Annotated in this window: 48 protein-coding genes and 1 pseudogene; 26 read left to right on the top strand and 23 right to left on the bottom strand. The window is 72.2% G+C overall.

Translation table 11 applies throughout. The features are described from left to right. The 4 genes from ACFYZY_RS22085 to ACFYZY_RS22070 form a co-directional block, all read left to right on the top strand. The coding region (locus tag ACFYZY_RS22085) for a DUF5753 domain-containing protein (RefSeq protein WP_388696739.1) at positions 1–449 on the top strand (449 nt) is incomplete at its 5' end. Beyond that, on the top strand, positions 446–685 hold the full coding sequence (locus ACFYZY_RS22080) for a DUF397 domain-containing protein (protein ID WP_388696738.1): 240 nt from the start codon (positions 446–448) through the stop codon (positions 683–685). The genes ACFYZY_RS22085 and ACFYZY_RS22080, both read left to right, overlap by 4 nt. 29 nt (positions 686–714) lie before the next feature. After that, complete coding sequence (locus tag ACFYZY_RS22075) at positions 715–1,500, top strand: SDR family NAD(P)-dependent oxidoreductase (protein WP_388696735.1); 786 nt, start codon at positions 715–717, stop codon at positions 1,498–1,500. Between the two features lie 120 nt (positions 1,501–1,620). Beyond that, a complete protein-coding gene (locus tag ACFYZY_RS22070; RefSeq protein ID WP_388696732.1) occupies positions 1,621–2,022 on the top strand; it encodes an FKBP-type peptidyl-prolyl cis-trans isomerase in 402 nt (133 codons plus the stop codon). Between the two features lie 9 nt (positions 2,023–2,031). Here ACFYZY_RS22070 and ACFYZY_RS22065 read toward each other — a convergent pair whose 3' ends face one another. The 5 genes from ACFYZY_RS22065 to ACFYZY_RS22045 all read right to left on the bottom strand — a co-directional run bounded on the left by ACFYZY_RS22065 (position 2,032) and on the right by ACFYZY_RS22045 (position 6,292). Next, positions 2,032–2,703 carry a class I SAM-dependent methyltransferase gene (locus ACFYZY_RS22065; protein ID WP_388696730.1) on the bottom strand — a complete coding sequence of 224 codons (672 nt, stop codon included), beginning with the start codon at positions 2,701–2,703 and terminating at the stop codon, positions 2,032–2,034. A gap of 210 nt (positions 2,704–2,913) precedes the next feature. Next, a complete protein-coding gene (msrB, locus tag ACFYZY_RS22060; RefSeq protein WP_388696727.1) occupies positions 2,914–3,321 on the bottom strand; it encodes a peptide-methionine (R)-S-oxide reductase MsrB in 408 nt (135 codons plus the stop codon). 26 nt (positions 3,322–3,347) lie between these two features. After that, complete coding sequence (gene murC / locus ACFYZY_RS22055; protein WP_388696725.1) at positions 3,348–4,739, bottom strand: UDP-N-acetylmuramate--L-alanine ligase; 1,392 nt, start codon at positions 4,737–4,739, stop codon at positions 3,348–3,350. A gap of 122 nt (positions 4,740–4,861) precedes the next feature. Then, on the bottom strand, positions 4,862–5,332 hold the full coding sequence (locus ACFYZY_RS22050; protein ID WP_388696723.1) for an indole-3-glycerol phosphate synthase: 471 nt from the start codon (positions 5,330–5,332) through the stop codon (positions 4,862–4,864). Positions 5,333–5,437: 105 nt separating this feature from the next. Then, the gene (locus ACFYZY_RS22045; protein ID WP_388696721.1) at positions 5,438–6,292 is read right to left on the bottom strand and encodes a pyrimidine reductase family protein; all 855 of its coding nucleotides are present in this window, start codon (positions 6,290–6,292) and stop codon (positions 5,438–5,440) included. Positions 6,293–6,329: 37 nt separating this feature from the next. Between ACFYZY_RS22045 and zapE the strand changes: the two genes are divergently transcribed. The 7 genes from zapE to ACFYZY_RS22010 all read left to right on the top strand — a co-directional run bounded on the left by zapE (position 6,330) and on the right by ACFYZY_RS22010 (position 13,716). Then, positions 6,330–7,415 carry a cell division protein ZapE gene (zapE, locus tag ACFYZY_RS22040; RefSeq protein ID WP_388696719.1) on the top strand — a complete coding sequence of 362 codons (1,086 nt, stop codon included), beginning with the start codon at positions 6,330–6,332 and terminating at the stop codon, positions 7,413–7,415. Between the two features lie 34 nt (positions 7,416–7,449). Then, entirely contained in the window at positions 7,450–7,875 is a 426-nt protein-coding gene (locus tag ACFYZY_RS22035; protein WP_388696716.1) for an OsmC family protein, read from the top strand. Between the two features lie 171 nt (positions 7,876–8,046). Next, positions 8,047–9,447 carry an alkaline phosphatase PhoX gene (locus tag ACFYZY_RS22030; RefSeq protein ID WP_388696714.1) on the top strand — a complete coding sequence of 467 codons (1,401 nt, stop codon included), beginning with the start codon at positions 8,047–8,049 and terminating at the stop codon, positions 9,445–9,447. Between the two features lie 160 nt (positions 9,448–9,607). Then, positions 9,608–10,549: a PPK2 family polyphosphate kinase gene (locus ACFYZY_RS22025; protein ID WP_388696711.1), complete on the top strand. Its 942-nt coding sequence runs from the start codon at positions 9,608–9,610 to the stop codon at positions 10,547–10,549. 103 nt (positions 10,550–10,652) lie between these two features. Beyond that, entirely contained in the window at positions 10,653–11,567 is a 915-nt protein-coding gene (locus ACFYZY_RS22020; protein WP_388696707.1) for a polysaccharide deacetylase family protein, read from the top strand. 102 nt (positions 11,568–11,669) lie between these two features. Beyond that, positions 11,670–12,878 (top strand): serine hydrolase domain-containing protein, encoded by a 1,209-nt coding sequence (locus ACFYZY_RS22015; protein ID WP_388696704.1) that lies wholly within the window; start codon positions 11,670–11,672, stop codon positions 12,876–12,878. A 133-nt stretch (positions 12,879–13,011) separates the two neighbouring features. Continuing rightward, on the top strand, positions 13,012–13,716 hold the full coding sequence (locus ACFYZY_RS22010; RefSeq protein ID WP_388696702.1) for a TetR/AcrR family transcriptional regulator: 705 nt from the start codon (positions 13,012–13,014) through the stop codon (positions 13,714–13,716). A gap of 97 nt (positions 13,717–13,813) precedes the next feature. On the opposite strand, the gene ACFYZY_RS22005 is transcribed toward ACFYZY_RS22010, so the two are convergent. Genes ACFYZY_RS22005 through ACFYZY_RS21995 form a run of 3 tightly spaced genes read right to left on the bottom strand, consistent with a single transcriptional unit; the run spans position 13,814 to position 15,998 of the window. Next, positions 13,814–14,464, bottom strand: a complete 651-nt coding sequence (locus tag ACFYZY_RS22005; RefSeq protein ID WP_388696699.1) for an ABC transporter — start codon at positions 14,462–14,464, stop codon at positions 13,814–13,816. Then, on the bottom strand, positions 14,461–15,324 hold the full coding sequence (locus ACFYZY_RS22000) for an ATP-binding cassette domain-containing protein (protein ID WP_388696696.1): 864 nt from the start codon (positions 15,322–15,324) through the stop codon (positions 14,461–14,463). Before ACFYZY_RS22000 ends, ACFYZY_RS22005 begins: the two co-directional genes overlap by 4 nt. After that, positions 15,321–15,998 carry an AIM24 family protein gene (locus ACFYZY_RS21995; protein WP_388696693.1) on the bottom strand — a complete coding sequence of 226 codons (678 nt, stop codon included), beginning with the start codon at positions 15,996–15,998 and terminating at the stop codon, positions 15,321–15,323. The genes ACFYZY_RS22000 and ACFYZY_RS21995 overlap by 4 nt, the downstream gene beginning before the upstream one ends. A 70-nt stretch (positions 15,999–16,068) precedes the next feature. Between ACFYZY_RS21995 and ACFYZY_RS21990 the strand changes: the two genes are divergently transcribed. The 3 genes from ACFYZY_RS21990 to ACFYZY_RS21980 all read left to right on the top strand — a co-directional run bounded on the left by ACFYZY_RS21990 (position 16,069) and on the right by ACFYZY_RS21980 (position 19,458). Further along, complete coding sequence (locus ACFYZY_RS21990; RefSeq protein ID WP_388696691.1) at positions 16,069–16,848, top strand: peptidyl-tRNA hydrolase; 780 nt, start codon at positions 16,069–16,071, stop codon at positions 16,846–16,848. An 82-nt stretch (positions 16,849–16,930) separates the two neighbouring features. Then, a complete protein-coding gene (locus tag ACFYZY_RS21985; protein ID WP_388696962.1) occupies positions 16,931–18,409 on the top strand; it encodes a DUF692 domain-containing protein in 1,479 nt (492 codons plus the stop codon). 2 nt (positions 18,410–18,411) lie between these two features. After that, positions 18,412–19,458 carry a TIGR04222 domain-containing membrane protein gene (locus ACFYZY_RS21980; RefSeq protein ID WP_388696688.1) on the top strand — a complete coding sequence of 349 codons (1,047 nt, stop codon included), beginning with the start codon at positions 18,412–18,414 and terminating at the stop codon, positions 19,456–19,458. Positions 19,459–19,667: 209 nt separating this feature from the next. Here the strand turns inward: ACFYZY_RS21980 and hemQ are convergent, their stop codons facing one another. Both hemQ and hemG read right to left on the bottom strand, forming a co-directional pair. Beyond that, complete coding sequence (gene hemQ / locus ACFYZY_RS21975) at positions 19,668–20,381, bottom strand: hydrogen peroxide-dependent heme synthase (RefSeq protein ID WP_388696685.1); 714 nt, start codon at positions 20,379–20,381, stop codon at positions 19,668–19,670. A 17-nt stretch (positions 20,382–20,398) separates the two neighbouring features. Beyond that, on the bottom strand, positions 20,399–21,886 hold the full coding sequence (gene hemG / locus ACFYZY_RS21970) for a protoporphyrinogen oxidase (protein ID WP_388696682.1): 1,488 nt from the start codon (positions 21,884–21,886) through the stop codon (positions 20,399–20,401). Between the two features lie 137 nt (positions 21,887–22,023). Here hemG and ACFYZY_RS21965 point away from each other — a divergent pair, with 137 nt between their 5' ends. Continuing rightward, positions 22,024–23,040 carry a DUF4349 domain-containing protein gene (locus ACFYZY_RS21965; protein ID WP_388696680.1) on the top strand — a complete coding sequence of 339 codons (1,017 nt, stop codon included), beginning with the start codon at positions 22,024–22,026 and terminating at the stop codon, positions 23,038–23,040. Between the two features lie 9 nt (positions 23,041–23,049). Further along, on the top strand, positions 23,050–24,423 hold the full coding sequence (locus tag ACFYZY_RS21960) for an FAD-dependent oxidoreductase (protein WP_388696677.1): 1,374 nt from the start codon (positions 23,050–23,052) through the stop codon (positions 24,421–24,423). An 82-nt stretch (positions 24,424–24,505) separates the two neighbouring features. On the opposite strand, the gene hemE is transcribed toward ACFYZY_RS21960, so the two are convergent. Then, entirely contained in the window at positions 24,506–25,582 is a 1,077-nt protein-coding gene (gene hemE, locus ACFYZY_RS21955) for a uroporphyrinogen decarboxylase (RefSeq protein WP_388696675.1), read from the bottom strand. A gap of 91 nt (positions 25,583–25,673) precedes the next feature. Here hemE and ACFYZY_RS21950 point away from each other — a divergent pair, with 91 nt between their 5' ends. From ACFYZY_RS21950 to ACFYZY_RS21930, 5 genes are all read left to right on the top strand, one after another. Continuing rightward, entirely contained in the window at positions 25,674–26,366 is a 693-nt protein-coding gene (locus ACFYZY_RS21950) for a DUF3000 domain-containing protein (protein WP_388696672.1), read from the top strand. A 281-nt stretch (positions 26,367–26,647) separates the two neighbouring features. Then, positions 26,648–27,313: a response regulator transcription factor gene (locus ACFYZY_RS21945; protein WP_015037008.1), complete on the top strand. Its 666-nt coding sequence runs from the start codon at positions 26,648–26,650 to the stop codon at positions 27,311–27,313. 81 nt (positions 27,314–27,394) lie between these two features. Continuing rightward, positions 27,395–28,678, top strand: a complete 1,284-nt coding sequence (locus ACFYZY_RS21940) for an HRDC domain-containing protein (protein WP_388696668.1) — start codon at positions 27,395–27,397, stop codon at positions 28,676–28,678. Positions 28,679–28,904: 226 nt separating this feature from the next. Beyond that, positions 28,905–30,119 carry a thiolase family protein gene (locus ACFYZY_RS21935; protein ID WP_388696665.1) on the top strand — a complete coding sequence of 405 codons (1,215 nt, stop codon included), beginning with the start codon at positions 28,905–28,907 and terminating at the stop codon, positions 30,117–30,119. Further along, entirely contained in the window at positions 30,116–32,254 is a 2,139-nt protein-coding gene (locus ACFYZY_RS21930; RefSeq protein ID WP_388696662.1) for a 3-hydroxyacyl-CoA dehydrogenase NAD-binding domain-containing protein, read from the top strand. Before ACFYZY_RS21935 ends, ACFYZY_RS21930 begins: the two co-directional genes overlap by 4 nt. 73 nt (positions 32,255–32,327) lie before the next feature. On the opposite strand, the gene ACFYZY_RS21925 is transcribed toward ACFYZY_RS21930, so the two are convergent. From ACFYZY_RS21925 to ngcE, 10 genes are all read right to left on the bottom strand, one after another. Further along, positions 32,328–33,422, bottom strand: a complete 1,095-nt coding sequence (locus ACFYZY_RS21925; RefSeq protein WP_388696659.1) for a hypothetical protein — start codon at positions 33,420–33,422, stop codon at positions 32,328–32,330. 98 nt (positions 33,423–33,520) lie between these two features. After that, complete coding sequence (locus ACFYZY_RS21920; protein ID WP_388696657.1) at positions 33,521–34,999, bottom strand: amino acid permease; 1,479 nt, start codon at positions 34,997–34,999, stop codon at positions 33,521–33,523. A gap of 202 nt (positions 35,000–35,201) precedes the next feature. Then, positions 35,202–37,121: a 1-deoxy-D-xylulose-5-phosphate synthase gene (dxs, locus tag ACFYZY_RS21915; protein WP_388696654.1), complete on the bottom strand. Its 1,920-nt coding sequence runs from the start codon at positions 37,119–37,121 to the stop codon at positions 35,202–35,204. 236 nt (positions 37,122–37,357) lie between these two features. Further along, positions 37,358–38,677, bottom strand: coding sequence for a sugar ABC transporter permease (locus ACFYZY_RS21910; protein WP_388696652.1), 1,320 nt, complete (start codon positions 38,675–38,677; stop codon positions 37,358–37,360). Further along, positions 38,674–39,453: an ATP-binding cassette domain-containing protein gene (locus ACFYZY_RS21905; RefSeq protein ID WP_388696649.1), complete on the bottom strand. Its 780-nt coding sequence runs from the start codon at positions 39,451–39,453 to the stop codon at positions 38,674–38,676. The genes ACFYZY_RS21910 and ACFYZY_RS21905 overlap by 4 nt, the downstream gene beginning before the upstream one ends. A 297-nt stretch (positions 39,454–39,750) precedes the next feature. Next, on the bottom strand, positions 39,751–40,815 hold the full coding sequence (locus tag ACFYZY_RS21900) for a sugar ABC transporter substrate-binding protein (protein WP_388696647.1): 1,065 nt from the start codon (positions 40,813–40,815) through the stop codon (positions 39,751–39,753). Between the two features lie 122 nt (positions 40,816–40,937). Continuing rightward, positions 40,938–42,149 carry an ROK family protein gene (locus tag ACFYZY_RS21895; protein WP_388696960.1) on the bottom strand — a complete coding sequence of 404 codons (1,212 nt, stop codon included), beginning with the start codon at positions 42,147–42,149 and terminating at the stop codon, positions 40,938–40,940. 208 nt (positions 42,150–42,357) lie between these two features. Beyond that, positions 42,358–43,299 (bottom strand): carbohydrate ABC transporter permease, encoded by a 942-nt coding sequence (locus tag ACFYZY_RS21890; protein WP_388696645.1) that lies wholly within the window; start codon positions 43,297–43,299, stop codon positions 42,358–42,360. After that, entirely contained in the window at positions 43,299–44,228 is a 930-nt protein-coding gene (locus ACFYZY_RS21885; RefSeq protein WP_388696643.1) for a carbohydrate ABC transporter permease, read from the bottom strand. Before ACFYZY_RS21885 ends, ACFYZY_RS21890 begins: the two co-directional genes overlap by 1 nt. A gap of 101 nt (positions 44,229–44,329) precedes the next feature. Next, the gene (gene ngcE, locus ACFYZY_RS21880) at positions 44,330–45,775 is read right to left on the bottom strand and encodes an N-acetylglucosamine/diacetylchitobiose ABC transporter substrate-binding protein (RefSeq protein WP_388696640.1); all 1,446 of its coding nucleotides are present in this window, start codon (positions 45,773–45,775) and stop codon (positions 44,330–44,332) included. Between the two features lie 558 nt (positions 45,776–46,333). Between ngcE and ACFYZY_RS21875 the strand changes: the two genes are divergently transcribed. Beyond that, a complete protein-coding gene (locus tag ACFYZY_RS21875) occupies positions 46,334–47,272 on the top strand; it encodes an FG-GAP repeat domain-containing protein (protein ID WP_388696639.1) in 939 nt (312 codons plus the stop codon). Between the two features lie 84 nt (positions 47,273–47,356). Here the strand turns inward: ACFYZY_RS21875 and acnA are convergent, their stop codons facing one another. After that, complete coding sequence (gene acnA, locus ACFYZY_RS21870) at positions 47,357–50,071, bottom strand: aconitate hydratase AcnA (RefSeq protein WP_388696637.1); 2,715 nt, start codon at positions 50,069–50,071, stop codon at positions 47,357–47,359. A gap of 592 nt (positions 50,072–50,663) precedes the next feature. Here acnA and ACFYZY_RS21865 point away from each other — a divergent pair. The 4 genes from ACFYZY_RS21865 to ACFYZY_RS21850 all read left to right on the top strand — a co-directional run bounded on the left by ACFYZY_RS21865 (position 50,664) and on the right by ACFYZY_RS21850 (position 55,657). Beyond that, positions 50,664–51,485, top strand: coding sequence for a DUF1963 domain-containing protein (locus ACFYZY_RS21865; protein ID WP_388696635.1), 822 nt, complete (start codon positions 50,664–50,666; stop codon positions 51,483–51,485). 301 nt (positions 51,486–51,786) lie between these two features. Then, the gene (locus tag ACFYZY_RS21860; RefSeq protein WP_388696633.1) at positions 51,787–52,143 is read left to right on the top strand and encodes a VOC family protein; all 357 of its coding nucleotides are present in this window, start codon (positions 51,787–51,789) and stop codon (positions 52,141–52,143) included. Positions 52,144–52,194: 51 nt separating this feature from the next. Next, the gene (locus ACFYZY_RS21855) at positions 52,195–53,724 is read left to right on the top strand and encodes a helix-turn-helix domain-containing protein (RefSeq protein ID WP_388696631.1); all 1,530 of its coding nucleotides are present in this window, start codon (positions 52,195–52,197) and stop codon (positions 53,722–53,724) included. 823 nt (positions 53,725–54,547) lie between these two features. After that, complete coding sequence (locus ACFYZY_RS21850; RefSeq protein ID WP_388696628.1) at positions 54,548–55,657, top strand: hypothetical protein; 1,110 nt, start codon at positions 54,548–54,550, stop codon at positions 55,655–55,657. Positions 55,658–55,869: 212 nt separating this feature from the next. Here ACFYZY_RS21850 and ACFYZY_RS21845 read toward each other — a convergent pair. Next, positions 55,870–55,954 (bottom strand): annotated as a pseudogene (locus ACFYZY_RS21845) (IS5/IS1182 family transposase); the annotation flags it as partial.

Raw genomic sequence — 55,954 nt, 5'->3', positions numbered from 1 at the left:
CCGAGGAACAGATCCCGGCGATGGGTGACGACCAGATCGAGTCCCATCTGACGGCCCGCATGGAGCGGACGAAGATCCTCACGGAGCGTCCTCACACGATCTACAGCTTCATCATCGAGGAGCACGCGCTGCGCCGCCGGGTGTGCGCCCCGGAGGCCATGCGCGAGCAGATCGACCACATCCTCGACCTGTGCGGGCGGCGCAACATCGACATCCAGGTCATGCCGCAGTCACGGGGCTACCACGCAGGTCTCGGCGGCCCCCTGCGCCTCCTGGAAACCCCGGAGAACGCGTGGCACGCCTACTCCGAAGGTCAGGAGACCGGCCACATGATCTCGGACCCCAAAGCGGTCAGCGTCCTCCAGCAGCGGTATGCCAGGATGCGGACACAGGCTCTGTCCTTCGAGGAGTCCGTGAGCCTGCTGCGGGAGATCCGAGGAGCACTATGAGCACCACAGACCTGGCCTGGTTCAAGAGCAGCTACAGCAGCGGCAGCGGCGACGACTGCGTCGAAGTCGCCCTCTCCTGGCACAAGTCCAGCTACAGCAGTGGCAGCGGCGACAACTGCGTAGAGGTCGCCTCCTGCCCCTCCACCGTCCACGTCCGCGACTCCAAGAACGTCACCGGTCCGCAGCTCGCCCTCTCCCCCACCGCCTGGACCGCGTTCCTGACCCGGCTGGCCTGAACACCGTACGACGCGCAAGGAGCACCACCATGGGCACGACCCCGGCCGACTACCTCTCCGGCCTCTTCTCCCTCGACGGGCGCACCGCCCTCGTCACGGGAGGCAGTTCGGGCATCGGCCGGGCCGTCGCCGGGGCCCTGGCGCGGGCCGGGGCGAAGGTGGTGGTGCTCGCGCGCAAGGAGGCCGAACTCGTCGCGACCGTGGACGAGCTGACGGCCGAGGGCTGCCGCGCCGCCTGGGTGAGCGCGGACCTGAGCACCCGGGAGGGCATCAGGGCCGGGGCCGAGGAGGCGGCGGCCGTCTTCGGGGAGCCGGACGTCCTGGTGAACTCGGCGGGGATCAACCTCCGCCCGCCGCTGGGCGAGCTGGGCGAGGAGGTCTGGGACGCGACGATGACCGTGAACCTGGAGGCGCCGTTCCTGCTCGGCCAGCGGTTCGGGCCCGGGATGGCCGAGCGGGGCTTCGGGCGGATCATCCACGTCACCTCCCAGCAGGCGCACCGCGCGTTCGTGCAGAGCGGGGCGTACGGGGTGTCGAAGGGCGCCCTGGAGTCGCTGGCCCGTTCGCAGGCGGAGGCGTGGTCGCCGTACGGGGTCACGGTCAACACCCTGGTCCCGGGGTTCGTGATGACCCCGCTCAACCGGAGCCTCTCCTCCGACCCGGAGAAGGTCGCCGCGCTCGCCGCCCGCACGCTGGCCGGCCGCAACGGACTGCCCGGTGACTTCGCGGGCGCCGCCGTCTTCCTGGCGAGCGCGGCCTCCGCGTACGTCACGGGCCACTCCCTCTTCGTGGACGGCGGTTTCTCCGTCCACTGAGCGGGGCGCTTCCTCGGCCGTCGGCCGCTCTCCCGGCCGGCGCCGGGCGCGTACGTTGCCGGTAGCGTGATCGTCTGCCGTGCGGGAGGTCCGTGCGGCCGTCCGTGCGAGGGGACCGCGATGAGCGAACCGACGAAGCCCGTGGTCGAGGTCCCGGAGGGCGACCCGCCCACCGAGCTGACCGTCCGGGACCTGGTGGTCGGGGACGGGCCCGAGGCGCGGCCGGGCAGGGTCGTCCGGGTCCACTACGTGGGGGTCGCGTTCGCCTCCGGGAGGGAGTTCGACTCCTCCTGGGAGGAGGGCCGGCCGTTCAAGTTCGCCGTGGGCGGCGGCAAGGCCGTCAAGGGCCTGGACCGGGGAGTGAGGGGGATGAGGGTCGGCGGCCGGCGCGAGATCGTCGTTCCCCCGCGCCTCGGTTACGGCAGGCAGTCGCCCTCTCCGCTGATCCCGGCGGGCTCGACGCTGGTCTTCGTCGTGGACCTGCTCACGGTCGTGGGCGGGCCCGCCGGAACGGGGTCCTGAGGGGCGGGTTCAGCGCTCCGTGCGGCGGGCCAGCAGGACCGAGTCCTCGGCCTCGACCGGGCCGTCGTCCCGCTTGAGCGTGCGGACGCGCTGCTCCACGACGACGGGTTCGAAGTCGTCCGGCAGGCCGGGGAGGAGCTCCGCCGCCAGGAACATCGCCTTGCGGTGGCTCTCGGAGAGCCGCGTGAACACGGGGGACGGCGCGTGGCCGACGACCAGGAGCAGCCCGCCCGGGGCGACGGCCGCGGCGAGGCGGCGGGTCACCCCGACCATGCCGCCGTCGGGGGCGTGCAGGTAGTGGCTGGTGACCAGGTCGTACGAGCGGCCGTCGGCGTCGAAGGTCCGGGCGTCGGTCCGCCACCAGTCGACGCGGTCGGCCACACCGGCCCGCTCGACGTGGCGGGCGGCCCGGGCGAGGCCCTCGGCCGAGAAGTCGGCGCCGGTCACGCGCCAGCCCCGTCCGGCCAGCCAGACGACGTCGCCGCCCTCTCCGCACCCGACGTCGAGCGCGGTCCCGGGGGCGAGTTCACCGGCGACGGCGACGAGTTGCGGGTTGGGCTCGCCGCTCCAGAACCTCTCCTGCCCCGCGTACCGCTCGTCCCAGCCCGCCGGCTCGAACATCGCGGCGGCCGCCCGCTCGTCGTGCGTGCCGTTCCGGCCGTGCTCGTGGTGTCCCGCCATCGGACGCCTCCCGTCGCTCGTGGTGCCGTGCCCGCGGTGCCGCACCCCGGGCCGTGCGGCCCGCCCCGGTGCACGGGCCGCTGCGACGATGGTGCCCGGAGCCGTGCCGGAAGGGCACGTGAAGTTGCCGTACCGGCAAACGGCGGAGGGGCGGGGGCGGGGACGGCCGGAACCGTCCCCGCCCCCGCCCCTCCGGGCTCCCGGGCCCTCTCAGCCCTCCGCCGGCTCCAGCCGCAGCGAGATCGAGTTGATGCAGTACCGCTGGTCCGTGGGGGTCGGGTAGCCCTCGCCCTCGAAGACGTGGCCCAGGTGCGAGCCGCAGCGGGCGCAGCGGACCTCGGTGCGGACCATGCCGTGGGAGCGGTCCTCGACCAGTTCGACCGCGTCGGAGTCCTTCGGGTCGTAGAAGGACGGCCACCCGCAGTGCGAGGGGAACTTCTCGTTCGACGTGAACAGCTCCGCGCCGCACGCCCGGCAGGAGTAGACGCCCCTGGTGGTGGTGTCGGTGTACTCACCGCGGAAGGCGGGCTCGGTGCCCGCCCGGCGCAGCACCTGGTACTCCTCCGGGGTCAGCTCCGCGCGCCACTGCTCGTCCGGCTTCTCGACGTCGTACGCCATGAGCTCGCTCCCTCTGCTGCTTCGCGCTACTTCGACAGGTGGTCCAGGATGCGCGGGCCGAGGTCCGTGACGTCGCCCGCGCCCATGGTGAGAACGAGATCGCCGGGGCCCGCCATTCCCCCGACGATCTCCGGCACGGCGTCCTTGTCGTGGACGGGCGTCACGTCGGCGCCGGCCCTCCGGGCCGCCTCGACGATCAGCTCGCTGGTGACGCCCGGGATCGGGTCCTCGCGGGCCGGGTAGACGTCGAGGACGACGGAGGCGTCCGCGAGGGCCAGCGCCTGGCCCATCTCCACGCCCAGCTCCTGGGTGCGGGAGAAGAGGTGCGGCTGGAAGACGACGAGCAGGCGGGAGTCCCCGGCCGCGCCGCGCATGGCCTCCAGGTCGGCGGTCATCTCGGTGGGGTGGTGCGCGTACGAGTCGATGACCTGGACGCCCCGGGCCTCGCCCTTGAGCTGGAGGCGGCGGCCGACGCCGGTGTAGGCGGTGAGGGCCTGCGCGAGCTCGGCCGGGTCGACGCCGGCGCGGGCACCGGCGGCGAGCGCGGCGGCGGCGTTGTGGGCGTAGTGGCGGCCGGGGACGGAGACGGTGAAGGTGTGCTCGGTGCCGTCGAGGGCGACGGTCACCTCGCTCTTCATGCCGTTCGGGGCGATCCTCAGGATGCGGGCGTCGGAGCCCTCGGACTCGCCGACCGTGACGATCTCCAGGCCCTCGCGGTCCGCGACCCGGCGGGCCAGCTCGCGGGCGCCCGCGTGCTCGCCGACGACGAGGGTGCCGCCGGGGCGGATCTTGGCGGCGAACGCCTCGAAGGACTCGTAGATCTCGTCCAGGGAGGCGTAGTTCGCGTGGTGGTCCAGCTCGACGTTGAGGACGATCGCGACCTCGGGGTCGTACTTCTGGAAGCTGCGGTCGCTCTCGTCGGCCTCCGCGACGAAGACCTCGCCGGCGCCGTGCCGGGCGTTGGTCCCGGGGCCCGCCAGGTCGCCGCCGATGGCGTACGAGGGGTCGAGGCCGAGGTGACCGAGGGCGACGGCCAGCATGGACGTGGTGGTGGTCTTGCCGTGCGTGCCGGCGACCGCGACCGCGCGCAGGCCGTCCATGAGGGAGGCGAGCGCGTCGGAGCGGTGGACGACGGGGATGCCCAGCTCGGCGGCGCGGGCCAGCTCGGGGTTGTCGGCGCGGATGGCGCTGGAGACGACCACGGCGGAGGCGTCGTCGGCCAGGTGCTCGGCGGCGTGGCCGATGTGCACGGTGACGCCCAGGGCGCGCAGGGCCTCGGCGGTCGGGGACTCCCTGGAGTCGCTGCCCGCGACCTTGGCGCCGCGCTGGGCGAGGATCTTCGCGATGCCCGACATCCCGGCACCGCCGATGCCGATGAAGTGCGGCCGTTCCATGGCGGCGGGAATGGCGGGTGCCATGCGGATCTCTCCCCGGGTGGGTGGCGTACGTGGAAGCCTTCAGCCTAGTGGTTCGGGGCGGGTCCGCCCGGCGGGGCACGGACCCGCGCCCCGCACGGAGCGCGGGCCCGGCCGCCCGCCGGCTACTCGCTGTGGGCGAAGAGCTTCAGCACCGGGACGCCGACCTTGTGGCGGGCCCGGGAGGCCCAGTCCCGGTGGAAGAACTCCTCCACGTAGTGCGGGGCGGTGAGGACGATCACCTCGTCCGCCGCCGCCTCCTCGACCACCGCCTTCATCTTGTCGAGCGGGTGGGCCTCGACGACCTGGCCGACCGCCTCGCAGCCGGCGTCCCGCAGCGCCCGGAGCGACAGCTCCAGGGCGTGCTCCGCGGGAGGGCGGGCCTCCTCGCCCTCCGGTTCGTCGCCCTCGCGGGTCGCCTCCTTCAGTTCGCCCAGGGCGACGTCGTCGACGGCGCGCAGCAGTACATCGGCCTGGTCACCGCGCGGCTGCATCAGAACGATGAAGGAGACGTCCTCGTCGCCGTGGAGGGTGGTGACGAATTCCACGTCCACGGACGTCAGCGGTTTCTCGATCATCAGAACGCTTGTGAACACCTCGGGAGCCCTTCTGCGGAAACCATCCTTCCCCGTGTTCGCACGGGGTCTGCGACATAAGTGTGCCCAGCGGACGGGAAGCGGAACGGCAAATTCCGCTGATTGTCAGATCCGAAGGTAGCGGGTGAAGAGGAAGCCGTCCCGCTCCAGTACGGAAGCCACCCGGAAGCGTGTCGGGACGGCCACCGAGGGCCCCCCGGCGATCCGTTGGGCGTCGCCCGCCGTCATGGTCGGGGAGATCGTCAGGCACAGCTCGTCCAGGACCCCCGCCGCCACGAACTGGCCGAGCAGCCGGGGCCCGCCCTCGGTGAGCTGGCGCCGGAGCCCGCGCTCCGCGAGCGCGGCGAGCGCGCGGGCCGGCTCCACCCGGGTCCCGTCGCCCGCGAACAGCACCTCCGCCCCCGCCTCCCGGGCCGCCCGCACCCGGTCGGCGGGCGCGCCGGTCCCGGTGAGGACCAGGGTCGGCACCGACGGGGCGGTGAAGAGGGGCAGCGAGAAGTCCAGGTCGAGGGAGGCACTGACCACGGCGATCACCGGGGCCGGGCCCTGACCTGCGGCGGCCCGGCGGTCCGCGAACGCCTCCCGCGCGCGGGCGGGGCGGTACCCCTCCAGGCGTACCGTTTCCGCACCCACCACGATCACGTCGGCGAGCCCGCGCAGGGTGCCGAAGATCCTCATGTCCGTCTCGGAGGAGAGCGGCTGGGAACGCCCCTCGTGCTGGCCGGCGCCGTCGAGCGAGGAGACCATGTTGGCCCGCAGCCAGGGGGCGTCGCCCTCCGGGTAGGCGTAGGCGTCGGCGAGCGCGTCGAGGGACCAGTCGCCGTCCTCCGGGACGGTCGCGCGGGCGGGTGCGGCCGTCCCGTCCGCCGCGGTCCCGCGGACCGGCGCGGCCGCCGGGTCCGTCGCGGCCCCTCGGGCGGGTCCGGCTGTCGTGTCCGTCACAGGAAACAGGCGTCGCATGTCAGGCAGTCTGACACGGCGCTTACAGTGGGGAACTGTGTCGACCCGTGCCCTCACCGAAGCCGTCTCCTCCGCAGCGGCCCCGCTCTCGCTCTGCTCCCGGGAGCCCCGCGTCCCCGCCGAGCGCCTCGTCGCGGAGATGGTGCCGCCGCCGCGCTTCGACTCCGTGCGCTTCGACACGTACGTCCCGGACCCGAACCAGCCCAGTCAGACGCGGGCCGTCGAGGTCCTGAGCGCCTTCGCGGAGGGGCTGGGCGGAGCGCACGCCTCCGGCGCCGGGAAGCGCCGCTGGTTCGCGCGGAAGCCCGCCGCCGCCACCGGGCCGCGCGGGGTCTACCTGGACGGCGGGTACGGCGTCGGCAAGACCCACCTCCTGGCCTCGCTCTGGCACGCGACCCCCGCCGAGCCCGCCCTGAAGGCGTTCGGCACCTTCGTGGAGCTGACCAACCTGGTCGGCGCGCTCGGCTTCCAGCAGACCGTGAAGACCCTGAGCGGGCACCGGCTCCTCTGCATCGACGAGTTCGAGCTGGACGACCCGGGCGACACCGTCCTCGTCTCCAGCCTCCTCGGCAAGCTGGTCGAGGCGGGCGTGGCGCTCGCCGCCACCTCCAACACGCTCCCCGGCAAGCTCGGCGAGGGCCGTTTCGCCGCCGCCGACTTCCTCCGCGAGATCCAGGGGCTCTCCGCCCACTTCCGGCCGCTGCGGATCGACGGCGAGGACTACCGCCACCGGGGCCTGCCCGAGGCCCCGGCGCCGTACTCCGACCAGACCGTCACGGAGACCGCGTACGCCACGCCGGGCGCCTCCCTGGACGACTTCCCGCACCTGCTGGCGCACCTGGCCAGGGTCCACCCGAGCCGGTACGGCGCCCTGACCGACGACCTGACGGCCGTCTGCCTCACCGACGTGCGGCCCGTGCCCGACCAGTCGACCGCGCTGCGGCTCGTCGTCCTGGCCGACCGGCTCTACGACCGCGAGATACCCGTCCTCGCCTCCGGCCTCCCGTTCGACCGGCTGTTCAGCGACGAGATGCTGAACGGCGGGTACCGCAAGAAGTACTTCCGGGCGATCTCGCGGCTCACCGCGCTCGCCCGCGACGCGAAGGGGCTCGTCGCGCAGTAGCTTGGGGGCCGTATCCGATCGAAAGGGATCCACCATGGCCACCGTGCGTCACGCCCACACCGTCTGGCAGGGCGACCTCCTCAAGGGCTCCGGCACCGTCACCCTCGACTCCTCCGGCCTCGGCTCGTACGACGTCTCCTGGCCCGCCCGGTCCGAGGAGCCGAACGGGAAGACCAGCCCCGAGGAGCTGATCGCCGCCGCGCACTCCTCCTGCTTCTCGATGGCCTTCTCGAACGGCCTGGCCAAGGCCGGCAACGCGCCGACCCGCCTGGAGACCAAGGCGGACGTCACCTTCCAGCCGGGCGAGGGCATCACCGGCATCCACCTGACCGTGCGCGGCGAGGTCCCGGGCATGAGCGCGGAGGAGTTCCGGTCCGTCGCGGAGGACGCGAAGAAGAACTGCCCGGTCAGCCAGGCGCTCTCGGGCACCACCATCACGCTCACCGCCGAACTGGCCTGATCCCTCCCCGGCCGGGGGACGGGTTCCGCGCCGCGCGGAGCCGTTGCGGCCCGCATGGTTCACGCGCCACCACAGTGCGTGATACACACATGCGGGTCGCACGTCACACGAGCACCACGAGGCGTGCGCGGAGCGTCACATCCTGTCCGCCAGCAGGGGAGCTGTTGCCACATGTCCGCAACACGACGTCAGATCCTGTCCCGCACCGGCGCGTCCGTCGCCGGGATCGCCTTCACGGGCGCCCTCTCCGAACTCTTCGCCGCAAGCGCCTCGGCCGCGCCCGGGGGCCACGGCGCCCCGGCCGTGCCCGGCGGTCACGTGCCCCGGGGAGGCTACGGCCCCCTCGTCCCCGACCCCGACGGTCTCCTCGACCTGCCGGCCGGCTTCCGCTACAAGGTCCTCTCCCGGCAGGGCGACCCGCTCCGCTCGGGCGAGGGCCCCGTCCCCGGCAACCACGACGGCATGGCCGCCCTCCCCGGGCGCCGGGGCCGGGTGCACCTGGTCCGCAACCACGAGAACAAGACCACCGCGAAGCTCGGCGTCCCGACCGTCCCCGGGCTCACGTACGACCCGGCGGCCAAGGGCGGCTGCACGGCCCTCGAACTCGACGGCCGGAACAACGTCCTCGGCGAACGGGTCGCCATCGCGGGCACGGCCGTCAACTGCGCGGGCGGACCCACGCCCTGGAACACCTGGCTGACCTGCGAGGAGACCGAGGACCGGGCCGGCACGAAGGGCTACACCAAGGACCACGGCTTCGTCTTCGAGGTGGACGGCGCCGACCCGCACCGCACGGGCGCCGTCCCGCTCACCGCCATGGGCCGCTTCCAGCACGAGGCGATCGCCGTCGATCCGCGCAGCGGCATCGTGTACGAGACGGAGGACGCCTTCGACCGCCCCTTCGGGCTCTTCTACCGCTTCCTGCCCCACAAGCCGCTCGGCGGCACGGGCTCGCTGCGCGCGGGCGGCGTCCTGGAGGCGATGCGGGTCCCGGACGTCCCCGACCTCTCCGTGATCCAGGAGACCGGCGCCCGCTTCGAGGGCGTCGAGTGGGTCCCCGTACCGGACCCGCTGGCCTCCGGAACGCCCATCCGGTTCCAGGACTTCGGACCGAAGGGCATCACCCACGCGCAGAAGCTGGAGGGCTGCTACTGGGGCGGCCGGGCCGTCTACTTCGTGTCGTCCTTCGCGCGGGCCAAGGACGGCTCGGCGGCCACGCACTTCGGCCAGGTGTGGAAGTACGAGCCGCACCGGCGGCGGCTGACCCTGGTCGTGGTCTTCGGCCCCGACACCGACGTCCAGCTGCCGGGCGAGTCGCCGGACAACATCTGCCTGGCGCCGTCCGGGGGCCTGATGGTCTGCGAGGACGGCGGGGGCGCGCAGCACGTCTACGGGGTGAGCGAACGGGGCGAGGTCTACCCGGTCGCCCGGGGGAGGCAGAACATCGGCACCGCCGAGGAGCCGGAGTGGGGGGAGTTCGCGGGGGTCACCTTCTCCCCGGACCGGAGCACGATGTACGTCAACTGCTACACGCCGGGAACGACGTTCGCGGTGACGGGCCCCTGGCGCTGAATCGTTTCCGCATCGGGCGGGCGCCCCGCGTGCGCGGGGCGCCCGCCCTTCCCGGAGACGGCCCGGCCTCCCCCGGAGCCCGCCCGGACCCCGCTCGCGGGCGGTCCGGTTGCGGCGCAGGATCGGGGGAAGGCGACCGGCGCCACGGAAGGGGAGCCCGATGACGAAGAAGAACGGCGGGAAGGACACCGGGAAGAAGGAGTCCCGGAAGAAGGAGTCCCGGAAGGGGGCCACCGGGAAGGAGCGCGCGGGCGGGGAGCGGGAGCCGGTCCTGCGCGAGGTCCTGCGCGTCCCCGGGGGCGAGCGGATCGACCTCTCCTCGTACGACCCCCGCGGCATCCCGGCCGGTCCCGCCCGCAAGGCGGACGGCACGGCGGCCACCGCGGACCTCGGCCCGCGCCTGGCCGGCCTCCAGGAGCGCCTGTACGCGTCGAGCACCGCCGGGGACCGGCGCCGCGTGCTCCTGGTCCTGCAGGGCATGGACACCAGCGGCAAGGGCGGCACGGTCAAGCACGTGATCGGCTTCCTCAACCCGTCCGGCTGCCGGGTCCGCGCCTTCAAGGCCCCGACGCCGGAGGAGAGGGCGCATCCCTTCCTCTGGCGGATCGAGAAGGCCCTCCCCGGGCCGGGCGAGATCGGCATCTTCGACCGCTCGCACTACGAGGACGTCCTCGTCCCGCGCGTGCACGGCCTGGCGACCCGCTCCGAGATCAAGCGGCGCTACGGCCGGATCAACCGCTTCGAGAAGTCCCTCGCGGACGACGGGGTCACGGTGGTGAAGGTCTTCCTGCACCTCTCGTACGAGGAGCAGCGCGCCCGTCTCCTCGAACGGCTCGACGACCCCGACAAGCACTGGAAGTTCAGCACGGGCGACATCGAGGAGAGGGCCCTGTGGCCCGCGTACCGCAGGGCCTACGAGCTGGCGCTGGAACGCTGCTCGACGGACACGGCCCCCTGGTACGTCGTCCCGGCGGACCGCAAGTGGTACCGGAACTGGGCCATCAGCAAACTGCTCCTCGAACACCTGGAGGAGCTGGACCCGAAGTATCCGCCGGGGGACTTCGACGTGGAGGAGAGCCGGAGGCGCCTGCTGGCCTCGTGAGCGGCGCCGTCCGGCCGACGCCCCTCTCCGCCTCCCGGTGGACCGGGGCGTTCTCGCTGTCGCGTCGCAGGCGTTTATCACTTTGATCGGATAACTTCCGATCGTGAACATTCCTGTACGAAAAGCGGCGATCCTTGGCCTCCTCGGGGTCGTTCTCGTCGGCTGCGGGGAGGGCGTCTCCCCGAAGGCTCCGACCACCCCGGCGGCGGCCGGGGCCCCTTCCTCCCCCGCGAGCGCCACCGCCGGGCCCAAGCCGGGTCCCGGGGCGGCGACGGGGCCGGGGCCGGAGGCCGCCCACCGCGCGGCCCCGCCCACCATGGCGCCCGGCCCCGGCGGGCGCGCGCCCGTCTACACGCGCCGGGCCGCGCACTCCCCCAGGAGCGCCGAGAAGGTCGTGGCGCTCACCTTCGACGCCGACATGACGGCCGATCAGGGTCCCCGGGCGGCGCGCGGCGAGCGGTTCGACAACCCGGAGCTGATCGCCACCCTGCGCCGCCTGAAGGTGGACGCGACCGTCTTCATGACGGGCCGCTGGGCGGAGGAGTACCCGGACCAGGCCAGGTCGATCGGCGGCGACCCCCGCTTCGAGATCGCCAACCACTCGTACAGCCACCACGCCTTCTCGTCCCCCTGCTACGGCCTGCCCACCGTCCCCGGGCCCGCCATGGCGGCCGACGTGCGGCGCGCGTTCGACGCCTTCCGGAAGGCCGGGGCCGTCCACGTCGTCCCGTACTTCCGCTTCCCCGGCGGCTGCTACGACGACGCGGCCCTGCGCGCCCTGGGGCCCGTCGGGGTCACGGCGGTCCAGTGGGACGTGGTCAGCGGCGACGCCTTCGCCGAGGACGCGGACGCCGTGGCCGCGCAGGTGCTCGACGGGGTGCGGCCCGGTTCGCTCGTGGTCATGCACTGCACGCGCAGCGCCGCCCCCGCCACCGAACGGGCCGTCCGCCGGATCGTCCCGGAGCTGCGCGCCCGCGGCTACCGCTTCGTGAAGGTGTCGGACCTGATGAGGGGCTGATCCGGGCGGACCCGGCAGCGCGTTGCCTTTGTGAACCAGTGGTGACACCATCGCTGTCACCAATGGTTCACAAAAAGGAACCACGAGAGGACGGAGGCGGACATGGCGCTCGGGGCGCGAGGACTCACAGGCGCGGTGGTCGCGGGCGCGGGCCTGGCCGCCGGGGCGGCCTGGCTGTGGCGCAACCAGGGGACCGTGGCGACGAGCCGGCCCGTCAACGAGTGGACGTTCACGCACATGTCGGTGCTGATGCCCGTCGACACCGTGCCGCGCTCCGCCCGCCCCCGGCCCCTCGCCCGGCGGGAAGGGGCCCTGGAGGGGTTCGGCTACGCGTTCGGCGGACGGTGGCGGACCCTGGACGATCTGCACCGCCGCACGCACACGACCGGGTTCGCGGTGGTCCACCGCGGCGCCCTGGTCCACGAGGCGTACCCGGGGGTCTTCGCCTCGCCGGACACCCGGTTCCAGCTGTTCTCCCTGACGAAGTCGGTGACGTCGGTCCTGGTGGGCATCGCGCGGGAGGAGGGCGCGCTCGGCCTGGACGACCAGGTGGTCTCCCACCTCCCCGCGCTGGCCGGTTCCGCCTACGACGGAACGACGGTCGGCCACCTCCTCGACATGTGCAGCGGCGTCGGCGGCGTCGAGGACTACGCGGACCCCGACGCGCCGGTCAACCGCTTCGAACGGGCGGTGACCGGGGGCGGGTCGGTCCTGGACGTCATCCGCTCGCTGCCGCGCGCCGCCGCGCCGGGGACCGCGTTCAACTACTCCACGCTCGACACCCAGGTGCTGGGCCAGGTGCTCGAAGCGGCGACGGGCGAGCCGCTGGCCCGTTGCGCGGCCCGGCGCCTGTGGGACCCGGCCGGGGCGGAGAGCGACGCCTACTACTTCCTGACCCGGGGACGTCCGCGCGTGGCGCTCGGCGGCGGGTCGTTCAACGCGACGGTCCGGGACCTGGCACGGCTCGGACTGCTGCTGGCCCGCGGCGGGGAGCGGGACGGGCGGCAGGTCGTCCCGGCGGCGTGGGTCGAACGCGGCCGGGGAACGGGGCTGCCGCACCTGGAGGTCGGAGCGCTGGGCGACGGCCTCCCCGCCCACTACGGGTACGCGAACCAGTGGTGGACGCTGGGCGGCGAGCACCGCGCCTTCACGGGGCTGGGCATTCACGGGCAGTTCCTCTGGATCGACCCCGTGGCGGACGCGGTGGTGGTGAAGACCAGCGCCTGGCCCACCGCCGACGACCTGGAGCGGGACGCCGAGACCGTGGCCGCCCTCACCGCGCTCGTCTCCTGGCTGGACGCGCGCGGCTGAACGGCCCGGCGCGGAGCCCCGCGGGCGGGCTCGACGTCACGGGCCTCCGCGGGCGAACGGCCCGGCGCGCGGACCCCCTCGCCGCCCCGCGCGCGCCGGGGAAGCCCGGGTGACGGCCGATAGGATGGCGTTCATGACGGAATCCGCAGGTCAGGGCGAGCCCCGGGAGAAAGCCCGCCGTGGCCGCCCGCCGTCCACCACGCTGAACCGGAAGCGCATCCTGGACGGCGCGCTCGCCCTGGTGGAGCGCGAGGGGGCCGACGCCCTGACGCTGCGCCGGCTCGGGAGCGAGCTGGGGGCGAACCACACCTCCGTGCTCCGGCACTTCACCGGCAAGGACGAGATCCTGCTCGGGCTCGCCGAGCGGCTGATCGAGGAGGCCCTGGACGGTTTCGCGCCCGCCGGAGACTGGCGGCGGACGCTGGAGTCGCTGGCGCGGCGCGTGCGCGCGGCCTGCCTCGCCCATCCCCAGGTCGCCCTGTCCGCCGCCACCCGGGTCTCCCGGCGCTCGGCGGAGTTCCGGGGGGCGGACGTGGTCATCGGCGCGCTCCGCGAGGCGGGCTTCGGCGAGCGGGACGCGGCCCGCTACTACCGCTCGCTCGTCGACACGGCCCTGGCGCTCTCCTCCCACGAGGCGGCCGTCGCCGCGCTCGACAGCCGGTCCCGTGAGGGGGACCGCATGGCCTGGCGGCGGGAGTACCTGGCCGTCTCTCCGGCGCTCTACCCCCACCTGGCCGCGGTCGCCCCGTATCTGGCCGAGGCCGACGAGGACGACCGGTTCGAGACGACCCTCGGCCTGATCCTCGACGCGGTCGCCGCCCGCGCGGACACGGCCTGACCCTCGACGCGGTCGCCCCTCGCCCGGACACCGCCCGGTCCTCGGCGCGACCGCCGTCCGCGCGGACACGACGGTCCGTCCCCGTTCCCCGGCGCCCTCACTCCAGGCGCGCCGTGGCCCGGCAGGAGAGGGCCGCCGTCGCCGCCGCCAGGACCAGGGCGCCCGCGCAGGCGAGCCGGGGCGGATCGGCGCTCGCCGTGCGGGCGCCCGTGACCAGGGCCGTCATGGCGTGCTTCGCCGGGGACCCGGTGACCACGAAGGCGAGGAGCGAGCCGAGGAGCAGGGCCGAGAGGGACCGGCCGGCGGCCGGCAGGAAGGGGCGGGAGGCCAGCGTGCCCACGGCGGCGCCCGTGAGGGCGCAGGTCAGCGCCGCGAGGAGCCCGGTGGTGACGACGGCGGGAAGGGCGAGACGACCCCTGTCGCCCGCGCCCGCCACGCCCAGGACGGCGAGCACCCCGTAAAGGACCGGCCAGGCGGTCCCGGTGAGGACCGCCGCCAGGTGCGCGCGGTTCCGGCCGGCGGCCGCCGCGACCACGCTCCGCGCGGCGGGCGGCTCCTGGGTGAGGCAGGTCCGCACCGTCCAGGCGGTCACCGGGAGCAGGGCGGCGGCGGTGAAGCCGAGCGCGTCGAGCACGGGCTCGCCCGCCCGGACACCGGCGCCGACGAAGGCCGCGTACAGGAGGAACGGCCCGAGCCACCGCTGGGAGCGGAACAGCAGACCCGTCTGGTACCGCAGCAGCGCCGTCATGCCCGGACCCCTCCCCCGGACGTCTCCGCGCGCGCCCCGGTGTCCAGCCGGTGGATGTGCCAGGAGGCGGCGAGGAGCGCGCCGAGCAGCGCGTCGGAGTGGGACGCCCCCACGGTGAGGACGGTGGTGCCGTCCGGTCCGGCCGCGACGGCCGGGCCGCCCGGGAGGCCACCGGGAAGCGCCCGCCCGCCGGAGGCGACGACGCGCACGAGGTCACCGGGGTCACCGGGGTCCTCCCCCACGGGCTCCCGGCCCGGCTCCACCCGGCCCGCCGCCACCCCGTACACCACGTCCGCCTCGCCCCGCAGGCGGCGCGGGTCGTGGTCGACGAAGACGACCGTCGCGCCCGCCGCGCGGCGTTCGCGGACGGCGGCGTCGAGCGCGCCGCGGGCCCCGGTGTCCAGCCCGGTCCACGCCTCGTCGAGGACGAGGAGGGCGGGGCCGGCGAGGAACGCCTGGGCGACGGCGACCTTCTGGGCGGTCCCCTTCGACAGCGCCGCGAGTCCGGTACGGGCGTGCTCGCCCGCCCCGAACCGCTCCAGCCACTCCCCCGCCCGGGTCCGCGCCTCCGCCGGGCCGAGGCCCTGGACGCGGCCGAGGCGGACGAGGTAGTCGAGGGCCGTGAACGGCAGCGCGGCCGGGAACCGTTCGGGGACGTACGCGGTACGGGCCGGGCGGCCGGTGACGCGTCCCTCGGTGGGCGCGTCGACGCCGGCGAGCAGGCGCAGGAGCGTGGACTTCCCGGTGCCGTTGGCGCCGGTGACCCGGACGAGGGCGGCGGCGGGCAAGGCGAGATCGACCCCGCGCAGCACCCACGGCCCCCGCGGGCCGTGCCGGCGCCCGGCCCCCTCCAGCCTCAACCGGCCGTGGGCTTCTGCGGGGTGGCCTCGCTGGGCCGGACGACGACGAAGCCCTGGCCCTCCAGCTTGAGCTGCACGGCCTCGCCCGAACCGCCGCGGATCATCGAGCCGATGGACTGCGAACGGTGCAGCGAGGTGTGCAGCTGCTCGCTCCAGCCGACGACGGCGTCCGTGTCCACGTACACCGGGGCCTGCGGCGATACGGGGATGACGATCGGGCTGCCCTCGCAGATCAGGGCGATCTTGCCGTAACCGGAGAAGACCGAGTTGAAGAGGCCGCCGCCGGTCATGCCGGCGCCCTTCACGGTCTTGATCTCGTACTGGAGGGTGGCGTCGAAGCAGAGGACGTTGCGGCCGTTGACCGTGAACGCCTCCCCCTGCTCGATCTCGACGACGAAGCAGTTCTGCGCCTCGTGGGCGAACCACGCCTCGCCCTGGCCGCGCACGGCCATCAGCGGCAGGCCCTCACCGGTGACGGCCCGCTTGAGCAGGCCGCCTATGCCCTGGCCCTTGCGCTCGAACTGGAGGTTGCCCCGGAAGGCGATCATGGAGCCCTGGCGGGCGAGCATCTCGCCGTTCACGGCGTACTTGACCGACTTGGCGTTCTGCAGGGTCATCCCGGGGAAGGTGGCCGCCTCGGCGAGGTGCTCGCCGGAGAAAAGATCGCTCTTCATGAAGGGCATCCTGGCCCCGGAGTGCCGCTCCCCACAAGGAAGGCCGTCACACCGGTGGCAGACTTGCCGGGTGAGCAGCGACGAAACCGATCTCCGCACCGATTCCGGTACCGGTTCCGGTACCGACACCGACGTCCGGACCGATGCCGGTGACGGTGCCGGCCTCCGCGACGAGAAGCCCCAGTTCGTCCTCCCCCTGGTCGTCCGGATCGAGCGCGACGCGCCCCCGGCCCGCACCGACGCCCTGGAGACGGCGGCACGGGCCGTCCTGGAGATCCTGACCGACGACCGCTCCCTCGGCGGGGGCGCGTGGGCGCGGGCCATGACCGACTGGCAGGACGCCCGGATCCGCAAGGTGGTGCGCCGGGCGCGCGGGGCGGAGTGGCGCCGGGCGTGCGCGCTCCCCGGGATCACGGTCACCGGCGCGGAGGCGGAGGTACGGGTCTTCCCGCCGGTCCCGCTCGACGGCTGGCCCAAGGACCTGGCCCGTCTCCAGGTCTCGGGCACCGACCTCGACGACCCGGCCGCCCCCGGCCCCGTGCCGGAGGGGGCGGCGGTGCTGTGGTTCAACCCGGACCTCGGCATGTCGGCCGGCAAGTCGATGGCGCAGGCCGGGCACGGTGCCCAGCTCCTCTGGTGGGCCATGGCGGACGCCGAGCGCGAGGCGTGGCGGAGGGCGGGCTTCCCGCTCGCCGTGCGGACCGCTCCGGCGGAGAAGTGGGCCGCCCTCACGACGAGCGGCCTCCCGGTGGTCCGCGACGCGGGCTTCACGGAGATCGCGCCGGGGTCGGCGACCGTGGTGTCGGCGTTCCCCGGCCCGGGGGTCCGGGAACCTCAAGGGAACCTCTGAACGTGTCCCCCCGGGGGTTCGGACGTTCCCGCGTGGGCCATCACCGGAGAACTGAGGACCGAAGGAAGGGGACATGGGGGCCATGGGGGACATGACGGAACTCGGCATCGGCATCGGCTGGCGTCCCGAGATCGCGGAGACGGTGGAGGGACTGCCCGGTCTCGACTGGGTGGAGGTCGTCGCGGAGAACATCTGCGCCGGCCACCTGCCCGACTCCCTGGTCCGGCTGCGGCGGCGGGGCGTCACGGTCGTGCCGCACGGCGTCTCGCTCGGGCTCGGGGGTGCGGACCGGCCCGACCCGGCACGGCTCGCGGCGCTCGGGGAGAAGGCGCTGGCGCTGGGAGCGCCGCTGGTCACGGAGCACATCGCGTTCGTACGGGCCGGGGGGCCGCTCACCGCGACCCCGGCGCTCGAAGCGGGCCACCTGCTGCCCGTGCCCCGCACGTGGGACGCGCTCGACGTGCTCTGCGAGAACGTGCGCGCCGCGCAGGACGCGCTGCCCGTGCCCCTCGCCCTGGAGAACATCGCCGCCCTCCTGTCCTGGCCCGGGGAGGAGCTGACGGAGGGGCAGTTCCTCGCGGAGCTGGTGGAACGCACGGGGGTACGGCTCCTCGTCGACGTCGCCAACCTGCACACCAACCGCGTCAACCGGGGCGAGGACCCGGCGCGGGCCCTGTCCGGACTGCCCGTCGAGGCCATCGCGTACGTCCACGTGGCGGGCGGCGTCGAACGGGACGGCGTGTGGCACGACACCCACGCCCATCCCGTGCCGCGCCCGGTCCTCGACGTGCTCGCCGACCTCGTGTCCCGGGTCTCGCCGCCGGGAGTGCTCCTGGAGCGGGACGACGACTTCCCGCCGGCCGGGGAACTGGCCGGGGAGCTGGCGGTGGTCCGCCGGACGGTGGCCGAGGCGGCCGCCCGCCGGGAGGCGGGCGCCGGAAGGCCCCCGGCGACCGCGCGGCCCCTGCTCATCGGGGCCGGCGCGCGCGTCTCCGGCGGGCCGATGCCGGGAGCCGCCCCGGCGGCGCCTCCGGTGTCCGTGCCGGCGCCCGCGCCCGTGCCCGTTCTCCCGCCCCGGACCGCGTCCGCCTCCGTACCCGCGTCCGCGTCCGCGCGGGAGGCCGTCCCCGTGCGGGAGGTCGTTCCCGGCGCGAACGTCCGTCAGCGGGTCGGTCTCGCCCAGGCGTCCCTGCTCTCGGCGCTGGTCGCCGGGACGCCCGCGCCCGAGGGGTTCGACAGCCGGCGGCTCGGAGTGCAGAGCCGGGCGCTCGCGGCCAAGCGGGCCGGGGTGGTCGCCAAGGTCGCGCCGGAGCTGCCGGAGATCCTGGGCGACGGGTTCCGGCCCGCGTTCCTCGCGTACGCCAGGTCCCGCCCGATGACCGGGAACTACCGCAGGGACGCGCTCGGCTTCACCGAGCACCTGCTGGCCGCAGGCCGCCCCGAGGACCCCGTGGCGCGGCAGCGGCTCACCGCATGGTGGCAGGACCGTTCCGGCAGCCGCCGGCCCGGCCCCGTCGCACGGCTCGTCCGGACCGTCCGCCACGTCCTCGCGGGGAGATGAGCATGGGCTTCCTGATCGCCCTCCACTACCTCGGGGGCGTCGCCGGCATCGCCCTGGTCGTCACCCGGGTCGTCCGGACCCGCCGGGGCCCCGGCGGTCCCGTCCACGACCGCTACGAGGCCGCGTTCCTCAACGGCGGTCCCGCCAGGGTCGTCGACAGCGCCCTCGCCGCCCTCCGGGCGGACGGCCGGCTCGCGGTCGGCGGGCCCGGCGTCGTGTCCGTCGTCCGTCCCGTCGCGCACGACCCGGTGGAGCGCGCGGTGTTCCAGGAGTACGCCGCCGCTCCGCACGGGGCCCTCCACCACCTGCGGCTCGCCGCGATGCGGCACCCGGCGGTGCAGGAGATCGGCGACGGCCTCGCGGCGCGCGGGCTGCTCGTGGACCCGGGGACGCGGCGCACCACGGGGCGGTGGTGCCTCGCGCTCGGCCTCACGGCCCTCCTGCTCGTCCCGGTCTCGGCGTTCCTCACGGTCGTCGGCCTCGCCGCCGGCCCGGGACCCGCCGTGCCGTTCGTCGTCACGGTGCTGCCGGTGCTGTTCGCCGCCGGGATCGTCGCCCTCGTCTGCGGGGCGGTCTCCGCCGGGCGGGTCACCCCGGCCGGCCGGGAGGCGTCCTCCTCGTACGGGCGCGCGCACGGGCACTCGGCGGACGCCGGTCTCCTCGTGGCCCTGCACGGGCCGCGGGCCCTGCCGGACCCGGTGCTCAGGGAGCGGCTCCTCGCCGCCGCCCGTCTCGGCGGGCCCCGGCGGGGAGGGCGTCCGGGGCCGGGGCACCGGCACCCTGCGTCTTCTGCCTCCTCGGCGTCCTCCGGGCCGGACGCGCTCGCCGTGGCCGCCGTGTGGTGCGCGGGCGCCGACTCCTGCGGAGGGGGCGGGGGTTCGTGCTCCGGGGGCGGTTCCGGCGGCTGCGGAGGGAGTTCCGGCGGCTGCGGCGGCGGTTCCGGCTCGTGTTCGAGCTCCAGCTCGTGTTCGAGCTCCGGATCCAGCTCGTGCTCCAGCTCCAGCTCGTGTTCGAGTTCGAGCTCCAGCTCGTGTTCCAGCTCCGGCTGACCGCCGGTACGCCCCGCGCCGCTCCCGCGGCCGGGGAGAAGCCCCGAAATGACGCCGGTGCGGCGCGCTCGAAGCGCGCCGCACCCGGTGCCGGACCCGGTGTCGCTGGAGCGGCGGGCGGATGGGTTCCGCCGGCCGTCTGATCTTCCGGGTCGAGGGGTGGCGCACCCGGCCGGGAGCCGGGCCGCCACCAGGTTTTCGTACGGCCGTCAGGCCAGGCCCGCCACCAGGTCGGCGACGCTCTTGCGCCGGCCGGTGAAGAACGGGACCTCCTCGCGGACGTGCATCCGCGCCTCGGAGGCGCGCAGGTGGCGCATGAGGTCCACGATGCGGTGCAGCTCGTCGGCCTCGAAGGCGAGGAGCCACTCGTAGTCGCCGAGCGAGAAGGAGGCGACCGTGTTGGCGCGGACGTCGGGGTAGCCGCGGGCCATCCTGCCGTGGTCGGCGAGCATGCGGCGGCGGTCCTCGTCCGGCAGCAGGTACCAGTCGTAGGAGCGCACGAAGGGGTAGACCGAGACGTAGTCGCGCGGGTTCTCGTCGGCCAGGAAGGCCGGGATGTGCGACTTGTTGAACTCGGCGGGGCGGTGCAGCGCCATGTTCGACCAGACCGGCTCCAGGGCGCGGCCCAGGCGGGTGCGGCGGAAGAGGTTGTACGCCTCCTGGAGCTCGTCGCTCGTCTCGGCGTGCCACCAGATCATGACGTCGGCGTCGGCGCGCAGACCCGACAGGTCGTACGTGCCGCGGATCGTGACGTCCTCGGCCGCGAGCCGGTCGAACAGCTCCTGGACCTCGTCGGCGTAGCCGCTCCGGTCCTCGGGCAGGACGTCGCGCAGCTTGAAGACGGACCACAGGGTGTAGCGGATGACCTCGTTGAGGTCCTTCGCCTTCTTACCGGCGTTCGGGATCTTTTCGGGCGCACTCATGGGTCCATTCTCGCCCTTCACGAGGAGTGCCCCGTACCCGGGTCGGCCGTTTCCCGCGTGGCGGTGCTCTCGTCCCCGGTTCCGGCCCCGAACCCGTCGGTGATCTCGTCGGCCGCGCGCAGTGCCGAGGCGACGCAGGCGGGGACGCCGACGCCGTCGTACGCGGCCCCCGCGACCCGCAGGCCGGGGAGGGCGGCGACGGCCGCGCGGACGCGGGCGACGCGGTCGAGGTGGCCGACCGGGTACTGGGGCAGGCCGCCGAGCCAGCGGGTGACCGCGGCGGCGACGGGGCGGGCGCCGAGGCCGGTGGCGGCGGCCAGGTCCCCGAGGGAGGCGTCCACCAGGTCGGCGTCCTCGCGGTGGACCTGCTCCGCCTCGCCGTGGCGGCCGACCGAGGTGCGCAGCACGAACAGGTCGGGGGCCGCGTCGGCGACCCAGCCCCACTTCCGGGAGGAGAACGTGGACGCCTTGATCGTGTGGCCGTCGACGGGCGGCACGAGGAAGCCGGAGCCCGCCGGGCCGGGCACGTCGGAACGGCGGAACGCGAGGGTGACCAGGGCCATGGAGGCGTACTCGATCGCGTTCAGCTCGTTCGCGGCGGCGGGGGCGTGCGCGGCCAGGAGCGCGGCGGCGGGCCCGGCGGGGGTGGCCAGGACGACGGCGTCGGCGGCGAGGACCCGGTCGCCGCCGACCACCTGCCAGCCGGTGGTCCCGGTCCGGCGCAGTTCCGTGACGGGGGCGTTCAGGAGGATCTCGCCGCCCGCGGCGCGGACCGCGTCGGCGACCGCGCCGGGCAGGGTGCCGACGCCGCCCTCGATGCCGGCGAAGACGGAGCCGCCCAGGCCGGTGGCGGCGCCCGCCGCGTCGGCCGGGACGGCGGCGCCGGCCCGCTGGACGGCGCGGACGGCGGCGGTGAGCGTGGGATGGGAGCGGGCGGCCTCGAAGAGCGCGGGGACGGCGGCCCTCATGGAGATGCGATAGGCGTTCCCGGCGTACACCCCGCCGAGGAGGGGTTCGACGAGCCGGTCCACGACCTCGTGGCCCATGCGGGCGGCGACGTACTCCCCGATGGCGACGTCCTCGCCGATCTCCGTGGGCGGCAGGCCGAGGTCGCCGGCGATCCGGCGCACGCCCTCCTCGGAGAGGAGGCCCCGGACCGCGTCGGCGTCGCCGGGCACGCCCATGACGTGCCCCTTCGGCATGGGGACCAGCCCGCCCCGGGACCAGACGGACGCGGTGGTGGTGGCGGGGGGCCGGAGCCGGTCGCCGAGGCCGACCGCGCGGGCCAGGGCGACGGCCTCGGGGCGGCGGGCGAGCAGCGACTCGGCCCCGAGGTCCACGGGGGCGCCCGCGACCTCCCCGGCGAGGAGCTTGCCGCCGAGCCGGCCGTCCGCTTCGAGGAGGGTCACCCGGTGGCCGGCGAGGGCCAGCCGGTGGGCGGCCGCGAGGCCGGTGATCCCGCCTCCGGCGACGACGACGTGGGGGGCCGTGGTGTCCGCGTTCATGGGGCCACTCTCTCAAACCGCCCCCGCGCTCCCGTTCCGAGGCCGGACCGTGACCGCATCGCTACCGCCGGACGGCAACCCCCGCCACCGGCCCGTACGTCCAAAGGGCATCACTCATCACCATCCTGGGGGTCTCCATGCGGAGAGCGAGTACGACGGCCGCCGCCCTGCTGACGGCGTCACTGGTCCTGACGGGCTGCGGAGCGGGCGGAACGGACGCGGGCGGCAAGGCGGCGGACGCGCGGGCGGCGCGGCCCGCCGAACGGGCCCCGGGCGGCGCGGCCGAGGGCGCGGCGGACGCCTCCCCCGGCGCCGCTCCCGGGAAGGCCGCGCCGAAGGCGCCGGCCGGGCAGCACGTCATCCGTACCGCCACGCTCTCCGTGGAGGTCGCGGACGCGGCGAAGGCGCTGGCCGCGGCCCGCCGGGTGACGGCGGAGGCGGGGGGCCGGGTGGAGAACGAGTCCACGGAGCGGGTCGACGACGCGTACCTCGCCTCGCACGTCGTGCTGCGGGTGCCGCAGGAGCGGTACGACTCCGTCCTCACCGAGCTGGCGGGCGCGGGGAGGCTGCTGAGCCGCAAGGCGGACGCCAAGGACGTCACCGACCAGGTGGTGGACGTGCAGAGCCGGATCGCCAGCCAGCGGGCGAGCGTGGCGCGGGTGCGGGCGCTGATGGACCGGGCCGAGCGGTTGTCCGACGTGGTGACCCTGGAGGCCGAGCTGAGCCGGCGGCAGGCCGACCTGGAGTCGCTGCTCGCCCAGCAGTCCTCACTGGCGGACCGGACGTCGCTGGCCACCATCACCCTCCAGCTCTCCGAGAAGAGGAAGGCGAAGAAGGCGGAGGAGAAGCCGCCGGCCCCGGAGGAGGGCCGTCCCGGCGTCCTGGACGCCCTGGGCGGTGGCTGGAGCGCCCTGGTCGGCGTGGTGTCCTGGATCGTGGTCGTGCTCGCCGCCCTGGCCCCGTGGCTGGCGGTCGCCCTGGCCGTCTTCGTCCTCTGGCGCCGCCTGGTCCGCCCCCGCCTTGCGGCCCGCCGCCCCCTCCGGGTCCCGGCACCGCGCCCCGGACGGCCCCGGGCCGGGCGGAACGCCGCCGGCGTGTCCACGGCACCGGAACCGCCGGAGTCCCCGGAGCCGCCGGAGGCGCCCGCGAAGTAGCGTCTCCCCATGAGCGAACGACTGGTGGTCATCGGTGGGGACGCGGCGGGCATGGCCGCCGCGTCACAGGCGCGCAGGCTCAGGTCCCCCGGGGAGCTGGAGATCGTCGCCTTCGAGCGCGGGCACTTCTCCTCGTACTCGGCCTGCGGCATCCCGTACTGGGTCGGCGGGGACGTCGGATCGCGCGACGACCTGATCGCCCGCTCCCCCGAGGAGCACCGGGCCCGTGACATCGACCTGCGGACGCGGACCGAGGTGACGGAGATCGACGTCGAGGGGCAGCGGGTCCGCTCCCGGGACCTGGAGACGGGGACGGAGGAGTGGACCGGCTTCGACAAGCTGGTGATCGCGACGGGCGCCACGCCGCTGCGTCCGCCGGTGCCGGGGATCGACGCGCCCGGGGTGCACGGGGTGCAGAACCTGGGCGACGGGCAGGCGCTGCTCGACACGCTCTCCGGCACGGAGGGCCGGCGGGCGGTCGTGGTCGGCGCCGGGTACATCGGGGTGGAGATGGCCGAGGCCCTGCTGAAGCGGGGCCACGAGGTCACCGTCCTCAACCGGAGCGAGCAGCCGATGGCGACCCTGGACCCGGACATGGGCCGTCTCGTGCACGAGGCGATGGACGGGCTCGGGATCAGGACGGTCAACTCGGCGGCGGTCACGAAGGTGCTGACCGGGGCGGACGGCCGGGTCCGCGCGGTGGCGACGGACGACGAGGAGTACCCGGCGGACGTGGTGGTCCTGGGCACGGGCGTGGCGCCGGAGACCTCGCTCGCCCGCGCGGCGGGACTGCCGCTGGGGGCGTACGGCGGACTGCTCACCGACCTGGCGATGCGGGTCCGGGGCCACGAGAACATCTGGGCGGGCGGCGACTGCGTGGAGGTCCTGGACCTGGTGTCGGGCCGGGAGCGGCACGTCGCCCTGGGGACGCACGCCAACAAGCAGGGCCAGGTCATCGGCTCGAACGCCGGCGGCGGCTACGCGACCTTCCCGGGCGTGGTGGGCACGGCGGTGTCGAAGGTGTGCGACCTGGAGATCGCGCGGACGGGCCTGCGGGAGAAGGAGGCCCTGGAGGTGGGGCTGCGGTTCGTGACGGTGACGGTCGGGTCGACCAGCCGCGCGGGCTACTACCCCGGGGCCGCCCCGATGACGGTGAAGATGCTGGCCGAGCGGCGGACCGGGCGGCTGCTCGGGACGCAGATCGTGGGCCGGGAGGGCGCGGCGAAGCGGGTGGACGTCGCGGCGGTGGCGCTGACGGCGGGGATGACGGTGGAGCGGATGACGGCCCTGGACCTGGGGTACGCGCCGCCGTTCTCGCCGGTGTGGGACCCGGTGCTGATCGCGGCCCGCAAGGCGACCGTGGCGGTCCGCGAGGCGGGCTGAGGGCCCGGGGACGGGCCGGACGGCGGCGGCCGGGGGGATGTCCCGGCGGCCGCCGTCGTGCGCGGGCGCGGTGCCCGCGGGGTCAGACGGCCGTGCGGGTGTGGACGTACTCCACGAGACGGGAGAGCGCGTCCGGGTCGGTGGTGGGCAGCACGCCGTGGCCCAGGTTGAAGACGTGCCCCTCCAGGCCCTTCGCGGCGGCCAGGACCTCGTCCGTCCTGGCCTCGACGGCCTCGCGGGTGGAGAAGAGGACGGCGGGGTCCAGGTTGCCCTGGAGCGCCTTGCCGGGGCCGACGCGGCGGGCGGCCTCGTCCAGCGGGACGCGCCAGTCGACGCCGACGACGTCCGCGCCGGCCTCGCCCATGAGGCCGAGCAGTTCGCCCGTGCCGACGCCGAAGTGGACGCGCGGGACGCCGTACCCGGCGACCGCGTCGAACACCTTCACGGAGGCGGGCATCACGGAGCGACGGTAGTCGGCCGGGGAGAGGGCGCCGACCCAGGAGTCGAAGAGCTGCACGGCGGAGGCGCCGGCCTCGATCTGGACCTTGAGGAAGGCCGAGGTGATCCCGGCGAGGCGGTCGAGGAGGTCGGCCCAGAGCTGCGGGTCGCCGTACATGAGCGCCTTGGTGTGCTCGTGGTTGCGCGACGGACCGCCCTCGACGAGATAGCTCGCGAGGGTGAAGGGCGCGCCGGCGAAGCCGATGAGCGGGATGTCGCCCAGCTCCTCGGTGAGCATCCCCATGGCCTCGGTGACGTAGTGGACGTCCTCGGGGGTCAGGTCGCGCAGCCGGTCCAGGTCGGCGCGGGTGCGGATCGGGTCGGCGACGACCGGGCCGACGCCGGGCTTGATGTCGAGGTCGATGCCGATGGCCTTGAGGGGGACCACGATGTCGCTGAAGTAGATGGCGGCGTCCACCTTGTGGCGCCTCACGGGCTGGAGCGTGATCTCGGTGACCAGCTCGGGCCGCATGCACGACTCCAGCATGGGGATGCCCTCGCGGACCTTCAGGTACTCGGGGAGGGAGCGCCCGGCCTGCCGCATGAACCAGACGGGGGTGTGTGGCACCGGCTCGCGCCGGCACGCCTTGAGGAACGCGGAGTCGTACGTCCGCGACTGGTGCTTCGTCTGCTGGCCCTGCGGGCGATCGTTGGCACTCACGCCCAGAATCTTCGCATGTGGCGGGAAGCCGCTCGTCCGGGCCGGGTGTCCCTCCCTGCGCGGAGGGTCCGTTCCGCCTACTCTTCCCCGCATGGCTGCGGCTCAGGGACATTTTTCCGATCATTCCGACGGCGATCGAGGGACGGACGAAACGGCGGACAGCACGGAGACGAACCCGGCGCCATCCTCGTTCCGGCGGGCGGTGGACGCCTTGCGCGGGGCGCGGTTGCGGCCCGAGGTCGAGGTCGAACCGACCAGGCCGCCGCAGCGGCTGGCCCCGTACGCGTACGCGGTGGAGGCGGCCGTCGTGGACGGCGAGGACGACCTGGCGGACGGGCGGCTCGTCCTGCTGCACGACCCGGACGGGCACGACGCCTGGAAGGGAACGTTCCGCCTGGTGACGCTGGTCCGGGCGGAGCTGGAGCCGGAGATGGCGTCGGACCCGCTGCTGCCGGAGGTGTGCTGGTCCTGGCTGACCGGGGCCCTGGAGGCGCGGGGGCTGGCGTACGGGGAGGCGGGCGGGACCGTCACGATGGCGGGCTCGCACTACTTCGGCGGGCTCGCGGACCGGCGGCCGGCGACCCAGATCGAGATCCGGGCGTCCTGGACGCCGCGCGAGGGCCCGGCCGGGGTGCCGGACACGGGGGCGCACCTGGCGGCCTGGTGCGACCTGCTCTGCCAGGTCGCGGGGCTCCCGCCGGCGCCGCTCGACCCGGGGGCGGGCACGACCACGGGCGCGGGGGTCGTATCGCTGCCCCAGCGGCGGGGGCCGCAACAGGTCTGACGGGCGGTCCCCCGGGCGCTCCGGGAGACCCCCGGCGCCCTCCGGGGCGTTCGGAAAGGTGCGCCGGGGCTCCCTCGTGAGGGTGAAGCCAAGGGGGTTACTCGTAGGATGATCGATCAGGCGTCCGAATTGCCCTAATTGTTACTCACCAAATCGTGATCTTTCCCTAAAGGCGGGCGGCCCCGGTGCCGAAGGAGTCAGTGACCCCTTCACAGCACGGGTCCGCCCCCGGCTTCTTCCCCGAGCCGGCTCCGTCCCCCACCTTCCCCCCAGGAGGCCTGGTGTCCGTTCTCCTCGAGCAGCCCGCAAGCCTGGTCGCCTACCGCCCGAACAAGCCGACGGCCATGGTCGTCGTGGCCGACCCTCGCGTCCGTTCCACCGTGACCCGACACCTGTGGGCCCTCGGAGTACGTGACGTGATCGAGGCGTCGTCCATCGCGGAGGCCCGTCCCCGCGTCGGCAACCCGCGCGACATCTGCGTTGCCGACGTCCATCTGCCCGACGGCAGCGGCCTGACGCTGCTGTCCGAAACCCGCGCGGCCGGCTGGCCCAACGGCCTCGCCCTCTCGGCCGCCGACGACATCGGCGCCGTGCGCAACGCCCTGGCCGGAGGAGTGAAGGGCTACGTCGTCACCGGCACCCGGACCAACATCGGTCACCCCACCCGCCCCGGCGCCGCCCCCATCGGCGCCGCGGCGGCCCGTCTGGGCCACCGCCGCCCCCCGGGAGCCCCGAGCCACCCGGGCGGCTACCGCGAGCTCTCCGGCCGTGAGGTCGAGGTGCTGCGGCTCGTCGCGGAGGGCCAGTCGAACAAGGCGATCGGCGTCTCCATGGGCCTGTCCGCCCTGACCGTGAAGAGCCACCTCGCCCGCATCGCCCGCAAGCTGGGCACCGGCGACCGCGCCGGGATGGTCGCGGTGGCCCTGCGGACGGGGATCATCCACTGACGGGCGGTGGACAACCGGCGGGCGCCTGTCGAGGGAACGTTCCGTCGACAGGCGCCCGCCGTTCACCGATACCCTTGACGGGTGACCGACGCCCGAGAGACCGCAGCAGACACAGCACTGCGCACCACCGGGGGCGGCCCCCCGGACGACGACGTCCCTGCGCACGGGCTTCCGACCCCGTTGCTGGCGCCCCGCGAAGGGGTGCCGCCCGTCGTCGAGACCGAGGAGGCCCTCGCCGGGGTGATCGCCGCCTTCGCGGCCGGCACCGGCCCCGTGGCCGTGGACGCCGAGCGCGCTTCCGGCTACCGCTACGGGCAGCGCGCCTACCTCGTCCAGCTCCGGCGCGAGGGAGCGGGCACCGCGCTGATCGACCCGGTGGGCTGCCCCGACCTCTCGGGGCTCGGCGAGGCGCTGACCGGCACCGAATGGATTCTGCACGCGGCCACCCAGGACCTTCCCTGCCTGCGTGACATAGGCATGGTCCCCACCTCGCTCTTCGACACCGAGCTGGCCGGCCGGCTCGCGGGCTTCCCCCGCGTCGGCCTCGGCGCGATGGTCGAGTCCGTCCTCGGCTACGCGCTGGAGAAGGGCCACTCCGCCGTGGACTGGTCGACCCGGCCGCTCCCCGAGCCCTGGCTGCGGTACGCGGCGCTCGACGTGGAACTCCTCGTGGACCTGCGGGACGCCCTGGAGGAGGAGCTCGACCGCCAGGGGAAGCTGGAGTGGGCGCGCCAGGAGTTCGACGCGATCGCCTCGGCCCCGCCCGCCCCGCCGCGCAAGGACCCGTGGCGGCGGACCTCCGGCATGCACAAGGTGCGCCGCCGGCGCCAGATGGCGGTCGTGCGGGAGCTGTGGACGGCCCGCGACCGGGTGGCCCAGCGGCGCGACGTCTCCCCCGGCAAGGTGCTGAGCGACGCGGCGATCGTGGAGGCGGCGCTCGCGGTGCCGGTGAACCTGGCCGCGCTCACGGCCCTGCCCGGTTTCGGCCACCGCATGGGCCGCCGTCAGCTGGAGCAGTGGCAGGCCGCGGTGGACCGGGCCAGGGCGCTGCCGGAGAGCGAGCTGCCCCAGCCGGGCCAGCAGGTCGCGGGGCCGCCCCCGCCGCGCGCCTGGGCCGACAAGGACCCGGTCGCGGCGGCCCGCCTGTCGGCCGCGCGCGCGGCGGTCTCGGCGCTCGCCGAGGAGCTGAACCTGCCGCAGGAGAACCTGATCACCCCGGACACCGTGCGCCGGGTCTGCTGGGAGCCGCCGTCCCGGGCGGACGCGGAGGGCGTCGCCGCCGCGCTGACGGCCCACGGCGCGCGCCCCTGGCAGGTCGAGCTGGTGACGCCGCTGCTGGTGAAGGCGCTGGCGGCGAGCGCGTAACGCCGTCCGGCGGCCCCGCCCGCGGAGCCCCCGCCACCCGGAAGGGTGACGGGGGCTCCGTCGTGCCCGGCCGTTTCCCGGCGTGTCCGGCAGAGTTCCCGGTGTGACCTTCGCCGCTTGGCCCCCAGGGGGTGGGCAGCGTGGTTACCCGCAAGTAGCATGGGGAACCAAGCGCGCGCTCAGGCGCGTCGCAGCAGGCCGTTCCGCACCCTGGAGGAGAGCCATCGTGCCTCGTACCGTCAGGGACGTCGTCTTCGTCGACGGCGTCCGCACCCCGTTCGGCAAGGCGGGCCCGAAGGGCATCTACCACGAGACCCGCGCCGACGACCTCGTCGTCAAGGCCATCCGGGAGCTGCTGCGTCGCAACCCGGGCCTCGACCCCCAGAAGATCGACGAGGTCGCCATCGCCGCGACCACGCAGATCGGCGACCAGGGTCTGACGCTCGGCCGCACGGCGGGCATCCTCGCCGGGCTGCCGCAGTCGGTGCCGGGCTACTCCATCGACCGCATGTGCGCCGGCGCCCTCACGGCCGTGACGAGCGTCGCCGGTTCGATCGCCTTCGGCGCCTACGACGCCGTCATCGCCGGCGGTGTCGAGCACATGGGCCGCCACCCCATGGGCGAGGGCGTCGACCCGAACCCGCGCTTCGTGTCGGAGAAGCTCGTCGACGAGTCCGCCCTCTTCATGGGCATGACCGCCGAGAACCTGCACGACCGCTACCCGAGCATCACCAAGCGGCGCGCCGACGAGTACGCCGTGCGCTCGCAGGAGAAGGCCGCCAAGGCGTACGCCGACGGCAAGATCCAGCAGGACCTGGTGCCGATCTCGGTCCGCCGCACCGACCCCTCCACCGGCGAGACCGGCTGGGGCCTGGTCACCGCCGACGAGCCGATGCGCCCGGGCACCACCCTGGAGTCGCTGGCCAGCCTGAAGACGCCGTTCCGCGTCCACGGCAACGTGACGGCGGGCAACGCGGCCGGTCTGAACGACGGCGCCACCGCCTCGGTCATCGCCTCCGAGGACTTCGCCCGCGAGAACGGCCTCCCGGTCAAGATGCGCCTGGTCTCGTACGCCTTCGCCGGCGTCGAGCCCGAGGTCATGGGCTACGGCCCGATCCCGGCCACCGAGAAGGCCCTCGCCAAGGCGGGCCTCTCGATCGGGGACATCGGCCTCTTCGAGATCAACGAGGCGTTCGCGGTCCAGGTCCTCGCCTTCCTGGAGCACTACGGCATCGCCGACGACGACGCCCGCGTCAACCAGTACGGCGGCGCGATCGCCTACGGTCACCCGCTCGCCTCCTCCGGCGTCCGTCTGATGACGCAGCTGGCCCGCCAGTTCGAGGAGCACCCGGAGGTCCGCTACGGCCTCAACACGATGTGCGTCGGCTTCGGCATGGGCGCCACGGTCATCTGGGAAAACCCCCACTGGGAGGGCAAGTGAGCACCACCGCCGAGCTTCTGAAGGGCGCCGCCGAGCTCTTCCCGGACGAGGTCGTGACCTCGGCCCACGTACGGCACTTCGAACTCCCGGCGAACGCCGGTCGGTTCGCGCTGATCACCCTGGACAACGGCTTCGACCACACCAAGCCGACCACCTTCGGGCCGCAGTCCCTCGCCCGCCTGAACACGGCGATCGACCAGGTCGAGGCCGAGGCCGCGAACGGTGAGATCGTCGGCGTCGGCGTCACCGGCAAGCCGTTCATCTTCGCCGTCGGCGCCGACCTCAAGGGCGTCGAGCTGCTGAAGAAGCACGACGAGGCCCTCGCCATCGGCAAGGGCGGCCACGACGTCTTCAAGCGTCTGTCCTCCCTCGCCGTGCCGACCTTCGCGTACTACAACGGCGCGGCCATGGGCGGCGGCGTCGAGGTCGGTCTGCACTGCACCTACCGCACCGTGTCGAAGGCCCTGCCGGCCTTCTCGCTGCCCGAGGTGTTCCTCGGCCTGGTGCCCGGCTGGGGCGGCTGCGTCCTCCTGCCGAACCTGATCGGCGCCGAGAAGGCCGTCTCGGTCATCATCGAGAACTCGCTGAACCAGAACCGTCAGCTCAAGGGCGCGCAGGTCTTCGAACTCGGCATCGCCGACGCGCTCTTCGAAGGCGCGGACTTCCTGGAGCAGTCGCTCGTCTGGACCGCCGGCGTGCTGAACGGCTCCGTGACCGTCGAGCGTCCCGAGGTGGACCGCGGCGAGGCGTGGGACCAGGCCGTCGCCAAGGGCCGCCTGGTCGCCGACTCCAAGGTGCACGGCGCCGCCCCGGCCGCCTACCGCGCCCTCGACATCATCGAGGCCGCCAAGGACGGGGACCTGCAGAAGGGCTTCGACGCCGAGGACCTGGCCCTCGCGGACCTGATCATGGGCGGCGAGCTGCGTTCCGGCATCTACGCCTTCAACCTGGTGCAGAAGCGCGGCAAGCGCCCCGCCGGCGCCCCGGACAAGTCGCTGGCCCGCCCGGTCACCAAGGTCGGCGTCGTCGGCGCCGGTCTGATGGCCTCCCAGCTCGCCCTGCTCTTCCTGCGCCGCCTGGAGGTGCCGGTCGTCCTGACCGACATCGACCAGGAGCGCGTCGACAAGGGCGTGGGCTACGTCCACGCCGAGATCGAGAAGCTGCTCGGCAAGGGCCGCATCAACCAGGACAAGGCCAACCGTCTCAAGGGCCTGGTCTCCGGCGTCCTCGACAAGGCCGAGGGCTTCGCGGACGCGGACTTCATCATCGAGGCCGTGTTCGAGGAGATGGGCGTCAAGCAGAAGGTGTTCGCGGAGGTCGAGGCGGTCGCCCCGGCGCACGCGATCCTCGCCACCAACACCTCCTCGCTGTCCGTCTCGGAGATGGCCTCCAAGCTCAAGCACCCCGAGCGCGTGGTCGGCTTCCACTTCTTCAACCCGGTCGCGATCCTCCCGCTCCTGGAGATCGTCCGCGGCGAGAAGACGGACGACGCCTCCCTCGCCACCGCCTTCGGCGTGGCCAAGAAGCTGAAGAAGACCGCGGTCCTCACCAAGGACGCCCCGGCGTTCGTCGTGAACCGCATCCTGACCCGCTTCATGGGCGAGATCCAGAACGTCATCGACGAGGGCACCCCGGTCGAGACGGCCGAGAAGGCCATCGAGCCGCTCGGCCTGCCGATGTCCCCGCTGGTGCTCCTGGAGCTCGTCGGCCCGGCCATCGGCCTGCACGTCTCCGAGACCCTGAACCGCTCCTTCCCCGAGCGCTTCAAGGTCTCCCCCAACCTGAAGGCGGTCGTCGAGGCCGGCAAGCGCGGCTTCTACGTCTACAACGCCGAGAACGGCTTCAAGCCGGAGCTCGACCCGGAGGTCGCCGCCCTCCTCAAGCAGGGCGACACCGTCCTGACCGAGGAGCAGGTCCGCGACCGCGTCCTGGACGCGGTGGCGCAGGAGATCGGCCTGATGCTGGAGGAGGGTGTCGTCGCCGAGGCGCAGGACATCGACCTCTGCCTGATCACGGGCGCGGGCTGGCCCTTCCACCTGGGCGGCATCACGCCGTACCTGGACCGCGAGGGCGTCTCCGAGCGCGTCAACGGCAAGCGTTTCCTGGCGCAGGGCGTGGCGAGCGTCCCGGCGTAACGCACCGGGCCCCGCACGCGGACGGCCCCGGCACCCCTTCCCGGGTGCCGGGGCCGTCCGCGTGCGGCCGGTCTCACCCTATGGAGCGCCGGTCGCCGAGGCGGAGCCCTTCCGCCCCCGCCTCCCGGCGGGCGACGGCCGGCGGGCGTCCGGGGGCCGCGGTCATCACGACGAGGCCGCCGTCGGGGTCCTGGGTGAGGACGGTGTCCGGCCCGTCCTGCGGGTCCCCGGTCTCCGTCCAGTCCAGCTCCTCCGCCTCCTCCTCCCGCTCGCTCGGGTGGCCGGTGAGGGCGAGCCGGCCGTCGGCGGTCCGCCGGGCGAGGACCGTGCGGTCGGAGCCGTCGACGAGACAGCGGGTCGCGTACAGCGGGCCCGTACCGGCCGCCCGGCCGAGGCGCGTCGGTTCGAGACCGCGCTCCGGGGACCAGGCGCGGAGTCCGCCCTCCTGGTCGACGTAGAAGAGGGTGACGTGTCCGGAGGGGCCGGTCACGGCCGCGAGCGTGCCCATGGTCACCGAGGCGGGCAGCAGCTCCTCGCGGAGCGGTTTGGCCCCGGACTCGCGCTGGACGTAGCGGACGAGGCCCTTGGCGTGCGAGCTGTACAGCTCGACGAAGCCGAGGCCGTTGGTGACGGCGACCGGCGACGGATCGGTCTTGGAGCCGAGCAGGTCCCACCAGGGGTGCCAGCCGCCCGCGTCCTTCTGGGCCCGCACGCTGACGCCCCCGCCGCCGTTGCGGCAGAAGACGTACGCGCGGCCGATGCCGTCCACGGTCACGCTCGGGCTCCCCGTCCACGCGTAGGACCTGCCGTTGGGGTGGGCGAGCGGGCGCCATTCGAGGGCGGGCCGGCCCGTCTGGAACTGGACGGTGTGCACCAGCTCGACGTGGTCCGGTTCACCGCCGGCCACCGGCCGCACCGCCACGAGGTGGACGTACCCGTCGGCTCCCTGTCCCACCGAGAGGCCCGGCTCCAGTCCGCCGCCGCCGAGCGACACGGGCCCGGTCCAGCGGCCGTCGGGACCCTCGGTCCAGCGGACCACCTCGCCGTCCCGGGGCAGGTAGGCGCTGAACCTCCCCTCCTTGCCGCGGGTCAGCCAGGGGCCTTTCAGCCGCAGGGCCCCGGCGGTGTCGTGGCGGGGGGCGAGGGGGGTCTGGGGGTGGTTCGCCATGGGGGATCCAGCACTCCGGTCATCGGGAGGAGGTCGGGTACGAGCCGACTGTAGCCGTCCTCCGGGACCCCGTTCCCCGTGCCTCCGGCGTCACCCGTTCAGCGCCGGACGGCCCCGTTCTCCCGTGCGAGCCGACTGTGATTCCGCCCGTACAGGAAGTACACGGCGAAGCCGATCAGCATCCAGACGGCGAACCGGAACCAGGTCTCGCCCGGCAGGTTGAGCATCAGCCAGACCGAGGCCGCGACGGACAGGAACGGCAGCACGGGCACCCAGGGGGTGCGGAAGGCGCGCGGCAGGTCGGGCCGGGTGCGGCGGAGCATGACGACGCCGACCGCGACCACCACGAAGGCGAAGAGGGTGCCGATGTTCACCAGGGTCGCCAGCTCGTTGATGCTGGTGAAGCCGGCGACGACCGCGATGATCACGCCGAGCAGGATCGTCGGCCGGTACGGGGTCCTGAAGCGGGGGTGGGTGACGGAGAAGAAGCGCGGCAGCAGGCCGTCGCGGCTCATCGCGAAGAAGACGCGGGTCTGGCCCAGCAGCAGGATCAGACAGACCGTGATGAGGCCGATGGCGGCGCCGAAGCTGATCACGCCCGCGTAGAAGGGGTGTCCGGCGGCCTTGAAGGCGTCGGCGAGCGGGGCGCTCACCGACAGCTCCTTGTAGTTCTGCATGCCGGTGACGACGAGCGAGACGGCCACGTAGAGCACGGTGCAGATGAGGAGCGAGCCGAGGATGCCCCGGGGCATGTCCCGCTGCGGCAGCTTGGTCTCCTCGGCGGCGGTGGCCACCACGTCGAAGCCGATGAAGGCGAAGAAGACGACGGAGGCGGCGGTGAAGATGCCCATGACGCCGAAGTTCGTCGGTTCGTAGCCGAAGAGCAGCTGGACCAGCGGGGAGGTCCAGTTGGAGCCGCCGCCCTCCGGGGTGACGGCGGGCGGGACGAAGGGCTTGTAGTTGTCGCCGACGACGAAGAACAGGCCGGCGACGATCACGATCATCACCACGGCCACCTTGATCGCCACGACGACCGAGGTGATCCGGGCGGAGAGCTTCATCCCGAGGACGAGGACGACGGTGAGGACCAGGACGAGCACGAACGCCAGGATGTCGAAGGTCCCGCCCGCCACGTCCGGGCCTTCGAGCGAGGCCGGCAGGTGCCAGCCGATGTTGTCCATGAGCGAACGGACGTAGCCCGACCAGCCGACGGCCACCACCGCCGTGCCGAGGGCGAACTCCAGGACGAGGTCCCAGCCGATGATCCAGGCGGGCAGCTCGCCGATGGAGGCGTACGCGAAGGTGTACGCCGAACCCGCCACCGGCACCGTCGAGGCGAACTCGGCGTAGCAGAGGGCGGCGAGGGCGCAGACGATGCCGGCGGCGACGAAGGCGAGGGCCGTCGCCGGACCGGCGTTCTCCTTGGCGACCTTGCCCGTGAGGACGAAGATGCCGGTGCCGATGATGACGCCGACGCCGAAGACCGTGAGGTCCCAGGCGGAGAGGGACTTCCGGAGGGCGTGCTCCGGCTCCTCCGTGTCGCGGATCGACTGCTCGACCGACTTGGTCCGGAACATGCCGGAAGTGGCCCGTGGCCGCTGGTCCGTACTCACCGTGGTACCTCCGCGCTCTGCCCGACGTCGGTCTCGGCGCCCCTGCGGGCCGGGGGCTGGGATACGTCTCCCCGAACAGAGCCAGAATGCACGCGAACGGGCCGGTCGGCACCCGGGAGGGTGAACCGACCGGCCCAAAGGACGGTCTCCGGAGCGTGCCGGGGCGTCAGTCGCGGACGGGCTCCGCGGTCTTGGCGCTGTCGTCGTAGCGGCCGTCGAACCGCGAGACGAGGCCGGTGACCTGCCGGGCGATGTCCGGGGCGGTCAGGCCGATCTCCGCCAGGATCTCGCCGCGCGAGGCGTGGTCGAGGAAGCGGGGCGGGATGCCGAAGTCGCGCAGCGGCACGTCCACCCCGGCGTCGCGGAGCGCCTGGGCCACGGCCGAGCCGACGCCGCCGACGCGGCTGTTGTCCTCGACGGTGACGACGACCCGGTGGCGCTCGGCGAGCGGGGCGAGGGCCTCGTCGACGGGCTTGACCCAGCGGGGGTCGATCACGGTGGTGGAGATGCCCTGCCGGTCGAGGAGGCCGGCGATCTCCAGGCACATGGGCGCGAGGGCGCCCACGGAGACCAGGAGCACGTCGGGCCGGTCGGTGCCGGGCTCGCGGAGGACGTCCATGCCGCCGACGCGGCGCAGCGCGGGGACGGCCGGGCCGACCGCGCCCTTGGAGAAGCGGACCACGGTCGGGGCGTCGGTGACCTCGACGGCCTCGCGGAGCTGGGCGCGGACCTGGTCGGCGTCGCGCGGGGCGGCGAGCCGCAGGCCGGGCACGACCTGGAGGATCGACATGTCCCACATGCCGTTGTGGGAGGCGCCGTCGGTGCCGGTGACGCCGGCCCGGTCGAGGACGAAGGTGACGCCGCACTTGTGCAGGGCCACGTCCATCAGGACCTGGTCGAAGGCGCGGTTGAGGAAGGTGGCGTAGACCGCGAAGACCGGGTGGAGGCCGCCGGTGGCGAGGCCGGCCGCGGAGACCGCGGCGTGCTGCTCGGCGATGCCGACGTCGAAGACCCGTTCGGGGAACGCCTTGGCGAACTTGTCGAGGCCGACGGGCTGGAGCATGGCCGCGGTGATGGCGACGACGTCCTCGCGCTCCTTGCCGAGGGCGACCATCTCGTCGGCGAAGACGCCGGTCCAGTCGGCGCCGGAGGTGGCGATCGGGAGACCGGTGTCGGGGTGGATCTTCCCGACGGCGTGGAAGCGGTCGGCCTCGTCCTGGAGGGCGGGCTGGTAGCCGCGGCCCTTCTCGGTGAGGCAGTGGACGATGACGGGGCCGCCGAAGCGCTTGGCGCGCGTCAGGGCGGACTCCAGGGCCTCGATGTCGTGGCCGTCGATGGGACCGACGTACTTGAGGCCGAGGTCCTCGAACATGCCCTGGGGGGCGATGAAGTCCTTGAGGCCCTTCTTCGCGCCGTGCAGCGTCTCGTAGAGCGGCTTCCCGACGACCGGGGTGCGCTCCAGGATGTCCTTGCCACGGGCGAGGAAGCGCTCGTAGCCGTCGGTGGTGCGCAGGGTCGCCAGGTGGTTGGCGAGGCCGCCGATGGTCGGGGCGTAGGAGCGCTCGTTGTCGTTGACGACGATGACCAGCGGGCGGTCCTTGGCGGCGGCGATGTTGTTCAGCGCCTCCCAGGCCATGCCGCCGGTGAGGGCGCCGTCGCCGATGACGGCCACGACGTGGTCGTCCTTCTTCAGGACCTCGTTCGCCTTGGCCAGGCCGTCGGCCCAGCCGAGGACCGTGGAGGCGTGCGAGTTCTCGATGACGTCGTGCTCGGACTCGGCCTGCGAGGGATAGCCGGAGAGGCCGCCCTTCATCTTGAGCTTCGAGAAGTCCTGACGCCCGGTGAGGAGCTTGTGGACGTAGCTCTGGTGGCCGGTGTCCCAGAGGACCTTGTCCTTCGGGGAGTCGAACACCCGGTGCAGGGCGATGGTCAGCTCGACCACGCCGAGGTTGGGCCCGAGGTGGCCGCCGGTCTTGGAGACGGCGTCCACGAGGAACGTCCGGATCTCGTCGGCCAGCTGGTCCAGCTGCTCCGGGGAGAGCCGGTCCAGGTCTCGCGGTCCCCTGATACGGGTCAGCAGAGCCACCCGTTCCTCCTTGCGTTTGAGCTGGTCGAGCTTGCCGATTCGTCGAGTCTAATGTTCCGTCCCGGATCGCGGGCATCCGGCCGGGCGGCGGAGCGTCGTTCCCCGGGCCGGAACCCGGCCGTCCGTACCCGCTCGGGGCGGGACACCGCGTACTGCTCCGGACGCCGCACCGCCCGGCGCCGGTTTCACGGCGCCGGGCGGTGTGGCGAGCGTTACGCGCGCGTGGCTTCCGGGCGTCAGGCCCGTCCCGCCGTCTTCTGCGTGCGGCGGGAGACCGAGTCGATGATCACGGCGATGAGCAGGACCGCGCCGGTGATCATGTACTGGATCGCGTTGGAGGACAGGTTCAGCTGGTTGAGGCCCTGGACGATCGACTGGATGACCAGGATGCCCAGGAGCGCCGACCAGACCTTGCCGCGTCCGCCGAACAGGGACGTGCCGCCGATGACCGCGGCGGCGATGCACATCATGAGCTGGTTGCCGCCGCCGAGGGAGCGGTCCGCGCCGCCGGTCGCGGAGGCGAGGAAGAGGCCGCCGACGGCGCCCAGGGTGCCGGAGACCATGAAGACCGAGACGCGGATCCACGCCACGTTGATGCCGGCCCGGCGGGCCGCCTCGATGCCGCCGCCGACGGCGAAGACCTGGCGGCCGTAGGTGGTGCGGCGGAGCACGAAGTCGGTGACGAGCAGGATGACCAGGAAGATCACCAGGGAGAGCGGCAGGCCCTGCTGCTGGTTGAAGCCGTACGCGGCGACGAGGACCAGGACCGCGAGGACGGCGGTGCGCAGGGCGATCTCGCTCTGCGGGCGGTGCGGGAGGCCGGCGGCCCCGCGGCGGCGCGCGTCGCGGAACTGGGCCAGGTAGAAGGCGGCGATCACGACGGCGGCGAGGCCGTAGGCGGCGGCGACGTCGGAGAAGTAGTACTTGGTGAGGTCGCCGACGAAGCTGCCGATCGGGGTGGAGATGGTGGAGCGCTCCCCCATCACCCAGGTCTGGAGGCCGGCCCAGCCGAGGAAGCCGGCGAGGGTGACGACGAAGGCGGGCACGCCGATCTTGGCGAACACGATGCCGTGGAAGGCGCCGATCAGGGTGCCGGACAGGATGCCGAGGAGGATGGCGAGCCCGTCGGGCATGTCGGTGCCGAGGACGCCCCAGACGGAGCCGGCGAGACCGGCCACGGAGCCGACGGCGAGGTCGATCTCGCCGAGCAGCAGGACGAAGACGATGCCGACGGCCATGATGCCGGGGCCGACCGCGTACAGCGTGATCTGGTCGAGGTTGTACGGGGTGATGAAGTTGCCGGTGAGGGCCTGGAAGACGACGCCGATGACGATGAGGCCGACGACGACGGGCAGCGAGCCGATCTCGCCGGAGCGGATCTTGCGCCGGAACTCGTCGACGTACCCCTTGAAGCCCTGCTCGCGGACGAGGAGGCGCGGGTCGACGGCGGGGACCGCGGCGGCGGCCGGGGTCTCGGTGACCGGCGCGTCGCCCTCGGGGGCGCGGGGGTCGGGCACCGCGGCCGGGCCGCTCGCGGGCTGCGGGGACGTGCTCACTTCGCTACCTCCGCGTTGCGGGCCTGGCGACGGGTCACGGCGTTGTCCGTGGCACCGGTGATCGCGGCGATGATCTCTTCGTGGGTGGTGGTGGCGACCGGGAAGGTGCCGTTGTTGCGGCCCAGGCGCAGGACGGCCACGGTGTCCGCGACGGCCTTCACGTCGGCCATGTTGTGGCTGATGAGGATGACGCCGAGGCCCTGCTCGCGCAGCCGCTCGACCAGGTCGAGGACCTGGGCGGTCTGCTCGACGCCGAGGGCGGCGGTCGGCTCGTCGAGGATCACGATCTTGGGGTCGCCGACCAGGGCGCGGGCGATGGCGACCACCTGCCGCTGACCGCCGGAGAGGGCGGCGACGGGGATGCGGACGCTGGGGATGCGGATGGAGAGGGTGGAGAGGAGGTCCTTCGCGCGCTTCTCCATGGCGACCTCGTCGAGGACGCCGCCCTTCTTGATCTCGCGGCCGAGGAACAGGTTGGCGACGACGTCGAGGTTGTCGCAGAGCGCGAGGTCCTGGTAGACGGTCGCGACGCCGAGGCTCTGGGAGTCCTGCGGGCGGGAGATCTCGACCTGACGGCCCTCCCACTCGATGACGCCCTCGTCGATGGGGTGCACCCCGGCGATCGTCTTGACCAGCGTGGACTTTCCCGCTCCGTTGTCGCCGACGAGCGCGACGACCTCACCTGCGTGGACTTCGAGATCGACACCGGAGAGGACCTGAACCGCTCCGAACCGCTTGAAGATCCCGCGCAACGCCAGCACGGGCGTCTGGGACACGTGAACCAACTCCTTCGCCGCCCGCGGGCGGCGGCATGTCGCGCCGCCGGTGCAGCGCCAAAGTATCGGGAGGGGGGGTGAGCCCGTCCGGTCCCGGGCCGACAGCGGGGTCTGGGTCGGCCGGGGACCGGGCGGGCCGGAAGGGGACGGACGCGGACGGGCGCGCCGGCCGGTCGTACGCGGGCTTCACCCTCTGTACGCGGCCGGCGGGCGGTCCGGCGCCCCCGTGCGGGAGGGGCGGCCGGGTCCGGAGTCCGTGACGCCGGGCCCCCGGGCCCGGCGGATGCGTGCCGGGGCCTACTTGACGCCCAGCTCGGCGCACTTCGCGGCGAGGTCCGCGGTGCAGAGGTCGGCGGCCTTGTAGATGCCGTCCTTGACGACCGTGGACTGGATGTTGGACTTGTCCACCACGACCGGCGGGAAGAGCGTGGACGGCACGCCGTCGGTCGCGCCCTGGGCGCCGAGGTCCTTGCCCTTGAGCAGGTTCACCGCGAACTTGGCGGCCTCGGGCGCGAGCTGGAGCGGCGACTTGTAGATGGTGAAGGTCTGCGAGCCGGCGATGATGCGCTGGACGCCCGCGACCTCGGCGTCCTGGCCGCCGACCGGGACGCCCTTGACGCCGGCGTTCTCCAGGGAGGTGATGATGCCGCCGGCCATGCCGTCGTTGGCGGAGTAGACGGCGCCGATCTTGTCCTTGCCGACCGAGGAGATCGCGGCGGACATCTTCTCGCCCGCGATCTTCGGGTCCCACTCGCCGGACGCCTCGTAGGCGATCTTGCCGACCTTGCCGTCGAGGGCGGTGTGCGCGCCCTTCTTGAACAGGGCGGCGTTCGGGTCCTTCTCGTCGCCGTTGATCATCACGACGTTGGCGGTGGCGGCCTTCGCGCCGAGCGCGGTGAGGAGGGCCTGGCCCTGGAGCTCGCCGACCTTGTTGTTGTCGTGGCTGACGTAGGCGTCGGCGCCCGGGATCGCGCGGTCGTACGCGACGACCTTGACGCCCTTGGCCTTCGCGTCCTTGACCCACCCCTCGGCCTTGGCGGCGTCCACCGGGTCCAGGGCGATGACCTTGATGCCGTCGGCGATGAACTGGTCGAACTGCTGCTTCTGCTTGACGACGTCGGAGACCGCGTTGTTGTAGACGACCTCGCAGTCGTCGCACGCCGCCTTGACGGCCTTCTCGAACTGGGGCTTGTCCAGGGCCTCGTAGCGCGAGGTCTTGTTCTCGGGAAGGAGCAGGCCGATCTTGGTCGTGCTGCCCTTGTCTCCGCTGTCGCCGCCACCGGCCTGCCCGCAGGCGGCGAGCGAGAGGGCCATCGAGACCGCGGCCGTGGCTATGACGGCGCGACGCGTCACTGCGTTCATGTGGGGTTGCCTCCCTGACGAGGCCGCGACGTTGCGGCCGAGGTTGCACGAAGTCAACTCGGCCGCAACGTTGACGTCAAGAAGTAAATTCTTAACGAGATGACAACGGTGGTGTCCGTTATCTAAGTGAAGGCAAGACGGGAGGCCGGGGCCGTCGCGGGCAGCGTGCTCTCCAACAGGGTCGAATCGCCCATCTCGCTCAGGACGAGGGCGAGTGCGCCGAGCACCTCGGCACGCCCTCCGAGCGCGCCCTGGGCCAGCGAGAGCTGGCGGGCCGCGCTGGGGATCGCGTAGCGCGAGACGGAGTCCCTGATGGGCGCGAGGACCAGCTCGCCCGCCTCGGCGAGGTCGCCGCCGAGCACCACCCTGCTGGGGTTGAGGAGGTTGCAGAGGTTGGCGATGCCGCTGCCGATGTGCCGCCCGACGTCCGCGATCACCCGGCGGCAGCCGGGGTCTCCCTCCCGGGCGAGCCGGACGACCCGCTCCATCGTCAGGTCGGGCCCGTGGCTCGGCCGGAGCAGCGGCAGGACGTAGCGGGCGGCAGTGAAGGTCTCCAGGCAGCCGCGGTTGCCGCAGCGGCAGACCGGCCCCGACTCGTCCAGGGTGATGTGCCCGATCTCGCCGGCGGTGCCGCCCGGTCCCCGGTAGACCCGGCCGTCTATCACAAGGCCCGCGCCGACGCCGCTGGCCACCTTGATGTACGCCAGGTCCTTGACGCCCCGCCCGCCGCCCCAGACCAGCTCGCCGAGGGCGCCGAGGTTGGCGTCGTTGTCGACGTGCACGGGCACGCCGAGACGGCCGGAGAGCTCCTCGGCGGGGTTGATGCCGCTCCACCCCGGCAGGATCGAGGTCGAGCCGAGGGTCCCGGAGGAGACGTCGATGGGGCCCGGCACGCCGAGGCCGACGCCGATCACCTTGTCCGTGCCGATCCCGGTGGCCCCGATGAGCCGTTTGACCAGCTGCTCCGCCCGGTCGAAGCCCTCGGCGGCGGAGGCGTCGACGTCGAGCGGCTCGGCCTCCTCGGCGAGCACCTGGTGGGCCAGGTTGCCGACGGCGACCCGGAGGTGGGTGTGGCCGAAGTCGACCCCTATCACGATGCCGGCGTCACCGGAGAGCGAGACGCTGCGGGCCCGGCGGCCCCCCGCGGAGGTGGGCGTGACCTCGACGGTGCCGCCGTCCTTCAGCTCCCGCACGATGTTGGAGACCGTGGCGGCGGAGAGGCCCGTCGCCCGGGCGATCTCCGCCTGGGTGAGCGAGCCGGCCATGCGCACCGCCCGGACGACCCGTTCGAGATTGGCCCTGTGCAGAGAAGTCTGCGACCCCGGAGTCTCCATCGACTCACTCACTCCCACCGTTTTCTCCAACATGTGAACTCTAAGGGGACGCTTTCGGCTCGCCCCCCGTCAAGACCTTGAGTCTCGGAGGTGCGGTTCGCGCCGTCCTGCCGGCCGGTTTCCCCGCGCGCCGCACGACGGGAGGGGCCCCCGGCGGCGTGCCGGGGGCCCCTCGGAAGGCGCTGTCGGGGCCGCGACGGCCCCCGGGTCACTTCACGGCGCCGGCGGTCAGACCGGCCACCACCTGTCGCTGGAAGATGATGTAGGCGGCGAGGACCGGGAGCATCGCCATCACCAGACCGGCGAAGAGGCCGGACCAGTCGCCCTTGTAGCCCTGGCTGACCGCGAGCTGCACCAGGCCCTGCGAGAGCACCTTCTGTTCCGGCTCCGTGTTGAGCACGGTGGGCAGCAGGTACTGGTTCCACTGCCCGAGGAAGTTGAAGATGCCGACGCTGATGAGGCCCGGCCGGGCCATCGGCAGCATCACCTGGAAGAAGGTGCGGGTGTGCGAGGCGCCGTCCACGAACGCCGCCTCCGCCACCGAGGTGGGCAGGGTGCGGAAGAAGGCGGTGAGGAAGAAGACGGTGAAGGGCAGCGAGTACGCGATGTAGACGAGGATGAGGCCGTGCAGCGTGTTGAGCAGGGCCATGTTCTGCATCACGTAGAACAGCGGCACGAGCGCCAGGATGATCGGGAAGCTCATTCCTCCGATGAAGAGGAAGTAGATGAAGCGGTTGCCCGGGAAATCGAAGCGGGCCAGGACGTAGGCCGCCATCGAGCCGAGGAGGAGCGTGCCGATGAGCGAACCGCCGACCACCAGCAGGGTGTTCAGGAAGTAGTCGCTCATGTGCGCCTCGGTCCAGGCGCGCGACCAGTTCTCGAAGTGCAGCCCGTCGGGCAGCGACCAGGGCGAGGTGAAGATCGCCTTGTCGGTCTTGAAGGAGGTCATGACCGCCCAGAGCAGCGGCATGACGACCATGATCGCCCAGATGATCAGGACGCCGTGCGAGAAGACGTTGAGCACCCCGCCCTCGCCCCGGGACTTCGCCCGGGGACCACTGGCGGTGGTCTTGGTGACGGTGGTCCCGGAGCCCGCCGGGGGGCCGGGGGCCCGGTCGGGGCCGGTGGTGGCAGTGTCGGTCGTCTTCATCAGAACTCCAGCCGCTCGCGCCGGCCCAGCTTCATCACGACGGCCGCGAAGGCCAGCGTGACGACGAGGAGGGCGACGCCGATGGTCGTGGCGTAGGCGGCCTGACCGTCCCGGAACGCCTTCTGGTACACGTACAACGGAAGGACGATGGTCGAGTAGTCGGGACCGCCGCCGCTGGGGCCGACCGTCATGATCTGGACGACGGCGAAGGACTCCGCGCCGAGCGCCAGGATGCCCATGTAGATCCACCCGGACTGCACGGTGTCCCAGAGCAGCGGCAGGGTGATCCTGAAGAAGGTGGTGAAGCGGTTCGCGCCGTCGAGCAGCGCCGCCTCGTAGAAGTCCCTCGGGATGGACGCCATGCCGGCCGAGAAGAGGACGACGAAGAATCCGACGGTGGACCAGACGAGGACGACCATCACGCAGATGAGGGCGAGGTCCGGGTCGCCGAGCCAGTCCGGCTGGACGCCGCCGAGCCCGATGCCCTTCAGGAAGGAGTTGATGGCTCCGCTGTTCGGGTTGTACGCGAACTGGAAGAGCAGCGCGACGATCGCGATCGACAGCACCTGCGGGAAGAAATAGACGATCTTGTAGAAGGAGGAACCGCGCACACCCGCGATGGCCGCGCCCTTGCGGCGCCGACCGCCGACATTGAGCATGAACGCGAAGAACAGCGCGAGACCGACCGTCACCAGCGGCAGTACCACCGCGAAGGTCAGGCTGTGCTGGAGCGATTTCCAGAAGACCTCGTCGTCCAGCATCCTGCTGTAGTTTCCGAACCCGATCATTCCGAATTCGGGGCTCAGCCCGGTCCAGTCCGTGAAGGAGTAATAGATGGACTGGATGAACGGCCAGACGACGAACAGCGCGTAGAGCGCGAGGGGGGCCGCCAGGAACCCCACGATGAAACGGTACTTGCCGTGTTGCATTTCCTACCGACCCCGATCTTCCCGCGGAAGCGCGCCGCTGCTGTGGCACGCGAAGGGCCCGGGGCCCGCTCCCGGTCGGCGGGAAGGGGCCCCGGCAGTGGTCACTGGTGCTTGTAGTGCTTGATGCTCGAGTCCTTGGCCGCCTCGTCGGCGAACTTCTGGATCTTCTTGATCGTCTCGGCGGGGGTGGCGCGCCCGGCCATCATCTCGCCGATGCCGGCGACGCCGATCTTCTCCTTCTGGAGGGCGACGTACCAGTCCTGGAGGCGCGGGTTGACGACGTTCTGGCCCGCCTTCTCCAGAGCGACGACACCGGACTTCAGGCCCGGGGTCAGCTCGATGCCCTCGGTGCCGCCGTTGAAGGCCGACAGGGACTTCACCGACTGGGTGAAGTTCTTGGAGGACGCCTCGCTGAGCATGATGCGCAGCTGCTCCATGCCGCCCTCGGCGTTCTTCGCCTTGGCCGGGACGACGAAGGGCTCGCCGCCGGACGCCCAGATGGTGCCGAAGGGCATCTTGTCGGAGGCGTCGAGGCCGGTCGGGGCGGAGACGGCCAGGTTGAAGTCGGCCGGCATGGTCTTGGCGGCCTCGTTCTCGACCCAGGAGCCGTTCGGGATGAACAGCGCCTTGCCCTCGGTCCAGGCGGTCTGCGACTGGATGTGGTCGAGGCCGGGGGTGCCCTTGAGGATGTAGCCCTTCCGGACCAGCTCGTAGTACGCCTCGAAGCACGCCTTGACGGCGGGGTGCTCCCACGCCTTCGGCTCCAGGTTGTCGATGGCGTCCAGGACCTCGCGGCCGCCGACCTTGCCGATCATCGGGTAGAGCGAGAAGGGCACGTAGTACGGGTGCTTGCCCGCGTACGTCCAGCCGGCGATGCCCTTCTTCTTGGCCTTCTCGCAGACGGCCAGCATCTCGTCCCAGGTCTCCGGGTACTTGGCGTCGAGCGAGTCGAGCAGCTTCTGCGAGTACCAGACGCCGTAGACCGTGTAGGCGTAGTACAGGATCCACACCTGCTCGCCGTCGAACCGGCCCATCTCGACGATGCCGGGCCGCAGGGTGTCGCGGACCTTCTTCTTCGGGTCGTCGACGGAGGGCGCGTCGAGGAGCGGGGTGAGGTCCGCGAGCTGCTTCTGGCCGACGAGGACGCCCATGTCCATCTGCTCGGCGCCGGAGTTGTCGATGAGGTCCGGCGGGGTGCCGCCGTTGAAGCGCGGCTGCAGGGTGGTGGTGATCTTCTGGGTCGGGGTGAACTTGACCTTCGCCTTGGGGTAGTTGGTCTCGTAGACCTTGATCGCGTCCTTGGCGTACTGCTGCCCGAAACCGCCGTCGAAGAGGACGAAGTCGAGCGGGGCCGAGTCGTTCACGCCGAGGGGGTTCTTGTCGGACTTCGTCCCCTTCTCGACCTTTCCGTTGCCGCCGCCGTCACTGCTCGCACAGGCGGAGAGGAACCCCATGGTCGGTACGGAGATCAGACCGACAGCGACGGAACGCTTGATCAGATCGCGACGGCCAAGGCCCTCATTGGTCTGTGCGGAGGTGGATCCCATGCTCAAGTCCTCGCCTTCATTCAGGACTCAGGCGGTGTACCGGTCGCCCGTTCTCACTCGCCTCAGGCGAAGGGCCCCGCCACCGCGGTCATTTGCAGCCGGGTCGTGCACGCGTCGGGCCGTCGTTGGTGAATACGACGGGCTGGACGCGACAGGTATAGTCCACTTCCCTTCACCTGAGCAAGATCGAAAGCAGGTTTCGGCAGCCATCTTTCCCGAGTTGAGACCTGCGGGATGACCAGGCCGGATCTGCGGCGTTTCGTCCAACCACTCGTCGGCGGACACTCTTGACACCGCACCACTTCCACCCGTACTGGAGGCCATACGCGAAACCGGCGGCGCCGGGACGCACCACGTCCGGACATAACGGGACGACCGCCCGAGCGGCCAAAAGGACGAACGGGATATATGACCGGGATGGAAACAGCTGTGTCACAAACCTGTGGACCGGTGAAGATCTCGTGAGGAAGATACGAGATCATAGGGGTTCCGCCCGCTCCTCCTCGTGACGGACGCGCGGCGGAGACCGTCTTTTTCCACTCGGATCTGGAGTACTACGTGGCCAACTTTTCTGGCCTGAACCGTGCGGGCGCGCTGTCCCGCATCACGGTCGCGGCGATAACCGCCGCTCTCGTCGGCACCACCACGGCCGCGGTCGCGGCCGACGCGCCGCAGACGACCCTCCCGGTCAAGTCGGCGAAGCCGGCCGTCACCGCCCCGACCGCCTCCGCCGCGAACGCCGCGGCGGCGTCCGCCGAAGGCGAACTGCGCGCGCTGCAGGCCGTCTCCGGCTCGTCCCTCTACTGGTACGAGCCCAACGGCTCCGGCGGCTACGAGACCCGCCAGTACGGCAACAGCACCTGGAGCAACGTCAAGGCCGCCCAGCAGGCCGACAACGACGGCGACGGCATCGCCGACGACCTCTGGGCCTGGGGCACCGACGGCACCCTCGCGTACGGCGCGGGCGAGTCGACCTCGAACGAGCTCGTCCGCATCGGCGGCGGCTGGAACATGTACAACAAGGTGATCTCGCCCGGCCAGATCGGCGGCGCCGCGGCGGCGGACATCCTCGCCCGCGACGCGTCCGGCACCATGTGGGCGTACCTCGGCTACGGCAACGGCAAGCTCGCCACCCGCTACAGCATCGGCGGCGGCTGGAACGCCTACAGCCAGATCGCCGGCGTCGGCGACCTGAGCGGTGACGGCAAGACCGACATCCTCGGCATCGACAGCCGCGGTGACCTGTGGCTGCACAAGGGCACGGGCGACTACCGGAAGCCGTTCAACGGCCGCACCAAGATCGGCAGCAGCTGGGGCGTCTACAACACCGTCCTGGGCGTGGGCGACCTCGACTGGGACGGCCTCAACGACCTGGTCGCGCGCGACAAGGACGGCAAGCTCTACCGCTACTCCGGCACCGGCAACGCGACCGTGCCCTTCAAGACGCGTGCCCTGATCGGCAACGGCGGCTGGAACACCTACCGCTTCCTGTTCTGATCCTTCCGGCCGTCCGCGGTCACGAAAGGGCCCCGCTCCTCCTCCGAGGAGCGGGGCCCGCTTCGTACCGCCGGGTTCCGGGCGTCAGCCGCGGATCAGGTTGCGCAGCACGTACTGCATGATGCCGCCGTTGCGGTAGTAGTCCGCCTCGCCGGGCGTGTCGATGCGGACGACCGCGTCGAACTCGACACCGGTGTCGGTGGTGACCTTGACCGTGCGCGGCGTGGTGCCGTTGTTCAGCTCCTCGACGCCGGTGAAGGAGAAGGTCTCCTCGCCGGTCAGGCCGAGGCTCTCGGCGGACCGGCCCTCCGGGAACTGGAGCGGCAGGACGCCCATGCCGATGAGGTTCGAGCGGTGGATGCGCTCGTACGACTCGGCGATGACGACCTTGACGCCCAGGAGCGCGGTGCCCTTGGCGGCCCAGTCGCGGGACGAGCCGGAGCCGTACTCCTTGCCCGCGAGGATCGTGAGCGGGATGCCCTGCTCGATGTAGTTGCGGGAGGCGTCGTAGATGAACGACACCGGTCCGCCGTCCCGGGTGAAGTCGCGGGTGTAGCCGCCCTCGGTGCCCGGCGCGATCTGGTTGCGCAGGCGGATGTTGGCGAAGGTGCCGCGGATCATGACCTCGTGGTTGCCCCGGCGCGAGCCGTAGGAGTTGAAGTCACGACGCTCCACACCGTGCTCGGTGAGGTACTGGCCGGCCGGGGTGTCGGCCTTGATGGCACCGGCCGGGGAGATGTGGTCGGTGGTGACCGAGTCGCCGAGCTTCGCGAGCACGCGGGCGCCCGTGATGTCGGTGACCGGGGTGGTCTCCATCGTCATGCCCTCGAAGTACGGGGGCTTGCGGACGTAGGTGGACTCGGGGTCCCACTCGAAGGTGTTGCCGGTCGGGATCGACAGCGCCTGCCACTGGGCGTCGCCCGCGAAGACGTCCTGGTAGGACTTGTTGAACATGTCCTCGCCGATGGCGTTGGCGACGACGTCGTTGACCTCGGCCTCGGACGGCCAGATGTCCTTGAGGAAGACCGGGTTGCCCTCGGTGTCGGTGCCGAGCGCGTCCTTGGTGATGTCCACCTTCATGGAGCCCGCGATGGCGTACGCGACGACCAGCGGCGGGGAGGCCAGGTAGTTCATCTTGACGTCGGGGTTGATGCGGCCCTCGAAGTTCCGGTTGCCGGAGAGGACCGAGGTGACCGCGAGGTCGTGCTCGTTGACGGCCTTGGAGACCTCCTCCGGCAGCGGGCCGGAGTTGCCGATGCAGGTGGTGCAGCCGTAGCCGACGAGGTTGAAGCCGACCTTGTCGAGGTACGGGGTGAGGCCCGCCTTGTCGAAGTAGTCGGTGACGACCTTCGAGCCCGGGGCGAGGGTGGTCTTGACCCACGGCTTGCGGGTCAGACCCTTCTCCACGGCCTTCTTCGCCACGAGGGCGGCGGCGACCATGACGTACGGGTTCGAGGTGTTGGTGCAGGAGGTGATCGCGGCGACGGTGACGGCGCCGTGGTCGATCGTGTAGGTGGTGCCGTCGGGGGCGGTCACCTCGACCGGGTTCGACGGGGCGGTGCTGGCGATGGCCGGGGAGTCGGAGGCCGGGAAGGACTCCTTGCCCGCCTCGTCGACGCAGTCCACGTAGTTGCGGACGTCCTGCTTGAACTGCTCGGCGGCGTTGGCGAGGACGATGCGGTCCTGCGGACGCTTCGGGCCGGCGATGGAGGGGACGACCGTGGAGAGGTCGAGCTCCAGCTTCTCGGAGAAGTCGGGCTCGGCGGCCGGGTCGAGCCAGAGGCCCTGCTCCTTGGCGTACGCCTCGACGAGCGCGACCTGCTGCTCGTCACGGCCGGTGAGGCGCAGGTACTTCAGCGTCTCGTCGTCGATCGGGAAGATCGCGGCGGTGGAGCCGAACTCCGGCGACATGTTGCCGATGGTGGCGCGGTTCGCGAGGGAGGTGGCGGCGACGCCCTCGCCGTAGAACTCGACGAACTTGCCGACGACGCCGTGCTTGCGCAGCATCTCGGTGATCGTGAGGACCAGGTCGGTGGCGGTGGTGCCGGCCGGCAGCTCGCCGGTCAGCTTGAAGCCGACGACGCGCGGGATGAGCATGGAGACCGGCTGGCCGAGCATCGCGGCCTCGGCCTCGATGCCGCCGACGCCCCAGCCGAGCACGCCGAGGCCGTTGACCATGGTGGTGTGCGAGTCGGTGCCGACGAGGGTGTCGGGGTACGCCTGGCCGTTGCGGACCATGACCGTGCGGGCCAGGTGCTCGATGTTCACCTGGTGGACGATGCCGGTGCCGGGCGGGACGACCTTGAAGTCGTCGAAGGCGGTCTGGCCCCAGCGCAGGAACTGGTAGCGCTCCTTGTTGCGGCCGTACTCCAGCTCGACGTTCTGGCCGAACGCCTCCTTGGTGCCGAACTTGTCGGCGATGACCGAGTGGTCGATGACCAGCTCGGCCGGGGAGAGCGGGTTGACCTTCGCCGGGTTGCCGCCGAGCTCCTTGACGGCCTCGCGCATGGTGGCGAGGTCGACGACGCAGGGCACACCGGTGAAGTCCTGCATGATCACGCGGGCCGGCGTGAACTGGATCTCCTGGCTCGGCTGAGCCTGCGAGTCCCAGCCGCCGAGGGCCCGGATGTGGTCGGCGGTGATGTTCGCGCCGTCCTCGGTGCGGAGCAGGTTCTCCAGGAGGACCTTCAGGCTGTAAGGGAGGCGCGCGGAGCCCTCGACCTTGTCCAGCTTGAAGATCTCGTACGACTCGTCGCCCACGCGCAGCGTGCTGCGGGCGTCGAAGCTGTTCGCCGACACGACAGTCTCCTTCATCAATGTGCGCGTACTACCGTCATACTGCCGCCACGACTCCTCGTGAATCCGTTGAGGTAAGACTTAGTTAGGTAACCCTTACCAATCGGGCGGCCACGGTGCGCCGTAAGCAGTTATCTCGATGTCGAGATAACTCTAGTGCATCCCCGTCGCGCGGTCATGTCCGGACGCCCGCGATCTCACGCGGCGAAGGTTGAGCATCGTCACCGAAGGTCGGCGACCTCCGGGTTTTCTCACGGAAGGTCGAGTGATCGTTCCAGGCCGGCCGCCCGGGGAGACGGCGCACCACAGACGCCGTTCCCGATCCCGTCCGCCCCGGGCCCGGACCCGCCGCAGGGACTTGGACGAGCATCGCCGGACCCTTCGGGGGACGCCTTCGCGAGCCGGGCGGCCCGGCCACCGCCAACCAGATTGTGCGCGCCTACCGGACCAGGCTTCGGATCACCCGGAAGCGCGGTCAGCAGACGCAAGCCCTCCCGGCCGCCGGTGGTGAACGGCCTTCGCCGCCCCGGGGGCCACGGGGTTGTCGGCGGCGGAAACTACAGTCGCCGGTGTGACGGATGACGAGCTTCGGGAAATGCTGACCCCCTTTCGTACGCGGGCGGTTGAGGAGGGGTACCCATGGGAGGACATAGACCCGCTGCCGGCCGAAGAGGTGGACCGGTGGATCGGCCACGCCCGGCCCTGCGCGGTCCTCACCGGCGGCGGAGACGGGCCGGTCGCGGGCAGGTTCGGCGGACCGCTGCTGCTGCCCGCAGGGACCCCGGACCCCGCGCACCCGTACCTCGCGTCCGTCGACTTCGCCGCGCTGCCGAAGGACGCGACGGACCTCCCCCTGCCGCCCGACGGACGCCTGCTGCTCTTCGCGTCGCTCGACGAAACGGACGGCGACGGCAACTGCGGCCAGGCCGTTCACGTCCCGGCCGGCACACCGGTGGAGGAGCGCGACAAGAACACCTGGAACGGCCACCCCGGCGATGACCACTACCGGGAGATCGTCGATTCCTACCCGCAGGGCGAGTTGAGGGCCAGGACCGAACCGGACCTGCCGTATCACTCGCTTCCCGGGTTTCCGCACGCCGACGAGCTGGTCACTGTCTGGTGCGACACCTCTGACAGAAGAGGACATCTGCAGATCGGCGGATACGCGGACCAGGAGGACTCCGACCCGGACCCGCTGGAAATCATCGCGAGCCGCGCCGTCCGCCAGGCGAACCGGGGGCTGTGGGGCGGCGGCGAGCCGGTGTCGGGCGCCGTCGGGGACTGGGTTCTGCTGGCCCACTGGAAACCGGACATCAGTGGCCGGGAAGGCGCGGACGTGCAGTGGGGAATCCAGCGCGCAGACCTGGAGGCCCGTCGCTTCGACCGCACCTTCAGCACCGTCTACTGGAACCCCTGACCGGACCCGGCGGACGGCGTCCCCGGAATGGGCGCAGACGATCGGATGTGGGGGGGGTGCCGGAGCGGGTACCCGAGGACCGCTCAACCTTCGACGGGAGCCACTCGGCCTCCACCGCGACAGATCGCGGCCCGCGAAGCGCGGGGATCACCCCTCCGCCGCGCGGCGCCGCGCACACGGGCACGCCCCGGCCCTCCGCCCCGGGCCCGCACGCGCGGCCGTGACCCGTACGGGGCGCGGCCGTGCCCCGTACGGGCGCGGCCCGGTGGCCGTCCCCGCGCGGGGCGCCGAGGATCGGGGCATGTTCAGCGGCGTGCATGTGACCCTCTACACCCGGGACGCGGAGGCGGACCGCGACTTCCTCCGGGACGTCCTCGGCTTCGGGCACGTGGACGCCGGGCGCGGCTGGCTCGTCTTCGGACTGCCGCCCGCCGAGATCGCGGTGCTCCCCACGGAGAACGGGCCGCGGCAGGAGATGTACTTCATGTGCGACGACCTCACCCGCACCCTGACGGTCCTGGAGGACCGGGGCGCGGAGATCTCGCGGCCCATCAGCGACCAGGGGTGGGGGCTGCTCGCGGCCGTCCGGCTGCCGAGCGGGACCGAACTCCCCCTCTACGAACCGCATCACCCGACCGCGCACGGCCTTTCACCCTGACGGCCCACCCCCGCTTCGATCTTCATCTCATATCTGAGATAACGTGACGCCATGGCAGACGACTACCTCGTACGCATCGGCAAGCTCATCCGTGACGCCCGGCAGCACCGTGGCTGGACCCAGACGCAGCTCGCCGAGGCGCTGGCCACGAGCCAGAGCGCCGTCAACCGCATCGAACGCGGCAACCAGAACATCAGCCTTGAGATGATCGCCCGGATCGGCGAAGCCCTGGACAGCGAGATCGTGTCCCTGGGATACGCGGGCCCCATGCACCTCCGGGTCGTCGGCCGCCGCCGCCTCTCCGGTGCCATCGACGTCAAGACGAGCAAGAACGCCTGCGTCGCGCTGCTCTGCGCCTCGCTCCTCAACAAGGGCCGCACGGTCCTGCGCCGGGTCGCCCGCATCGAGGAGGTCTTCCGGCTCCTGGAGGTCCTCCACTCCATCGGCGTGCGCACCCGCTGGATCAACGAGGGCGTGGACCTGGAGATCGTGCCGCCGACCGAGCTGGACATGGAGTCGATCGACTCCGAGGCCGCCATCCGCACCCGCTCGATCATCATGTTCCTCGGCCCGCTGCTGCACCGCATGGACCGCTTCCGGCTGCCGTACGCCGGCGGCTGCGACCTCGGCACCCGCACGATCGAGCCGCACATGATCGCGCTGCGCCGCTTCGGCCTGGAGGTCACGGCCACCGAGGGCATCTACCACGCCCAGGTCGAGCGCTCGGTCTCCCCCGGCCGCCCGATCGTCCTGACCGAACGCGGCGACACGGTCACCGAGAACGCGCTGCTCGCCGCCGCCCGGCACAACGGCGTGACCGTCATCCGCAACGCCTCGTCCAACTACATGGTCCAGGACCTCTGCTTCTTCCTGGAGGCCCTCGGCGTCCGGGTGGACGGCATCGGCACCACCACCCTGACCGTCCACGGCGTGCCACAGATCGACGTGGACGTCGACTACTCCCCCTCCGAGGACCCGGTCGAGGCGATGAGCCTGCTGGCCGCCGCCGTCGTGACCGAGTCGGAGCTGACGATCCGCCGGGTCCCGATCGAGTTCATGGAGATCGAGCTCGCCGTCCTGGAGGAGATGGGCCTCGACCACGACCGCTCGGCCGAGTACTCCGCCGACAACGGCCGTACGCGCCTGGTCGACCTGACGGTCCGCCCCTCCAAGCTGGAGGCGCCGATCGACAAGATCCACCCCATGCCGTTCCCCGGCCTGAACATCGACAACGTCCCCTTCTTCGCGGCCATCGCGGCCACGGCGCAGGGCAAGACCCTGATCCACGACTGGGTCTACGACAACCGCGCGATCTACCTCACCGACCTCAACCGCCTCGGCGGCCGCCTCCAGCTCCTCGACCCCCACCGCGTCCTGGTGGAGGGCCCGACCCGCTGGCGCGCCGCCGAGATGATGTGCCCGCCGGCCCTCCGCCCGGCCGTGGTCGTCCTCCTGGCGATGATGGCGGCCGAGGGCACGTCGGTCCTCCGGAACGTGTACGTCATCAACCGGGGGTACGAGGACCTGGCGGAGCGGCTGAACTCGGTGGGGGCGCAGATCGAGATCTTCCGGGACATCTGAAGGTCTTGAGAAAGGACGCCGCCACACCTCCTCCGGACTGCGTAAACGCGAGGATCGAGGGGGCGTGGCGGCGCCTCTGGGACTTTTCCGGGATTCTCGATCGGGACCGAAGGCGTCATCCTGCAGGCCGGAACAAGTCTGGGAAAATGGCCGGGGCAGTGCCTTTTCCGGGCTCATCGCCCCGTGTACGGGCACCCGGAGCGTCGTGAGGCCCCGGCGCCGGAGGCCGGCGAAGCCGCATGCGGACAAGGGTGACGACTACGACCACCTGCGCCGATGGCTCCGCGAGCGGGGCGTCCCCCACCGCATCGCCCGCGAGGGAATCGAGTCCTCGCAGCGACCGGGCCGACATCACCGGGCGGCCGAAGAACCGTGTCCTGGCCGGCGTACCGCCGCCCCCTCCACCGGCGGTACGAACGCGAGACCGAACGCTTCCTCGCCTTCGTCGGCATGGCCGCGACCACGCAGGCCCCTATGCGTTCGGACGGAGGCCCTTCCACCTCGCCGTCGATGTGGCGGTCGTACAGGCTGCTGAAGACTCGACCGGCGGTCCTGTCGTCCGTCGGCCTGTCGCCTTCCCAGACAACCAGGTCGTCACTCATGCCCCCGGAGACTTCCACACCGTACTGACACTCGCCCTGCCGTTCGGCAGTACGAACCTCAGCCGAGGGAAACGGCGTCCAAGGACGATCCGGGGCGACGTTAGCGGGACGTTGCCGGCCGCTGCCAGGATCGGTGGCTGCGCCCGCGTACGTCGGCGCGCACTCAGCTGCCACCCTCCGCCGGCTGTGGTGCCGGTCGTAGCGTCCCGAGAGAGGATCCGATGCACGTCAACGGCCAAGAACAGATACCGGACGGCAAGAAGCCCACCAGTCCTGCCCGAACGCATGGGCCGGGCGGCGGCACCGCTGCCGGTCTCCTCGCTCTCCAGAGCACCGCGGGTAACGCCGCCGTCGTCCAGATGCTCCGAGCGGCCGACCACTCCTGGTCCCAGGACCAGCATCGCCACAACGCGGGTTGCGACAACCAGCAGACCGGACAGCCGGCGGTGCAGCGCTCGACGCAGGCACTTTCAGGACCTCTACGAGGTGATTCCGCAAGCGCATCGGCGTCGACCTCTGTCCAGCGGAAGGTTCCGGGAGGCGGCGCACCTGAGGAACATTATGCGGACAATCCGTCCGCACACCCGGAATGGGCCTTGTTTCAAGGTTTGATGAAGACCGCGGGGTTCTCCCAGGATACGGTGGAGGGACTGTGGCAGCTCATCCTGGGCGGCCTGAAGGAACAAGAGAACATCAACGCCGGATGGAAATCGGAGAAACTCACCAGGGCGGAGCTGCGCCCTCTGCTCGACAGCAACGGATGGTACGAGCAGGGAATCAAAATGCTGCGCGAAAACAAGGGTTTCGTGACGCCCAACATGGCGCTGTGGTCCGGCGGACTCGACGTATGCAAGTACGCGGAAACAAAAGGCTATACGCCAATGGAATTCACCCGGGCAGGGAAGGTGCTCAACGAGTTGGAGTACCACAAGGACTGGCGGCTGCAAGGACCGCTGTGGAACCTCCTGTCGAAGTTCTACGTCTCACAGGCGACCGGACCGGTCCACATATTCCTGCGCAGCTACAGCCCCGAAAGTGTCCTCATCGGGCAGGAAGTTCCTCAACTGCAACAGCTGCAGCGATTCCGGCCCGACGTCGAGCTCATCTGGCATCCCCTTTATACGACCGAGGACGGGACCATCAGGGAGATCTCCCGGGATCGCACACTGGTCGACGATTCCACGTTCCCCACGCGAGATTCATGCGTTGCCGCACTGTACGATTTCTTGCGATACCACCACGATGAGGGTAACCAGAAGGCGGCATGGTCGCATCGAGAAATGGGCGAAGACCTGGAGAAGAACATCAACACGAACGGCATGAAGTCGTAATTATGTGTGTCCAGGACCTGGTGGGACGAGCGGGACGAACCCGCTGTCGCCGAACGTGTCCCTGAACTCTCCCCTCTCGAGGACTGGCGGATCCTCACCGAACTCCGCACCGCCCCCGCCCACGACCAGCACGAGCACGCACACCCCGAGGACCGATCACACCAGCCCTTCGGCCTGCGACGTCAAGTCGGCGGAGGCTCAGTGAGCCTTTTTCATCCTGAATAGTTGCAGGTCAGGAGGGTGTGGATGGCTTGGACGATGGTGCCGATGCGTCGGGTGGAGCATCTGGCCCGGCGG

The organism is Streptomyces sp. NPDC001744 (assembly GCF_042892575.1).
GTDB lineage: Bacteria > Actinomycetota > Actinomycetes > Streptomycetales > Streptomycetaceae > Streptomyces.
This window is presented reverse-complemented; position numbering and strand designations above follow the sequence as displayed.

What these genes read in the sequence shown, in the direction of transcription:
- ACFYZY_RS22080 (WP_388696738.1), top strand. Translation starts at nt 446, where the DNA reads ATGAGCACCACAGACCTGGCCTGGTTCAAGAGCAGCTACAGCAGCGGC.
- ACFYZY_RS22075 (WP_388696735.1), top strand. Translation starts at nt 715, where the DNA reads ATGGGCACGACCCCGGCCGACTACCTCTCCGGCCTCTTCTCCCTCGAC.
- ACFYZY_RS22070 (WP_388696732.1), top strand. Translation starts at nt 1,621, where the DNA reads ATGAGCGAACCGACGAAGCCCGTGGTCGAGGTCCCGGAGGGCGACCCG.
- ACFYZY_RS22065 (WP_388696730.1), bottom strand. Translation starts at nt 2,703, where the DNA reads ATGGCGGGACACCACGAGCACGGCCGGAACGGCACGCACGACGAGCGG.
- msrB (WP_388696727.1), bottom strand. Translation starts at nt 3,321, where the DNA reads ATGGCGTACGACGTCGAGAAGCCGGACGAGCAGTGGCGCGCGGAGCTG.
- murC (WP_388696725.1), bottom strand. Translation starts at nt 4,739, where the DNA reads ATGGCACCCGCCATTCCCGCCGCCATGGAACGGCCGCACTTCATCGGC.
- ACFYZY_RS22045 (WP_388696721.1), bottom strand. Translation starts at nt 6,292, where the DNA reads ATGCGACGCCTGTTTCCTGTGACGGACACGACAGCCGGACCCGCCCGA.
- ACFYZY_RS22035 (WP_388696716.1), top strand. Translation starts at nt 7,450, where the DNA reads ATGGCCACCGTGCGTCACGCCCACACCGTCTGGCAGGGCGACCTCCTC.
- ACFYZY_RS22030 (WP_388696714.1), top strand. Translation starts at nt 8,047, where the DNA reads ATGTCCGCAACACGACGTCAGATCCTGTCCCGCACCGGCGCGTCCGTC.
- ACFYZY_RS22025 (WP_388696711.1), top strand. Translation starts at nt 9,608, where the DNA reads ATGACGAAGAAGAACGGCGGGAAGGACACCGGGAAGAAGGAGTCCCGG.
- ACFYZY_RS22015 (WP_388696704.1), top strand. Translation starts at nt 11,670, where the DNA reads ATGGCGCTCGGGGCGCGAGGACTCACAGGCGCGGTGGTCGCGGGCGCG.
- ACFYZY_RS22010 (WP_388696702.1), top strand. Translation starts at nt 13,012, where the DNA reads ATGACGGAATCCGCAGGTCAGGGCGAGCCCCGGGAGAAAGCCCGCCGT.
- ACFYZY_RS22005 (WP_388696699.1), bottom strand. Translation starts at nt 14,464, where the DNA reads ATGACGGCGCTGCTGCGGTACCAGACGGGTCTGCTGTTCCGCTCCCAG.
- ACFYZY_RS21995 (WP_388696693.1), bottom strand. Translation starts at nt 15,998, where the DNA reads ATGAAGAGCGATCTTTTCTCCGGCGAGCACCTCGCCGAGGCGGCCACC.
- ACFYZY_RS21985 (WP_388696962.1), top strand. Translation starts at nt 16,931, where the DNA reads ATGGGGGACATGACGGAACTCGGCATCGGCATCGGCTGGCGTCCCGAG.
- ACFYZY_RS21980 (WP_388696688.1), top strand. Translation starts at nt 18,412, where the DNA reads ATGGGCTTCCTGATCGCCCTCCACTACCTCGGGGGCGTCGCCGGCATC.
- hemQ (WP_388696685.1), bottom strand. Translation starts at nt 20,381, where the DNA reads ATGAGTGCGCCCGAAAAGATCCCGAACGCCGGTAAGAAGGCGAAGGAC.
- hemG (WP_388696682.1), bottom strand. Translation starts at nt 21,886, where the DNA reads ATGAACGCGGACACCACGGCCCCCCACGTCGTCGTCGCCGGAGGCGGG.
- ACFYZY_RS21965 (WP_388696680.1), top strand. Translation starts at nt 22,024, where the DNA reads ATGCGGAGAGCGAGTACGACGGCCGCCGCCCTGCTGACGGCGTCACTG.
- ACFYZY_RS21960 (WP_388696677.1), top strand. Translation starts at nt 23,050, where the DNA reads ATGAGCGAACGACTGGTGGTCATCGGTGGGGACGCGGCGGGCATGGCC.
- ACFYZY_RS21950 (WP_388696672.1), top strand. Translation starts at nt 25,674, where the DNA reads ATGGCTGCGGCTCAGGGACATTTTTCCGATCATTCCGACGGCGATCGA.
- ACFYZY_RS21925 (WP_388696659.1), bottom strand. Translation starts at nt 33,422, where the DNA reads ATGGCGAACCACCCCCAGACCCCCCTCGCCCCCCGCCACGACACCGCC.
- ACFYZY_RS21920 (WP_388696657.1), bottom strand. Translation starts at nt 34,999, where the DNA reads ATGTTCCGGACCAAGTCGGTCGAGCAGTCGATCCGCGACACGGAGGAG.
- ACFYZY_RS21900 (WP_388696647.1), bottom strand. Translation starts at nt 40,815, where the DNA reads ATGAACGCAGTGACGCGTCGCGCCGTCATAGCCACGGCCGCGGTCTCG.
- ACFYZY_RS21895 (WP_388696960.1), bottom strand. Translation starts at nt 42,149, where the DNA reads ATGGAGACTCCGGGGTCGCAGACTTCTCTGCACAGGGCCAATCTCGAA.
- ACFYZY_RS21890 (WP_388696645.1), bottom strand. Translation starts at nt 43,299, where the DNA reads ATGAAGACGACCGACACTGCCACCACCGGCCCCGACCGGGCCCCCGGC.
- ACFYZY_RS21885 (WP_388696643.1), bottom strand. Translation starts at nt 44,228, where the DNA reads ATGCAACACGGCAAGTACCGTTTCATCGTGGGGTTCCTGGCGGCCCCC.
- ngcE (WP_388696640.1), bottom strand. Translation starts at nt 45,775, where the DNA reads ATGGGATCCACCTCCGCACAGACCAATGAGGGCCTTGGCCGTCGCGAT.
- ACFYZY_RS21865 (WP_388696635.1), top strand. Translation starts at nt 50,664, where the DNA reads ATGCTGACCCCCTTTCGTACGCGGGCGGTTGAGGAGGGGTACCCATGG.
- ACFYZY_RS21860 (WP_388696633.1), top strand. Translation starts at nt 51,787, where the DNA reads ATGTTCAGCGGCGTGCATGTGACCCTCTACACCCGGGACGCGGAGGCG.
- ACFYZY_RS21855 (WP_388696631.1), top strand. Translation starts at nt 52,195, where the DNA reads ATGGCAGACGACTACCTCGTACGCATCGGCAAGCTCATCCGTGACGCC.
- ACFYZY_RS21850 (WP_388696628.1), top strand. Translation starts at nt 54,548, where the DNA reads ATGCACGTCAACGGCCAAGAACAGATACCGGACGGCAAGAAGCCCACC.